This window comes from Pseudosporangium ferrugineum, assembly GCF_003002065.1.
Classification (GTDB): domain Bacteria; phylum Actinomycetota; class Actinomycetes; order Mycobacteriales; family Micromonosporaceae; genus Actinoplanes; species Actinoplanes ferrugineus_A.
In genome coordinates this window covers 114,537-172,207 of the sequence record NZ_PVZG01000011.1, presented here as the reverse complement: position 1 = coordinate 172,207, position 57,671 = coordinate 114,537, and the positions used below count along the sequence as shown (strand labels likewise).

51 protein-coding genes, 3 tRNA genes and 1 pseudogene (1 of these 55 only partly in view) are annotated in these 57,671 nt (G+C 70.5%); 37 read left to right on the top strand and 18 right to left on the bottom strand.

All coding sequences use genetic code 11. The features are described from left to right. Positions 1-119 precede the first annotated feature (119 nt). From yidC to rpmH, 4 genes are read right to left on the bottom strand one after another with little or no spacing between them, the layout of a single operon-like run. A complete protein-coding gene (yidC, locus tag CLV70_RS23330; RefSeq protein WP_106128713.1) occupies positions 120-1,148 on the bottom strand; it encodes a membrane protein insertase YidC in 1,029 nt (342 codons plus the stop codon). A 1-nt stretch (position 1,149) separates the two neighbouring features. Further along, positions 1,150-1,407: a membrane protein insertion efficiency factor YidD gene (gene yidD, locus CLV70_RS23325; protein ID WP_106128712.1), complete on the bottom strand. Its 258-nt coding sequence runs from the start codon at positions 1,405-1,407 to the stop codon at positions 1,150-1,152. Next, positions 1,404-1,760 (bottom strand): ribonuclease P protein component, encoded by a 357-nt coding sequence (rnpA, locus tag CLV70_RS23320; protein ID WP_106128711.1) that lies wholly within the window; start codon positions 1,758-1,760, stop codon positions 1,404-1,406. Before rnpA ends, yidD begins: the two co-directional genes overlap by 4 nt. Before the next feature lie 34 nt (positions 1,761-1,794). Further along, a complete protein-coding gene (gene rpmH, locus CLV70_RS23315) occupies positions 1,795-1,932 on the bottom strand; it encodes a 50S ribosomal protein L34 (RefSeq protein WP_106128710.1) in 138 nt (45 codons plus the stop codon). A 601-nt stretch (positions 1,933-2,533) separates the two neighbouring features. On the opposite strand from rpmH, the gene dnaA reads away from it, so the two are divergent. The 6 genes from dnaA (at position 2,534) to CLV70_RS23285 (ending at position 11,091) form a co-directional block, all read left to right on the top strand. Continuing rightward, positions 2,534-4,366, top strand: coding sequence for a chromosomal replication initiator protein DnaA (dnaA, locus tag CLV70_RS23310; RefSeq protein ID WP_106128709.1), 1,833 nt, complete (start codon positions 2,534-2,536; stop codon positions 4,364-4,366). A 115-nt stretch (positions 4,367-4,481) separates the two neighbouring features. Beyond that, positions 4,482-5,858 carry a serine hydrolase domain-containing protein gene (locus tag CLV70_RS23305; RefSeq protein WP_106128708.1) on the top strand — a complete coding sequence of 459 codons (1,377 nt, stop codon included), beginning with the start codon at positions 4,482-4,484 and terminating at the stop codon, positions 5,856-5,858. 1,508 nt (positions 5,859-7,366) lie between these two features. Continuing rightward, on the top strand, positions 7,367-8,500 hold the full coding sequence (gene dnaN, locus CLV70_RS23300; protein WP_106128707.1) for a DNA polymerase III subunit beta: 1,134 nt from the start codon (positions 7,367-7,369) through the stop codon (positions 8,498-8,500). A 37-nt stretch (positions 8,501-8,537) separates the two neighbouring features. Beyond that, the gene (gene gnd, locus CLV70_RS23295; RefSeq protein WP_106128706.1) at positions 8,538-9,410 is read left to right on the top strand and encodes a phosphogluconate dehydrogenase (NAD(+)-dependent, decarboxylating); all 873 of its coding nucleotides are present in this window, start codon (positions 8,538-8,540) and stop codon (positions 9,408-9,410) included. Positions 9,411-9,413: 3 nt separating this feature from the next. After that, the gene (gene recF / locus CLV70_RS23290; RefSeq protein WP_106128705.1) at positions 9,414-10,541 is read left to right on the top strand and encodes a DNA replication/repair protein RecF; all 1,128 of its coding nucleotides are present in this window, start codon (positions 9,414-9,416) and stop codon (positions 10,539-10,541) included. Next, on the top strand, positions 10,534-11,091 hold the full coding sequence (locus CLV70_RS23285) for a DciA family protein (protein ID WP_106128704.1): 558 nt from the start codon (positions 10,534-10,536) through the stop codon (positions 11,089-11,091). Before recF ends, CLV70_RS23285 begins: the two co-directional genes overlap by 8 nt. A gap of 16 nt (positions 11,092-11,107) precedes the next feature. Here CLV70_RS23285 and CLV70_RS23280 read toward each other — a convergent pair whose 3' ends face one another. Further along, positions 11,108-11,674 carry a hypothetical protein gene (locus CLV70_RS23280; protein ID WP_106128703.1) on the bottom strand — a complete coding sequence of 189 codons (567 nt, stop codon included), beginning with the start codon at positions 11,672-11,674 and terminating at the stop codon, positions 11,108-11,110. Between the two features lie 582 nt (positions 11,675-12,256). On the opposite strand from CLV70_RS23280, the gene gyrB reads away from it, so the two are divergent. From gyrB to CLV70_RS23245, 8 genes and pseudogenes are all read left to right on the top strand, one after another. Next, a complete protein-coding gene (gyrB, locus tag CLV70_RS23275) occupies positions 12,257-14,209 on the top strand; it encodes a DNA topoisomerase (ATP-hydrolyzing) subunit B (RefSeq protein ID WP_106128702.1) in 1,953 nt (650 codons plus the stop codon). A gap of 138 nt (positions 14,210-14,347) precedes the next feature. Beyond that, positions 14,348-16,858, top strand: a complete 2,511-nt coding sequence (gene gyrA / locus CLV70_RS23270; RefSeq protein ID WP_106128701.1) for a DNA gyrase subunit A — start codon at positions 14,348-14,350, stop codon at positions 16,856-16,858. 3 nt (positions 16,859-16,861) lie between these two features. Continuing rightward, the gene (locus CLV70_RS23265) at positions 16,862-17,731 is read left to right on the top strand and encodes a DUF3566 domain-containing protein (RefSeq protein ID WP_106128700.1); all 870 of its coding nucleotides are present in this window, start codon (positions 16,862-16,864) and stop codon (positions 17,729-17,731) included. A 383-nt stretch (positions 17,732-18,114) separates the two neighbouring features. Then, positions 18,115-18,188 (top strand) — tRNA-Ile (locus tag CLV70_RS23260). A gap of 41 nt (positions 18,189-18,229) precedes the next feature. Continuing rightward, entirely contained in the window at positions 18,230-18,358 is a 129-nt protein-coding gene (locus CLV70_RS40465; protein WP_211277715.1) for a DLW-39 family protein, read from the top strand. Positions 18,359-18,371: 13 nt separating this feature from the next. Continuing rightward, positions 18,372-18,444, top strand: a tRNA-Ala gene (locus CLV70_RS23255). 497 nt (positions 18,445-18,941) lie between these two features. Continuing rightward, positions 18,942-19,460, top strand: a complete 519-nt coding sequence (locus tag CLV70_RS23250) for a helix-turn-helix domain-containing protein (protein ID WP_245908405.1) — start codon at positions 18,942-18,944, stop codon at positions 19,458-19,460. 35 nt (positions 19,461-19,495) lie between these two features. Next, positions 19,496-20,836: pseudogene (locus tag CLV70_RS23245) on the top strand (class I SAM-dependent methyltransferase). Positions 20,837-21,060: 224 nt separating this feature from the next. Here CLV70_RS23245 and CLV70_RS23240 read toward each other — a convergent pair. Beyond that, positions 21,061-21,981, bottom strand: coding sequence for a sulfotransferase domain-containing protein (locus tag CLV70_RS23240; RefSeq protein ID WP_106128698.1), 921 nt, complete (start codon positions 21,979-21,981; stop codon positions 21,061-21,063). A gap of 196 nt (positions 21,982-22,177) precedes the next feature. Here CLV70_RS23240 and CLV70_RS23235 point away from each other — a divergent pair, with 196 nt between their 5' ends. Continuing rightward, on the top strand, positions 22,178-22,576 hold the full coding sequence (locus tag CLV70_RS23235; protein ID WP_106128697.1) for an NUDIX domain-containing protein: 399 nt from the start codon (positions 22,178-22,180) through the stop codon (positions 22,574-22,576). Here the strand turns inward: CLV70_RS23235 and CLV70_RS39770 are convergent. After that, positions 22,570-23,148, bottom strand: a complete 579-nt coding sequence (locus tag CLV70_RS39770; RefSeq protein WP_158277806.1) for a hypothetical protein — start codon at positions 23,146-23,148, stop codon at positions 22,570-22,572. The two genes, CLV70_RS23235 and CLV70_RS39770, sit on opposite strands and share 7 nt — an antisense overlap. 544 nt (positions 23,149-23,692) lie before the next feature. Here CLV70_RS39770 and CLV70_RS23230 point away from each other — a divergent pair. Together CLV70_RS23230 and CLV70_RS23225 are read left to right on the top strand one after the other, a co-directional pair. After that, on the top strand, positions 23,693-24,241 hold the full coding sequence (locus CLV70_RS23230; RefSeq protein WP_106128836.1) for a YbaK/EbsC family protein: 549 nt from the start codon (positions 23,693-23,695) through the stop codon (positions 24,239-24,241). A gap of 93 nt (positions 24,242-24,334) precedes the next feature. Continuing rightward, positions 24,335-25,033 (top strand): GNAT family N-acetyltransferase, encoded by a 699-nt coding sequence (locus tag CLV70_RS23225; RefSeq protein ID WP_245908404.1) that lies wholly within the window; start codon positions 24,335-24,337, stop codon positions 25,031-25,033. A gap of 118 nt (positions 25,034-25,151) precedes the next feature. Here CLV70_RS23225 and CLV70_RS23220 read toward each other — a convergent pair whose 3' ends face one another. From CLV70_RS23220 to CLV70_RS23205, 4 genes are all read right to left on the bottom strand, one after another. After that, on the bottom strand, positions 25,152-25,793 hold the full coding sequence (locus CLV70_RS23220) for a DsbA family oxidoreductase (protein WP_106128696.1): 642 nt from the start codon (positions 25,791-25,793) through the stop codon (positions 25,152-25,154). After that, complete coding sequence (locus CLV70_RS23215; protein WP_106128695.1) at positions 25,790-26,227, bottom strand: SufE family protein; 438 nt, start codon at positions 26,225-26,227, stop codon at positions 25,790-25,792. Before CLV70_RS23215 ends, CLV70_RS23220 begins: the two co-directional genes overlap by 4 nt. A gap of 390 nt (positions 26,228-26,617) precedes the next feature. Next, positions 26,618-27,010, bottom strand: a complete 393-nt coding sequence (locus CLV70_RS23210) for a CBS domain-containing protein (RefSeq protein ID WP_106128694.1) — start codon at positions 27,008-27,010, stop codon at positions 26,618-26,620. Between the two features lie 98 nt (positions 27,011-27,108). Next, positions 27,109-28,833 carry a proline--tRNA ligase gene (locus CLV70_RS23205; protein WP_106128834.1) on the bottom strand — a complete coding sequence of 575 codons (1,725 nt, stop codon included), beginning with the start codon at positions 28,831-28,833 and terminating at the stop codon, positions 27,109-27,111. Between the two features lie 146 nt (positions 28,834-28,979). Between CLV70_RS23205 and CLV70_RS23200 the strand changes: the two genes are divergently transcribed. The 11 genes from CLV70_RS23200 (at position 28,980) to CLV70_RS23145 (ending at position 43,212) form a co-directional block, all read left to right on the top strand. Beyond that, positions 28,980-29,753 carry an SGNH/GDSL hydrolase family protein gene (locus CLV70_RS23200; protein WP_106128693.1) on the top strand — a complete coding sequence of 258 codons (774 nt, stop codon included), beginning with the start codon at positions 28,980-28,982 and terminating at the stop codon, positions 29,751-29,753. 5 nt (positions 29,754-29,758) lie between these two features. Further along, entirely contained in the window at positions 29,759-30,658 is a 900-nt protein-coding gene (locus CLV70_RS23195; protein WP_106128692.1) for a sulfurtransferase, read from the top strand. 344 nt (positions 30,659-31,002) lie between these two features. Then, positions 31,003-31,611, top strand: a complete 609-nt coding sequence (locus tag CLV70_RS23190; protein WP_146164128.1) for a VanZ family protein — start codon at positions 31,003-31,005, stop codon at positions 31,609-31,611. Between the two features lie 292 nt (positions 31,612-31,903). Next, positions 31,904-32,506: a TetR/AcrR family transcriptional regulator gene (locus CLV70_RS23185; protein WP_106128690.1), complete on the top strand. Its 603-nt coding sequence runs from the start codon at positions 31,904-31,906 to the stop codon at positions 32,504-32,506. A 264-nt stretch (positions 32,507-32,770) separates the two neighbouring features. Next, a complete protein-coding gene (locus tag CLV70_RS23180; RefSeq protein ID WP_106128689.1) occupies positions 32,771-34,108 on the top strand; it encodes an acetyl-CoA carboxylase biotin carboxylase subunit in 1,338 nt (445 codons plus the stop codon). A 56-nt stretch (positions 34,109-34,164) separates the two neighbouring features. Continuing rightward, on the top strand, positions 34,165-35,046 hold the full coding sequence (locus tag CLV70_RS23175; protein WP_106128688.1) for a hydroxymethylglutaryl-CoA lyase: 882 nt from the start codon (positions 34,165-34,167) through the stop codon (positions 35,044-35,046). A gap of 231 nt (positions 35,047-35,277) precedes the next feature. Beyond that, positions 35,278-36,276, top strand: a complete 999-nt coding sequence (locus tag CLV70_RS23165; protein ID WP_158277805.1) for a hypothetical protein — start codon at positions 35,278-35,280, stop codon at positions 36,274-36,276. Between the two features lie 291 nt (positions 36,277-36,567). Next, positions 36,568-37,719 (top strand): chaplin family protein, encoded by a 1,152-nt coding sequence (locus CLV70_RS23160; protein WP_106128685.1) that lies wholly within the window; start codon positions 36,568-36,570, stop codon positions 37,717-37,719. Between the two features lie 210 nt (positions 37,720-37,929). Beyond that, the gene (locus tag CLV70_RS23155; RefSeq protein WP_106128684.1) at positions 37,930-39,456 is read left to right on the top strand and encodes an acyl-CoA carboxylase subunit beta; all 1,527 of its coding nucleotides are present in this window, start codon (positions 37,930-37,932) and stop codon (positions 39,454-39,456) included. A 24-nt stretch (positions 39,457-39,480) separates the two neighbouring features. Beyond that, positions 39,481-40,638 (top strand): acyl-CoA dehydrogenase family protein, encoded by a 1,158-nt coding sequence (locus tag CLV70_RS23150; protein WP_106128683.1) that lies wholly within the window; start codon positions 39,481-39,483, stop codon positions 40,636-40,638. 114 nt (positions 40,639-40,752) lie between these two features. Further along, positions 40,753-43,212 carry an ATP-binding protein gene (locus tag CLV70_RS23145; protein ID WP_106128682.1) on the top strand — a complete coding sequence of 820 codons (2,460 nt, stop codon included), beginning with the start codon at positions 40,753-40,755 and terminating at the stop codon, positions 43,210-43,212. A gap of 375 nt (positions 43,213-43,587) precedes the next feature. Here CLV70_RS23145 and CLV70_RS23140 read toward each other — a convergent pair whose 3' ends face one another. Then, positions 43,588-44,040 carry a MarR family winged helix-turn-helix transcriptional regulator gene (locus CLV70_RS23140; RefSeq protein WP_425440207.1) on the bottom strand — a complete coding sequence of 151 codons (453 nt, stop codon included), beginning with the start codon at positions 44,038-44,040 and terminating at the stop codon, positions 43,588-43,590. Positions 44,041-44,187: 147 nt separating this feature from the next. On the opposite strand from CLV70_RS23140, the gene CLV70_RS23135 reads away from it, so the two are divergent. Both CLV70_RS23135 and CLV70_RS23130 read left to right on the top strand, forming a co-directional pair. Next, positions 44,188-44,769 (top strand): YceI family protein, encoded by a 582-nt coding sequence (locus tag CLV70_RS23135; RefSeq protein WP_106128680.1) that lies wholly within the window; start codon positions 44,188-44,190, stop codon positions 44,767-44,769. 367 nt (positions 44,770-45,136) lie between these two features. Next, positions 45,137-46,714 carry a glutamate-cysteine ligase family protein gene (locus CLV70_RS23130; RefSeq protein WP_342750400.1) on the top strand — a complete coding sequence of 526 codons (1,578 nt, stop codon included), beginning with the start codon at positions 45,137-45,139 and terminating at the stop codon, positions 46,712-46,714. On the opposite strand, the gene CLV70_RS23125 is transcribed toward CLV70_RS23130, so the two are convergent. Next, positions 46,711-48,537, bottom strand: a complete 1,827-nt coding sequence (locus tag CLV70_RS23125) for a DUF2339 domain-containing protein (protein ID WP_211303848.1) — start codon at positions 48,535-48,537, stop codon at positions 46,711-46,713. The genes CLV70_RS23130 and CLV70_RS23125 overlap by 4 nt on opposite strands. Before the next feature lie 107 nt (positions 48,538-48,644). Between CLV70_RS23125 and CLV70_RS23120 the strand changes: the two genes are divergently transcribed. Next, positions 48,645-49,571, top strand: a complete 927-nt coding sequence (locus CLV70_RS23120) for a PASTA domain-containing protein (RefSeq protein ID WP_106128679.1) — start codon at positions 48,645-48,647, stop codon at positions 49,569-49,571. Positions 49,572-49,924: 353 nt separating this feature from the next. Here the strand turns inward: CLV70_RS23120 and CLV70_RS23115 are convergent, their stop codons facing one another. Next, the gene (locus tag CLV70_RS23115) at positions 49,925-50,224 is read right to left on the bottom strand and encodes a hypothetical protein (RefSeq protein WP_106128678.1); all 300 of its coding nucleotides are present in this window, start codon (positions 50,222-50,224) and stop codon (positions 49,925-49,927) included. 444 nt (positions 50,225-50,668) lie between these two features. On the opposite strand from CLV70_RS23115, the gene CLV70_RS23110 reads away from it, so the two are divergent. The 3 genes from CLV70_RS23110 (at position 50,669) to CLV70_RS23100 (ending at position 52,509) form a co-directional block, all read left to right on the top strand. Next, positions 50,669-51,550 carry a helix-turn-helix domain-containing protein gene (locus tag CLV70_RS23110; RefSeq protein ID WP_106128677.1) on the top strand — a complete coding sequence of 294 codons (882 nt, stop codon included), beginning with the start codon at positions 50,669-50,671 and terminating at the stop codon, positions 51,548-51,550. Beyond that, on the top strand, positions 51,514-51,738 hold the full coding sequence (locus CLV70_RS23105; RefSeq protein WP_106128676.1) for a DUF397 domain-containing protein: 225 nt from the start codon (positions 51,514-51,516) through the stop codon (positions 51,736-51,738). The genes CLV70_RS23110 and CLV70_RS23105 overlap by 37 nt, the downstream gene beginning before the upstream one ends. Positions 51,739-52,065: 327 nt before the next feature. After that, positions 52,066-52,509, top strand: a complete 444-nt coding sequence (locus CLV70_RS23100) for a hypothetical protein (RefSeq protein ID WP_106128675.1) — start codon at positions 52,066-52,068, stop codon at positions 52,507-52,509. A gap of 127 nt (positions 52,510-52,636) precedes the next feature. Here CLV70_RS23100 and CLV70_RS23095 read toward each other — a convergent pair whose 3' ends face one another. The 4 genes from CLV70_RS23095 to CLV70_RS23080 form a co-directional block, all read right to left on the bottom strand. Continuing rightward, a complete protein-coding gene (locus tag CLV70_RS23095; protein WP_245908403.1) occupies positions 52,637-53,317 on the bottom strand; it encodes a hypothetical protein in 681 nt (226 codons plus the stop codon). 304 nt (positions 53,318-53,621) lie between these two features. Continuing rightward, a complete protein-coding gene (locus CLV70_RS23090; protein ID WP_106128833.1) occupies positions 53,622-54,428 on the bottom strand; it encodes a WecB/TagA/CpsF family glycosyltransferase in 807 nt (268 codons plus the stop codon). Continuing rightward, positions 54,425-55,498 carry an NAD-dependent epimerase/dehydratase family protein gene (locus tag CLV70_RS23085; RefSeq protein ID WP_106128673.1) on the bottom strand — a complete coding sequence of 358 codons (1,074 nt, stop codon included), beginning with the start codon at positions 55,496-55,498 and terminating at the stop codon, positions 54,425-54,427. The genes CLV70_RS23090 and CLV70_RS23085 overlap by 4 nt, the downstream gene beginning before the upstream one ends. Before the next feature lie 331 nt (positions 55,499-55,829). After that, positions 55,830-55,912 (bottom strand) — tRNA-Leu (locus CLV70_RS23080). Between the two features lie 168 nt (positions 55,913-56,080). Here CLV70_RS23080 and CLV70_RS23075 point away from each other — a divergent pair. The 3 genes in view from CLV70_RS23075 to CLV70_RS23065 are tightly spaced (at most 5 nt apart) and all read left to right on the top strand, a layout consistent with a single transcriptional unit that may run on beyond the window. Beyond that, positions 56,081-56,863 carry an FHA domain-containing protein gene (locus CLV70_RS23075; RefSeq protein ID WP_106128832.1) on the top strand — a complete coding sequence of 261 codons (783 nt, stop codon included), beginning with the start codon at positions 56,081-56,083 and terminating at the stop codon, positions 56,861-56,863. 5 nt (positions 56,864-56,868) lie between these two features. Next, positions 56,869-57,351, top strand: a complete 483-nt coding sequence (locus CLV70_RS23070; protein WP_106128672.1) for an FHA domain-containing protein FhaB/FipA — start codon at positions 56,869-56,871, stop codon at positions 57,349-57,351. Then, positions 57,348-57,671: the 5' end (the start) of a PP2C family protein-serine/threonine phosphatase gene (locus tag CLV70_RS23065; RefSeq protein ID WP_106128671.1), read on the top strand. Its footprint extends 1,122 nt past the window's final position; 324 of the gene's 1,446 nt are visible here — the first part of the coding sequence; it begins with the start codon at positions 57,348-57,350; its stop codon lies beyond the right edge, outside the window. The genes CLV70_RS23070 and CLV70_RS23065 overlap by 4 nt, the downstream gene beginning before the upstream one ends.

The window sequence follows — 57,671 nt, the reverse complement described above, 5'->3', positions numbered from 1 at the left end:
GACCTGCTCGGTCCGCTGTTTCCCGTGCCGGCGTCGTCCATCGCCGGCTCGGGGAGGTCTTTGTCGCCGCCCACCCGGGGGCCGCGCGCGGCCCGGGCGAGGCCCGGGCCGCTGCTGCGTCATCCCTTGGGTTTGTTGGCCGGCCTGGTTCCCTTCTTCGGGTTCACCGGCTTGGCGCCCGGCTTCGGGGCGAGCGCCTTGGTGTCGACCACCGGCGTCTGCGGCTCGGGCTCGGCCTGCTTGCGGCCGAACAGGCCACGACCGGCGGGCTGCACGGGGTTCTTCGTGGTGCCCTTCGCGGCGGTCGCGCCGTTGGCCGAGCGGGCCGGCGTGGTGCCCGGCTTCCCGGCGACCTGCGGCGGCGGGAACTTGCGGAGCACCCACTGCTGCTGGGCCAGGCTGAAGAGGTTGTTCGTGACCCAGTAGATGACCACACCGATCGGGAACAGGGCGCCGGAGACGAGCAACGACAGCGGGATGCCGTAGAGCATCAACCGCTGGATCATCTTCTGCTGCGGGTCTTCGGCCCAGCCGGTCTTGAGGATCATCTGGCGGCTGGTCAGGTACGTGGTGGCCATCATGGTGAGGACCAGCACCGCGGCAATGATCTTCACGGTGACGCCGCTGTTCGCGCCCAGCTGGGTCAGCTCGGTGGCGGATGAGCCGAACTTCGCGGGCAGCGGGGCGGTGAAGAGCGCCGAGTGGGTCGCGTCACGGAACTGGTCGGCGGTCCAGCCGTACAGATTGGGCTGGGGGTTGTCGGGGTTCAGCCGGCGCAGAACGTGGAACAGGCCCAGGAAGACCGGGATCTGCAGGAACATCGGGAGGCAGCCCATCAGGGGGTTGGCCTTCTCGACGCGGTACAGCTCCATCATTTCCTTCTGGAGCGTCTCCCGGTCGCCCTTGTGCTTCTCCTGCAGCTCCTTGACCTTGGGCTGCAGCGCCTGCATCGCCCGCTGGGACTTGATCTGCTTGACGAAGACGGGGAACAGGATGACGCGCAGCGTCACCACCAGGAAGACGATCGAGAGGATCCAGGACCAGTTGGTGCCGAGCACCCGGCCGTCGGGGATGCCGATGGTGTCCCACAGGGCATGCCAGCGCAGGAGGATCCACGAAATGGCGTAGTAGATCCAGTCGAGACTCAATTCATGCTCCAGTCACATCGGCAGGACGGTGACGGATCGGATCGGGCACCGGGTCGAACCCGCCAGGGTGGAAAGGGTGGCAGCGCAGCAGCCGCCAGATCGCCAAGCCGGTCCCGTGGAACGCGCCGTGCTTCGCGAGCGCCTCCTGGGCGTACGCGCTGCACGAGGGGTAGAACCGACAGCGGGCCGGCAGAGCCGGGCTCACATAACGACGGTACGCGACGATCGGCGCGGTCAGCAGCCGGGCAACGGGTGTCATCGCCGCCTCCGGGGTGCGCGGGCGGCGGCGAGGGCCGCGTCGAGGTCGGTGCCGAGGGTCTCGAAGGACGCGGCGGCGGCCGCCGGCAGCGCGCGGACGACCAGTGAGGTGCCGGGCGGCAGCGAACTCAGCCGGGGGCGTACCAGGTGGCGGAGCCGGCGGCGGACCTTGTTGCGGACCACCGCGTTGCCCACGGCCTTGGACACGACAAAGCCGGCGCGCGCCTCGGGGGCTTGCGCCGGCTCATCGACAAGCAGGTGTACGACAACGGTGCCACGGCCGGCTCGGCGGCCACCGCGAACCGCTGCGGCGAAGTCGGAGCTACGCCGCAGTCGCTGCGCAGCGGCCAGCACGACTACCTGGCATCCGACCCGGCCCGCGGTCGGCTCAGGCCGACAGCTTGCCGCGGCCCTTGGTGCGGCGGGAGGAGAGGATGGCGCGGCCGGCGCGGGTGCGCATGCGCAGCCGGAAACCGTGGGTCTTGGCGCGCCGGCGGTTGTTCGGCTGGTAGGTGCGCTTGCTCACGTCAGAACTCCGTCTTCAACTACGTCCAGGGGGCATCAAGCTGCAAGACGCCACTTTAGCAGAGCGCGGCGGAGCAACCGCTCGACCCTACGCAGCACCCCCGGGGTGGTCAACTATCCGCCTGGCGGCGCGCCGTGAGGTAGCGTCCGTCACCCACGCGTCCGTCACTCACGCCGGTCTACGCGCGTACGGAATGAATCTTTTCGTGCCACGTCTGCTCCGGGGTGGGGACCGGCGGTTGATGCGGACGCTGCCGCGCTGTTAGCGTGCCCGTTTGCTGGTCTTCAGCGCTGTTCGCAGACCGCCCTCGCCGGGACCCGGGTAGGAACCGACGAGGCGGTGAATCGTTCGGCACGGTGAGCCTGTTTTCCCGCGCCAGCACAGGCTCCGGGAAGTCTGCCGACCATCCGGCCGGGGAGCGACCGCCGACGAATGCACAGGTTGTGGATAACCTGTGGACAGCCGGTGGCGCCGTGCATGTTCAGCACGTTGAATGTGCTGGGTTGGGGGGAGCCGGTCCGTCGCCCGTACGGGTGACGGCGGGCAAGGGCGGAAGCCGGACAAGGGCACCGGGATTCCGGGGCGATGGGGGTGCGCGGCGGTGGCCGATACGGTCGACCTTGGCGGGGTGTGGGCTGCGGCTACGGACGAACTGGCGGACGAGATCGCGTCCGCACAGCAGCGTGCGTACCTTCGGCTGACCCGCCTGCGCGCCATCGTGGAGGACACCGCGCTGCTCTCCGTGCCGGACACGTACACGCGGGACGTGATCGAGTCGCGGCTGCGGCTGGCGATCACCGAGGCGCTGTCCCGCAGGCTCGGCCGGCCCATACAGGTCGCGGTGACCGTGCGGCCGCCCGAGGACGGTTCGGGACGTCCCGGCACCGTCTACGGCAACCCGCCGCCGGAGCCGTCCAGCCAGCCGCCCGCGCACTACGCGGACGCGCCGCCGCCGGCGTACCCGGATCGTTATCCACAGCCCGCCGCGTACCCGGAGCCTTACGAGCCGGACGACGCACCGACCGGGTCGGCGCAGGCGCCCTTCCAGCGCAACGTTCCCGCCGCGCGCGACAGTCAGGACGCGTTGTTCGCGCCGCCGCTGCCGATGGGCCAGCCCGAGCCGGCCAAATCCTCCGTGGCGGAGGAAAAGAAGTCCAAGCCCGAGCCGCCGCGCCAGATGCCGCACTTCCCGGAGAGCCCGAACGAGGCCGGCGGTCACCGCATGGCGACCGAGCCGGCCCAGCTCCGCGAGAACCAGCGCCGCCCCGACGACCGTCCGGCGCTGATCGGCCAGGACCGCCGCGACGACACCCTGCAGATGCGCCACGGCGGGGACAACGGCCCGGGCCGCACCCCGCTCGACATGCGCGGCGCCCAGCCCGGCGCCCGCCCCGGCGGCAACGACGGCAACCGCCTCAATCCGAAGTACATGTTCGAGACCTTCGTCATCGGCTCGTCGAACCGCTTCGCGCACGCGGCCTCCGTGGCGGTCGCGGAATCGCCGGCGAAGGCGTACAACCCACTCTTCATCTACGGCAGCTCGGGGCTCGGCAAAACGCACCTGCTGCACGCGATCGGCCATTACGCGACCACCCTCGGCCACGCGCGCAGCGTGCGTTACGTCTCCACCGAGGAGTTCACGAACGACTTCATCAACAGCCTGCGCGACGACAAGACGCAGGCCTTCCAGCGCCGTTACCGCGACGTCGACATCCTGCTGATCGACGACATCCAGTTCCTCGAGAACCGCGAACGGACGCAGGAGGAGTTCTTCCACACGTTCAACACGCTGCACAACGCGAACAAGCAGATCGTGATCAGTTCGGACCGTTCCCCACGCCAGCTGGCCACGCTCGAGGACCGCATGCGCACCCGATTCGAATGGGGCCTGCTCGCCGACATCCAGCCGCCCGACCTCGAGACGCGCATCGCGATCCTGCAGAAAAAGGCAGCTCAGGAACGCATGTACGCCCCCGACGACGTCCTCGAATTCATCGCGAGCCGGGTCTCCAACTCCATCCGCGAACTCGAGGGCGCGCTCATCCGGGTAACCGCCTTCGCCAGCCTCACCCGCAGCTCGGTGCAGCTCTCGCTGGCCGAGGAGGTGCTGCGCGACTTCATGCCCGACGGCGCCGGCCCGGAAATCACCGCCGACCAGATCATGGTCTCCACCGCGGACTACTTCGGCGTCAGCCTCGAGGACCTCCGCGGCCATTCCCGCTCCCGCGTCCTGGTCAACGCCCGCCAGGTCGCGATGTATCTCTGCCGCGAATTGACCGACCTCTCACTGCCCCGCATCGGCCAGGCATTCGGCGGCCGCGACCACACCACGGTCATGCACGCCGACCGCAAGATCCGCCAGCACATGGCCGAGCGCCGCTCGCTCTACAACCAGATCGCCGAACTGACCAACCGCATCAAACAGAACACCTGATTCAGGTACGGCCGCACCCCGGCCCTACCGCACCGCAGTGGCCGGCGACCTCACGCACCCGGGCCGTAACCACTCCGGGCCGTAGATCGGCGCCGGGCTCAGTAGGTTCGGCGGTATGTCATCGACCCCGGCGGACCTGCTGCCCGAAACAAGACGCGCGTTGCTCCACAAACTGGCCACCGGCCAGGTGAAGGGACGAGCACCCTCGGTCGTCGCCGCCGTGGTGCGCGACGGCAGTCCGGTCTGGCTGGACGGACGGGGCACCGTGGACGGCCAGGTGCCGGACGGCGACGTCCAGTACCGCATCGGCTCGATCACCAAGACATTCGTGGCGGTGCTGGTCCTGCGCCTGCGCGACGAGGGCAAACTCGCGCTGACGGATCAGCTGGACGACCACCTGCCCGGCACGGCGGCGGGCCGGGCCACGATCGGCGCCCTGCTGGCCCATACCGCCGGACTGGCCTCCGAAGCGCCCGGTCCGTGGTGGGAACGAACCCCGGGAACGTTGCGGCCGGAACTGACCGACATCCTCGGCGACGATCCCCAGGTACACCCGGCGGGGGAGCGCCACCACTACTCCAACCCGGGCTTCGCCCTGCTCGGCGCGCTGGTCGAGCGCGTACGCGGCCGGGCCTGGGGTGAGGTCCTGCGCCACGAGATCCTCGAGCCGCTCGCGATGACCCGCACCTCCCTACAGCCGTCCGCACCCCACGCCGCGGGCTGGGCGGTGCACCCCTGGGCCGACGTCCTGCTCCCCGAGCCCGCTGTGGATACCGGCCTGATGGCCCCGGCCGGGCAACTCTGGTCGACCGCGAACGACCTGGCCACGTTCGTCGCCTTCCTCCTCGACGGCGACGACCGGGTGCTGCACGCGGACACCCTCGCCGAGATGCGCAGGCCGGCGAGCCCACCGGAGGCGACGTCCTGGGACGGCGGCTACGGCCTCGGCATGCAACTCCTGCGCCGCGACGACAGACTCCTGGCCGGCCACACCGGCTCGATGCCCGGGTTCGTCGCCACGGTGTGGACAAGCGCCGAGGACTCCCTGGGAACGGTCGTCCTGAGCAACGTGACCACCGGCCTGCCCGCGGGCACCCTGGCCGCCGACCTGCTGCAGACGGTCGCCGACCGGGAGCCCCGCATCCCCCCGCCGTGGCGCCCGCTGCCCTCGATCGACCCGCTCCTCCTGGACCTGGCCGGCCCCTGGTACTGGGCGACGGCCCCGTTCGTGCTCCGCCCGCTGCCGGACGGCTACCTGGAACTGGCCCCGCTCGCCGGAGGAGGCCGCGGCACCCGCCTCCGCCCCGCCACCGACGGCACCTGGACCGGACTCAACGGCTACTACGCGGGCGAACGCCTGTCGATCCACCGCGACGCCACGGGCTCGGTGACCCACCTGGACCTGGGCACCTTCGTCTTCACCCGCCACCCCTACGCCCCGGAACCCCCGATCCCCGGCGGCGTAGACCCCACCGGCTGGCAAACCGCCTGACCCGCCCACCCGGCGTCGCCCCTCGAGCCGGCAGCCCAGCCGGCCCCGAGCGGGCGGCGTCGCCCTTCCAGCAAGCTGACCCGGTGAGCCGACGACGTCGCCCTTCCGCCAGGAGCCCGGTCGAGCCGCCGGCGTCGTCCCCTCAAGCCGATGAGGCGGTCGAGCCGACGGCGTCGGCCTCCAGCCTGGAACCCGGTTGAGCCTCACCGCCCGGTGTCGCCGCTCCGACCTGCAACCCGGCTGAGCCGAAGGCCGCGTCGCGTCGGCGATCCGGCACGTCCTCCCCACCCGAGAGACGCGTCGAGGTCGGCGGCCCGGCGACCTGATCATCGAAAGCCGTATCCAGGGCTGCGACCCGGCACGCGGCGACCTACCGCTGGCACCGGTCAAGCCCGCGAGCGTCACACCGAGTCGCACCGGAGCGAGCCCGGAAGAACCGCATCCCGCCGCGCCCCGACCCGTGCGATCGAGAGGCCGCCACCCGCCGTACCCGCTTATCCACAGGGCGTCCACAGCCGTCCACAGGGCGGCCGGCGACGAAACCTGGGATGGCCGCACCACCCGCCAAGATCCCGATCATCCGCTGAGCTGGTTTGTCAACGTCGCGACGAGACCGTTTCGTGCCAACGTTTTCCACACCAATCCACAGGACTTCACAGGCTTCATCCCCAACGGTGGACAACGCTCGGCACCCGACCCCACAGATGTGGAGAAGTCCTGGGGAAATCGATGTGGACAGACACTGTGCGTCACCAAGGTCTCCACACCCTGTGGACGAGTGTGGATTTCCTGTTGAAGGTTCTGGGGACGACGAGCCGGTAGCGTCCCGGCGTTATCCCCAGGCCGGGGGACAAACCCGGTGGATAGCCGGTGGACAACCGGTGGACAACGGTGGACAACCGGCGTCGCGTCGGCGACTGTGGACGCGGGCCCGGGTTTATACCCTGGTTGCCCACATGTGAATCACCGGTGGATAACCCGCTGAGCTGCGAAGACTCGAGTTCTCCACACTATGCACAGCCCCGATGATTACGACTGTTATCTCTCTCGGAAAATCCAAAAGGCAATGATCAGCGTTGTGGAGGGTGTGGGTGAGCCGCTCGCGGCCGGATCCACCCCAGCACCGGAGGAACAAGCACCGGGAGCACCGGGAGCACCGGGGCTCCCGGTCGCGGATCCTGCAATCCGGGCCACCCCTCAGCACCGCCGAAGAAGCCGGCCAGGAGCCGGCCAGAAAGCCAGCCAGGAGAGCAGCCAGAAAGCCAGCTGGGAGAGCAGCCAGGAAGCCGGAGCAGAAGCCGGGCATCAGTAGGACCAGAAGGCCGGAAGACCAGCAGGACCGGAAGCGAAGACCACCCCCGGCGCGAGGAGCAGCGCCACCCGGCACGGCAGTAGGGCCGGGGAGCGGGGGCCGGGCGGACGAACGACCCGCCCGCGCCATAGAGTTCAGTGGGCTCCATCAGCACATCCGAAGTTCTCGTCGAGGAAAGTGACGCGGAGGGCATGGCATGAAGTTCCGGGTGGAGCGAGACGCACTCGCCGACGCGGTGGCGTGGACGGCCAAGAGCCTGCCCAGCCGGCCGTCGGTGCCGGTTCTGGCCGGCGTCATGCTGCGCGTGACCGACGGCAGGCTGCACGTCTCCGGCTTCGACTACGAGGTCTCGAGCCAGGTGAGCGTCGAGGTGCAGGCCGACGCCGACGGGGCCGCCCTGGTCTCCGGCCGGCTGCTCGCCGAGATCACCAAGGCGCTGCCCGCCAAGCCGGCCGACATCGCCGCGGTCGGGTCGCACCTCGAGCTGGTGTGCGGCAGCGCCCGGTTCACCCTTCCGGTGATGCCGGTCGAGGATTACCCGACGCTGCCCGAGATGCCGTCGAGCGCCGGCACGGTCGACGCGCAGGCCTTCGCGGTCGCCGTCGCCCAGGTCGCCGTCGCCGCGGGCCGGGACGAGACGCTGCCCATGATGACCGGCGTACGGATCGAGCTGAACGGCTCGACGATGGCGATGCTGGCCACCGACCGCTACCGCCTGGCGATGCGGGAGCTGGAGTGGAACCCCGACGACCCGGACATCAGCCTCAACGCGCTGGTGCCCGCCAAGACCCTCAACGACACCGCCAAGGCCCTGGGCCCGATCGGTGGCTCGGTCACCCTGGCCCTCGCCCAGGGCAACGCCGGTGAGGGAATGATCGGCTTCGCGGGCGGCACCCGGCGTACGACCAGCCGGCTGCTCGACGGCGCCAACTACCCGCCGGTGCGTTCGCTCTTCCCCGCCAGCCACAACGCCGAGGCGCGGGTGACCGTGTCTGCGCTGGTGGAGGTGGTCCGCCGCGTCGCGCTGGTCGCCGAGCGCACCACTCCGGTGCTGCTGTCCTTCGGCGAGGACGGGCTGGTGGTGGAGGCGGGCGGCACCGAGGAGGCCCGGGCCAGCGAGGCGATGGAGGCGGTCTTCACCGGCGAGCCCCTGACGATCGGTTTCAACCCGCAGTATCTGATCGACGGCCTGCAGAATCTGGGTGCCCCCACCGCGGTTCTGTCGTTCGTCGACGCCTTCAAGCCGGCTGTGATCTCCCCCGCAGGCGAAGACGGCGAAATCGTGCCCGGATACCGCTATCTGATCATGCCGATCCGGGTAACCCGCTGATACTTGGGCACAGAGACACACACCTAGGGGGAACATCATGCAGCTCGGCCTCATCGGTCTAGGCCGGATGGGCGGCAACATGCGCGACCGCCTGCGCGCCGCCGGCCAGGAGGTGGTCGGCTACGACCACCACAAGGAGACCACCGACGTCGCCAGCCTCGCCGAGCTGGTCGAGAAGCTCGCCGCGCCGCGCGTCGTGTGGACCATGGTTCCCGCCGGACAGATCACCGAGAAGACGATCGACGAGCTCGCCGAGCTGCTCTCCGAGGGCGACATCGTCATCGACGGCGGCAACTCGAAGTTCACCGACGACGGTCCCCGCGCCGAGCGGCTCAAGGCGAAGGGCATCCACTACCTCGATGTCGGCGTCTCGGGCGGCATCTGGGGCAACACCAACGGGTACGCCCTGATGGTCGGCGGCGACGCCGAGATCGTGGCGCACTGCCGGCCGATCTTCGACGCGCTCAAGCCGGCCGGCGAGTTCGGCTTCGCGCACGCCGGCCCGCACGGCGCCGGCCACTACTCGAAGATGATCCACAACGGCATCGAGTACGGCCTGATGCACGCGTACGCCGAGGGCTACGAGATCCTCAAGGCCTCCGAGCTGGTCGAGAACGTCCCCGCCGTGATCAAGAGCTGGCGCGAGGGCTCGGTCGTCAAGTCCTGGCTGCTCGACCTGCTGGACCGCGCGTTGGACGAGGACCCGGAGCTGGCAGGCCTCAAGGGCTACGCCGAGGACACCGGCGAGGGCCGCTGGACCGTCGACGAGGCCGTGCGTCTCGCCGTGCCGGCCAATGTCATCGCGGCGTCGCTCTTCGCCCGCTTCGCGTCGCGCCAGGAGGACTCGCCGGCGATGAAGGCCGTCGCCGCGCTGCGCAACCAGTTCGGCGGCCACGCCGTCAAGCGCTGATCCATGCACGTGCGCCGGGTCGAGCTGACCGACTTCCGCTCGTACGAGCGGGTGGCCGTCGACCTCGACCCGGGCGTCGCGGTCCTGGTCGGCAGCAACGGCATGGGCAAGACCAACCTGGTCGAGGCCCTCGGGTACGTGGCCACGCTGGACAGTCACCGGGTGGCCACCGACGCCCCGCTGGTCCGCGCGGGGGCGAGCTCGGCGGTGATCCGGTGCGAGATCGTCCACGACGGACGCGAGCTGCTCGTCGAGCTGGAGATCGTGCCGGGCAAGGCGAATCGGGCGCGGCTGAACAGGTCACCCGTACGCAGGTCGCGGGAGGTTCTGGGTGCTCTTCGCATGGTGCTCTTCGCGCCGGAGGACCTGGAGCTCGTCCGCGGTGACCCGTCGGAGCGCCGCCGCTACCTCGATGAGCTGCTGGTCGCGCGCCAGCCACGCTATGCCGGGGTCCGCGCCGACTACGACCGGGTGGTCAAGCAGCGAAATGCCCTTCTGCGTACGGCCTACCTGACGCGCAAGGTCGGTGGGACCCGAGGGCAGGATCTGTCCACTCTCGCGGTGTGGGATCAGCACCTCGCCCACCACGGCGCCGAACTGCTGGCCGGCCGGATCGAGCTGGTCGCCGCCCTCGGGCCGCACGTGACGAAGGCGTACGACGCGGTCGCGGCCGGCCGGTCCTCCGCGGCTGTCGCGTACGCGTCCCGTCTCGGCGACGGCCTGACACCGGACCGCCCGGCGCTGGAACAGGCCCTGCTCGCTTCGCTCGCCGAACGCCGTCAGGCGGAGACCGAGCGCGGCGTCACCCTGGTCGGCCCGCACCGCGACGACCTCACCCTGGTCCTGGGAGACCTTCCGGTGAAGGGGTACGCGAGCCACGGCGAGTCCTGGTCGTTCGCCCTGGCGTTGCGGCTGGCCGCCTACGACCTGTTGCGCACCGACGGCATCGATCCGGTGCTGGTCCTCGACGACGTGTTCGCCGAGCTCGACGCCGGCCGCCGCGAGCGCCTCGCCGCCCTGGTGTCGGACGCCACGCAGTTGCTGGTGACCTGTGCGGTGGCGGAGGATGTCCCCGCGGACCTCCAGGGCGCCCGCTACGACGTCGGACCAGGAACGGTGACCCGTGTCTGAGGAATCCGCCGAAAAGGGCGCAGCGGCCGGTTCAGGCCCCGCCGAGGGCCAGTCGGGCCCGCAGCTGGCGCGGGCGGTGCTCGACGCCGCCCTGGCGAAGCGCCGGGCCGCCCAGCGGGCACCCCGCCACCGTACGGGCAATGCCGAGGGCGAGGGCAGACGCCTGCGCGGCTATTCCGGTCCGGGCCCGGACCCGCGGGATCCGCAGCTCTTCGGCGCGGTGCTGGAACGGATCCTGAAGCAGCGCGGCTGGCAGAAGCCGGCGGCGGAGGCGACGGTCTTCGGCGCCTGGGAGAAGGTCGTCGGCCCGGACATCGCGAAGCACAGCAAGCCGATCAAGCTCGACGCCGGCGTCCTGACCGTCGAGGCGGAGTCCACGGCCTGGGCGACCCAGCTGCGGCTGCTGGCCGCGACGCTGCTGCGCAACATCGCGGCCGAGGTCGGCCACAACGTCGTGACCAGGCTGAACATCCACGGCCCGGCGGCACCGTCCTGGAACCGCGGCCCGCGGCGGGTCCAGGGCCGCGGCCCCCGCGACACCTACGGCTGAGGTCCTCCGGCGCGGCTCAGTAGTCGGCAAAGACGGCGTACCCGCGGTCGGCACACCGGCGATAGAAGCCCGCCAAGATCGCCAATTCCGTACGCGCGAAGCTCCAGTGCGGTGCGTTGCCGGCGTCGTCGCGCAACGCCGCCAGCCGCTGCTCGAGCCAGCGCAGCTGCTGCTCGGCGAGCCGCCCGCCGGCCACCGCGGCCCGCATCACCTCCGCCACGCTGTCGAACGTGACCAGGTCGCCGTGCGGCTGGTGGCCCTCCACGAACCGTTCGAGGCCGCCGGCGATCCAGGCGCAGCCGTCGGGGTCGATGACCGGGTCCTCGTCCTCGGCCGCGGCATCGGTCGCGTAGAGGACGCCCTCCAGCCCCAGAAGAAGATCGACGAGCTCCGTGTACGCGGTCGCGCGTACGGTGCCGGTCTTGGCGATGTGCAGCGCGAGCGCTCCGGTGGGCGCGGCGATGTCCGGCGCGTCCGCGACGGCGCCGAAGTCGACGAACTCCGCCGGGGCGACCGGGTCGTAGAACCGGTTCGTCCGCGGCCAGTGCACGGCGACGTTGTCCAGCCCCTTGTCGTGCGCCATGGGGCTACCACCTCTCCTCGACCGCCGGCTGCGGACCCACCGGCGGGGTTCGCTCCCGCCCGGTGCGGGCCGTCCGGCCACGCTGCGGCCCGCGCGGGCGAGGTTACGACACTCTCGCCCACCGGTGTGAGGCAGTGTCGCAGCGCGTGGCGCCGGGCCCCGGCAGGCGCGCCTCAGCGGTCACCGGCCGGACAGTGCACCATTGCGGTGGGTGCTTCTTCCGTGTAGGGGGACTCGTGGGAACGGCCTTCCGCCGCCCTACGGCAATCTGAGGTGCCCGTACGAGGGTGCCGGACCCCCGATAACTCGCTCGGACGGAGTAGAATCGACGGAGACCGGGAAAGTGCGACACGTGCCGGACGCCCCTCTGCGGAGAGCAATCGTCACGCTACGCGTTTTTTCCAGCCGATCACGATCCGCGGGACGACCGCGGCGACCGGCGCGCTCGGCTCCACCGGTGGTCCGCCCCGTTCTCGCGGCTCGCTCGTCTGTGGTTCGCCCTGCTCGCCGGCCGCCCGCAGCTCGCCCGCCAACCCCGTGGCCGGGCCCCTCCCGGGGACCGGTGCGAGAAAGTGGCCGAGGGTGGCAGATAAGAAGCAGGAATACGGTGCCGAGTCCATCACCGTGCTCGAAGGCCTCGAGGCGGTCCGCAAGCGCCCCGGTATGTACATCGGTTCGACGGGCGAGCGGGGCCTGCACCACCTCGTCTGGGAGGTCGTCGACAACGCGGTCGACGAGGCGCTCGCGGGCTACTGCGACACCATCGACGTGGTCCTGCTGGCCGACGGCGGCGTCTCGGTCACCGACAACGGCCGTGGCTTCCCGGTCGACCTGCACCCCAAGCTCAAGAAGCCGGGCGTCGAGGTCGCGCTGACCGTCCTGCACGCCGGCGGCAAGTTCGACGGCAAGGCGTACGCGGTCTCCGGCGGTCTGCACGGTGTCGGCGTCTCGGTCGTCAACGCCCTCTCCACCAAGATGTTCGTGGAGATCCACAAGTCGGGCAACGTCTACCGGCAGCACTACACGATGTCGAAGCCGGGCCCGCTGGAGAAGGGCGAGGCCACCTCGACCACCGGCTCGATGGTCCAGTTCTGGCCGGATCCGACGATCTTCGAGACCGTCGAGTTCGACTGGCAGACGATCTACCGCCGGATCCAGGAGTACGCCTTCCTCAACAAGGGCCTGACCATCCACCTGGTCGACCAGCGGCCCGACCAGGTCGACGACGAGGGCAAGCCCCGCGAGGTCACCTTCATGTACGAGGACGGCATCGCCGACTTCGTCCGCCACCTGAACAACACCAAGACCCCGATCCACAGGTCGGTGATCGGGTTCGAGTCGGAGTCCCCCGAGGAGGGGATGGCCCTCGAGATCGCCATGCAGTGGAACGAGTCGTACGGCGAGTCGGTCTACACCTTCGCCAACACGATCAACACGCACGAGGGCGGCACGCACGAGGAGGGCTTCCGTGCGGCGCTGACCAACACCGTCAACCGGTACGGCGTGGAGAAGAAGTTCCTCAAGAACGACGAGAAGCTCTCCGGCGAGGACATCCGCGAGGGCCTCGCCGCGATCATCTCGGTGAAGCTCGCGAACCCGCAGTTCGAGGGCCAGACGAAGACGAAGCTCGGCAACACCGACATGAAGAGCTTCGTGCAGAAGGTCGCCAACGAGCGGATCGCGGACTGGTTCGACCGCAACCCGGCCGAGGCCAAGACGATCATCACGAAGGCCTCGCAGGCGGCCCGGGCGCGGATCGCCGCGCAGCAGGCCCGCAAGCTGGCCCGGCGCAAGTCGCTGCTGGAGTCCGGTTCGATGCCGGGCAAGCTGGCCGACTGCCAGTCCACCGACCCGCGGGTCTCCGAGCTGTTCATCGTCGAGGGCGACTCGGCCGGCGGCTCGGCCAAGCAGGGCCGGGACAGCCAGATCCAGGCGATCCTGCCGATCCGCGGCAAGATCCTCAACGTGGAGAAGGCCCGCATCGACCGGGTGCTGAAGAACAACGAGGTCCAGTCGCTGATCACGGCGCTGGGCACCGGCATCCACGACGACTTCGACATTGCCAAGCTGCGCTATCACAAGATCGTGCTGATGGCGGACGCCGACGTCGACGGCCAGCACATCCAGACGCTGCTGCTGACCCTGCTGTTCCGCTTCATGCGTCCGCTGGTCGAGGTGGGGCACGTCTACCTGGCCGCACCGCCGCTCTACAAGATCAAGTGGAACAAGCGGGGCGACGACGCGCAGTACGCGTACTCCGACCGGGAGCGTGACGGTCTGATCGCGCTGCGCCAGCAGAAGAAGCCGAACGCCAAGCCGGACGACATCCAGCGGTTCAAGGGTCTCGGCGAGATGAACTTCCGCGAGCTGTGGGACACGACCATGGACCCGGCGACGCGCACGCTGCGCCAGGTGACCCTCGACGACGCTGCCACAGCGGACGAGCTCTTCAGCGTCCTCATGGGTGAGGATGTCGAGGCCCGTCGCTCGTTCATCCAGCGCAACGCCAAGGACGTGCGCTTCCTGGACATCTGATCCGCCGGTGAGCGGGGCCTCCCGGCCCCGCTCACCTCGGGTTATGCACAGCGTTCCACTGCTTTCCACAGCGTTATCCACAGCGAAATGCGTAGCTCGGGCCCGTTTGTCGGGTTCGACCGTAAGTAAGGGTTAACTGTGACGGATACTCCCGAGAACCCCGCCGAGGAGCCGCAGGACGACACCGGCGGCGGCGTGGGGCAGCGCGTCGAGCCGGTCGGCCTCGAGGTCGAGATGCAGCGCTCGTACCTCGACTACGCGATGAGCGTGATCGTGGGCCGGGCCCTGCCGGACGTGCGCGACGGCCTCAAGCCGGTGCACCGCAAGATCCTTTACGCGATGTACGACTCGGGCTTCCGCCCGGACCGTGGCTACGTGAAGTGCGCCCGCGTCGTCGGCGACGTCATGGGCAACTACCACCCGCACGGCGACTCGTCGATCTACGACGCGCTCGTCCGGATGGGGCAGCCCTGGTCGTTGCGCTACCCGCTGATCGACGGCAACGGCAACTTCGGCTCGCCGGGCAACGACCCGCCGGCCGCCATGCGCTACACCGAGTCGAAGCTCTCGCCGCTCGCCATGGAGATGCTGCGGGACATCGACGAGGACACCGTCGACATGCAGGACAACTACGACGGCCGGGCCAAGGAGCCCACGATCCTGCCGGCGCGGTTCCCCAACCTGCTCGTCAACGGCTCCGAGGGCATCGCGGTCGGCATGGCCACCAAGATCCCGCCGCACAACCTGCGCGAGATCGCCTCGGCCGTCCAGTGGTACCTCGACAACCCCGAGGCGGACGAGGCCACGACGCTCGAGGCGGTCCTGGAGATCGTCAAGGGACCCGACTTCCCCACGCGGGGGCTGATCGTCGGCCAGCAGGCGATCCAGGACGCCTACCGCACCGGCCGCGGCTCGATCCGGATGCGCGCCGTCGTGGAGGTCGAGGAGGACCAGCGCGGCCGGCCCTGCCTCGTGGTCACCGAGCTGCCGTACCAGGTGAACCCCGACAACCTCGCCGAGCGCGTCGCCGAGCTCGTCAAGGAGGGCAAGCTCACCGGCATCGCCGACATCCGGGACGAGTCGTCCGGGCGTACGGGAATGCGGTTGATCCTGGTTCTGAAGCGCGACGCGGTCGCGAAGGTCGTGCTGAACAACCTCTACAAGCACACCCAGCTGCAGGAGACGTTCGGCGCGAACATGCTCGCGCTGGTCGACGGCGTGCCCCGCACGCTCAACCTGGCGCAGTTCATCCGCTACTACGTCGACCACCAGGTCGAGGTCATCCGCCGGCGCACCGCGTTCCGCCTGCGGAAGGCCGAGGAGCGGGCGCACATTCTGCGCGGCCTGGTCAAGGCCCTCGACGCGCTCGACGAGGTGATCGCCCTCATCCGGCGCTCGCCGACGGTCGAGGATGCCCGCCAGGGCCTGATCCAGCTGCTCGACATCGACCAGGTGCAGTCGCAGGCCATCCTCGACATGCAGCTGCGGCGCCTCGCGGCCCTCGAGCGGCAGAAGATCATCGACGAGCTCGCCAGCATCGAGGTCGAGATCGCCGACCTCAAGGACATCCTCGCCAAGCCGGAGCGGCAGCGGGCGATCGTCTCCGAGGAGCTGGCCGAGATCGTCTCCCGGTTCGGAGATGAGCGAAAGACCCAAATCATCCCGTTCGACGGCGAGGTCTCGATGGAGGACCTCATCGCGCGCGAGGACGTTGTGGTGACCATCACACGCACCGGTTACGCGAAGCGCACCAAGGTCGATCTCTACCGCTCCCAGAAGCGCGGCGGCAAGGGCGTGAGCGGCGCATCTCTGCGCCAGGACGACATCGTCAGCCACTTCTTCGTCATCTCGACCCACTCGTGGATCCTGTTCTTCACGAACAAGGGCCGGGTCTACCGCGCGAAGGCCTACGAGCTGCCCGAGGCGAACCGGGTCGCGAAGGGTCAGCACGTCGCCAACCTGCTCGCCTTCCAGCCGGACGAGCACATCGCGCAGGTCATCCAGATCCCGAATTACCAGGTCGAGCCGTACCTTGTGCTCGCCACCAAGAATGGCCTCGTGAAGAAGACCCGGCTCGAGGAATTTGACTCCAACCGCAGCGGTGGCATCATCGCCATCAACCTGCGGGAGGATGACGAGTTGGTGGGCGCCACGCTGGCCGCACCGGAGAACGACCTGCTCCTGGTCTCCAAGAAGGCTCAGGCCATCCGGTTCAACGCGACCGACGAGGCCCTGCGGCCGATGGGCCGGGCGACCTCCGGTGTGATCGGCATGCGCTTCGGCGAGGCCGACGAGCTGCTCGCGATGGAGGTGGTCCGGGAAGGCATGGACGTTTTGGTCGCCACCAACGGCGGGTATGCCAAGCGGACGCCGATCGAGGAGTACCCCGTGCAGGGGCGGGGTGGCAAGGGCGTACTGACCGCGAAGATCACGGAGCGTCGTGGTGGTCTGGTCGGAGCGCTCGTGATCAGCCCGGAGGATGAACTGTTTGCCATCACCAGCAATGGTGGTGTCATCCGGACTCCCGTGAAGCCTGTACGGCGCACGCGGGATCGGAACACAATGGGGGTCAAGCTGATGGACCTCCCAGAAGGTGTAACCATCGTGGCGCTTGCTCGTAATGCCGACGAGCCTGACGAACAGGACTAGTTGATGCCGGAGACACAGGCGAAGTCGGGAGGTCCGGGGTCCTCGGCGACTCCCGTCGATGAGGAGCCGAAGAAGGACGGCGCCGCATCGAACGGGCGTGAGGCCGCGGGCCGCGCGACGGTCCCCGCGGATGCCCCGTCCCCGCCGAAGTTCACCCGCGCCCCGGGCATGCCCCCGCCGCCGGGGGAGCCGAGCGGTGACGGAGAGGGCCAGGCCGATGGCAAACGACCGGGCGGCCCCTCGGTGGCGAAGGGCTCGGCCACTGTGCCGGTCGTCACCAAGGGCAAGCCCGGCGCTGCCCCGGCGGCCGGCACCCCGACCGGGCGTACGGGCGTCGCCCCGCCCCCCGCCAAGCCGGCCACGGTCCCGCAGCGGCCCGGCACGGCCCCGAAGCCCCCGTCCGGCGGCGCGGCGAGCGGCTCGGCCGCCGTCGGCGCGGCCCGGGTCTCCGAGGCCGTACGCTCGGCCCGCTCGACCGTGTCCTCGGCCGCGGCCCGCGGCCCCCGCCGGGCGCGCCTGAACCTCAAGCGGATCGACCCCTGGTCCGTGATGAAGTTCGCCTTCGCGGTCTCCGTGGTCCTGTTCATCGTCGTGGTCGTGGCCACCTCGGTGCTCTACCTGGCCCTGGACGCCATGGGCGTCTGGAGCGAGGTGAACACCAGCCTCCAGAGCCTCGTCAACGCCAGCGGCGGCACGGAATCGGCCAACACCGGCTTCCGCATCACCGCCTGGGGCGTCATCGGCACCTCAATGCTGATCGGCGCGGTGAACGTGGTCCTCTTCACGGCCCTGGCCACCCTCGGCGCCTTCATCTACAACGTCTGCGCCGACCTGGTTGGCGGCGTCGAACTGACGCTCGCCGAGCGCGACTGACCCAGCCCAGCACAAGCGGCCGCCGCGTCCCGACACGGCGGCCGCTTCGCTGCGCGCCGAACGCCCCCACCCGCTGAGCCGCCGTTCGGCGGTCCGTCACGCTTGTTCTGTCCGCGGCCTGCCTGCTCCTCGTCCGGCCCTATCCGGCGCCGTGCTCAACCGGCTTCCGGGTTCGGGGCCGACACCGTCGTGCGGCGCCTCGGGCCCTCCGGGTCGGCTTCGCCTGGAGTTGTATGCCCGGGTTGTTCTCTCCGCGCGGCATCCGCGTTTGCGCCCGGTCGATCCTCCGGAACCCTCACCCCGCGCCGACTCCCCGAGGCGGCGCTACGGCCCCCGATTTGGGCGACCGGAACCGGGTACGGTAATCTTCGTGTCGCTGTCACGGGGCTATAGCTCAGTCGGTTAGAGCGCAGAGCTGATAACTCTGAGGTCGCTGGTTCGATTCCAGCTAGCCCCACCTCGCACGTCCTCCGCCGCAGATCAAAGGGGACCCCGGCCATGCTGAAGAAGCTCCTGATCGTCGCCGGCATCGTCGGTGCGGCCGCCCTGGTCGTCAAGAGGGTCAAGGCCTCCAGCGACGAGCGCGCCCTCTGGCACGAGGCCACCACCGCGCCCGACCTGCGCTGAGCCCGCAGTTCCGGGGGCCCTAGCTCAACTGGCAGAGCACCGCCTTTGCAAGGCGGGGGTTAGGGGTTCAAGTCCCCTGGGCTCCACGAGCGGCGGGCGGACCCTGTCCGCGGAATGCGCGGACCGGAGCCGCTCGTCTTGTTGGCTCCGGGGGCCGAGCCCCCGGAAGCCCCACGGTGCGGTGTGCCGGTTGGTGTTGGACGCTCGCTCAGGCAGCCCGGGGCGCGCCGGAGCCGCTCGCGCGCTTCACGCTCGGCTTCTATCAGGCGTGTTCTCCCACCACCTCGGCGTCGCTCGTGGCGCGGCCAGACCGTGGACGTAGCTCCCAACATGATCTGAAGCATGGCGTGCCGCGGCGCTCGCTGGACTTCCTTCGGGTCCGCGTGATGGGTGGTCGGAGCGCCACTTGATCTACTTCGCCGACCACGTACCGTCCGTGAACTGATTGCCGTGGACCGGCGTGGAACTTCACCGGCCCTGACGGCTCTGCCACCTGGATGAAAGAACCATCGGCCGTTCGGTTGTTGCGGGGGCGGGCTACCGGGATCAATATTCACCTGTGACGATGCGCACACGGAGTTGGATGACGACCGGTGAGGCGGCGGTTTTGCTGCGCTCGTCGCGTACGCATGTCGTCGATCTTTGTTTGCGGGGGTTGTTGCCGTATGTGCGGATTGATGGGCAGCGGCGGATGCGGCGTTGCGACGTCGAGGCGCTGATTCGGCCGGGGATGAGCCGGGAGCAGTTGCGGTTGCTGTGGCTGCATCGGGCCGTGGCCGGCAGGCTGGTGCGGGATCCGGGGGCGGTCGTGGCGGCGGCTCGGATCACCCTGCGGAGTTTGCGGCGGCTCCACGGTGAGGGCGGCTCGTGGGAGTGGCTCGATCGGTGGGATGCCGTGCTCGATGAGGGGGTGGAGGCGGTGCTGGACGCGCTGACCTCTTCCGCCGAGTATGCGGTTCACCTGCGGGAACGGTCGCCGTTCGCCGGCATTCTCAGTGAGGCCGAACGCCGGCGGGTTTTGGCGGCTTTCGCGGAGAGTCGTCGTGATCGTGCGCGTCCGATGCGACCCGAAACCTTCGAGCGGATTCTGCGGACTGTCTGAGCGAGTCCTGTCTCACAAACTTGTCGAAGCTCCTTATGGATCTGCCCGGGGCGGGTGGATATTCGGCAGGTTGGAGTATCTGGGGAGTCGCCATGCGATCGACTGCGACCAAACTTCGTGACCTGCTCGAAAACCTCCTGCAGACCGATCTTCCCGTACGGCTGCGCGCCTGGGACGGTTCCGAGGCGGGACCCCCGCACGCACCGACCCTCATCGTCCACAACCGCCGGGCGGTGCGCCGGCTGATGTGGCAGCCCACCGAGTTGGGGCTCGCTCGGGCGTACGTGTCGGGCGATCTTGGTTTGGAGGGCGACCTCTACGACGCGCTGCGCCGGCTCGCCAGCCTACTGTGGGGCAACAGTGGTAAGCCGGGGGCGCTGCCGATGCGGGCGGTGGCCGCCGACCTCCTGAGCCTCGGCATCGCCGGTGCCCGGCCGAAGCCGCCGCCGGAGGAGATCGCGCTGCTCGGCAGGCGGCACAGCCGGCACCGCGACCGCCAGGCGATCAGCCACCACTACGACGTCGGCAACGACTTCTACCGCATCGTGCTCGGCGCCGGCATGGTCTATTCGTGTGCCTACTGGACTGGCGACGAGGAGTCCGGTGGCTACGGCCTCGGGGACGCGTAGCGGGACAAACTGGATCTCGTCTGCCGCAAGCTGAACCTCAAACCGGGCATGCGGCTCCTCGATGTCGGCTGCGGCTGGGGGAGCCTCGCCCTGCATGCGGCCCGCGGGTACGGCGTCGACGTCGTGGGCGTCACCCTCTCCGGCGAGCAGGCGGACTATGCCCGCAAGCAGGTCGCCGAGGCGGGCCTGACCGCACACGTCGAGATCCGCGTTCAGGACTACCGCGACGTCGACGACGGACCCTTCGACGCGATCGCCAGCGTGGGCATGGCCGAGCACGTCGGCATCGAGCCGTACGAGGAATACGCCCGGATTCTGTACGCCCAGCTCAAGCCGGGTGGCCGACTGCTCAACCACCAGATCGCGGCCCTGCATCCGGAACCGCTGCCGGGCCGCCGCGAACGGACGTTCATCGACGCGTACGTCTTCCCCGACGGCGAGCTCGCGCCGGTCGGCACGACGGTGAGCGCGCTCGAACGGGCCGGCTTCGAGGTGCGTGACGTGCAGGCCCTGCGCGAGCATTACGCGCGGACCCTGCGCGCATGGGTGGCGAACCTCGAGGCGGACTGGACGACGGCCGTGCGGCTGACCTCGCCGGGAAGGGCCCGGGTGTGGCGCTTGTACATGGCGGCGTCGGCGATCGCGTTCGAGCAGGGGCGGATCGGGGTGAACCAGGTGCTGTGCGTGAAGGCTCGGCGCGACGGTTCCAGCGATATGCCCGCCACCCGGGCCGGCTGGCCGGCCTGAGCCAGGGGCGGCGGGGTTCGGGCTCGAAGGTGGCCCGAGCGTGACCGGGATGACAGCCGGGCAGTTGCGCCGTGCCTCGTTTCCAGGCCGGCGTCCGAGGATCGTCGGCCTTCGGGGATCGTCGGCCGTCGGGACGGGCGGGCTCCTGGATGGGCGGGCTCCTGGATGGGCGGGCTCCTGGGCGGGCGGGCTCCTGGGCGGGCGGGCTCCCGGGCGGGCGGGGGTCATCGGTGGAGCCAGGTCAGGAGGTCGTCCGGGGCGAGTTCGGCGGCTCGCTTCTCGTAGTGGGCGAACTCGTCGTCGGTCAGCAACTCGCGTCCCGACCCGGAGCCGCCCCGGCGGAAGAAGGCGTTGCGGTCCTTCATGATGCCGGCCGGGTCGGGGGCCAGCCGCTCCGCGCGGGCGCGCATCTGCGTGAAGCCGGCTGCCTCGACGAGCAGGGGCCAGCGCTCCTCGGGGACGTCGATGGCGAGGGTGAAGGCCAGTCGGCGCATCTCGCCCTCGAGGTCGTCGACCAGGTCGGCGTAGTGCACGACGACGATGTTCGGGTCGTGCCGGCGGCGCCACGCGTCGGTGAGGTGCCACAGGACGCCGGGCAGCGAATCCAGCGCGTCCGCCGGGGCGACGTCCCGGTCGATCCAGGCGAGCAGGGAGTCGCGGATGGACGGCGGGGCCGTCGGGTCAGGTGCGGTCGACGCTTCTGCCGGCGGGGCTGCGGGGGACCGCTCGACCGGTGTGCCGGGAGGCTCGGACAGGAGCTGGGCCATGCGCTCGCGGTTGAGGTTCTCGCCCTGGTGGAAGAGGGAGACCGCCATGTCCAGCGGGTGGCGGGCCACCACGATATAGGTCGCGCGGGGGTCAAGCGGGATGCCGTCGAGGGGCGTGTGGGTCTTGATGAAGCGGCGGTGCTCCTGGCGATTGAGCTGGGCATATACCCGGTCGCGGGGGACGATGAGCCAGTCGAGCCATGGGGAGAGCTCGGGCAACGGGGCCGGTAGCTCGGGGTCCTGGAACACGAGCAGGGCGCAGATCATCTGCATCCACGTCGTGCCGCTCTTCGACCTTGTGCTGATGATGATGTCGCCCTCGCGGAACGGAAATCCGTCCCAGCGGGCGCTGTCCTCGTCAGGGGAGCTGTAGCGCATTCCGCCCAACCTAGGGACGCGCGGCGGGGGTCGCCAGCGAATTGGACGGGGTGCCGACGCCGCCGGCTCGGTGGGTCCTCGGGTTCATGCTCTGACCGTACGGTGAGGGTCTGACAAGTTCGGGTCGGCATTTCGTTCGCGGGTGCGTGCCGGTCCGTTCGCGTGGATGTCGCCCGGTCGTGAGTAGCCTTCATTCGTGAGTGGACGGAGACGAGCCGCAGCCATCATCGTTCGGGACGGCCGCGTGCTGATGGTGCATGAGCGGAGCCGGCGCGACGAAGGCCGGGAATGGTGGACGCTGCCCGGTGGCGGGATCGACCCGGGCGAGACGGCGGAGGATGCGGTACGGCGTGAGGTGCTGGAAGAGGTCGGCCTGGTGGTGAAGGAGGCCCGCTACCTGCAGGACCTGCCGTACCCGTCGGGAATGACCTCGGTGTTCGCGTGCACCGTGGCGGACGGCGAGCCGGTGCTGGGGCCGCACGTGACCGGGCCCGAGCCGATCGGGCTGGACTGGATTCCGCTGCCGGACGTGGCGCCGGGGGAGGCCGGGCTCGTTCCCGTGCCGCCGATGGTGGTGGCGCTGCGCCTTCAGTGAGCCGGGTGGCTGGACGGCCGGGTGGTTGCGGACGGCTGATCCTGCTGGTCGCGGGTCCCATCCTGCGGGGTGGGCGTCGAGTTCTCTCCGGCGGTGCTCGGCAGCTCCGGCTCACGTGAGGGCGTCGCATCCTTCGAGAGTTCTGTGGTGCTCGAGGGTGCGTGGTGTTGGTCGGCTGACCCGGCCCTGCGGTCGGAGGCGGGCGTGCCGGCGATCGCTCGGCGGCGTTCGACGACGAAGTGGGCGGTGCTCAGGGCGTACGCGAGGAAGAGCAGGAGGCCGACGGCCCGCAGGCGAAATGGGGCTATCGCCACGGTGAGCGCGCCGGCCGTCCAGGCCGAGAGCAACACGGTGTTGATCGTGTCCGCGCGCGCCCAACGGCCGGTGGCGCGGCGGGCCTGGCGCTGGATCTCGGTGAGCAGGGCGTGACCGAGTCCGGCGGCGAGCATGCCGAGCATGATTGTCGCGAAGACCGAATGTGCGCCGCCGGCGACGGCCGCGATGGCGGTACCGCCGGTGAGCAGGGCGAGGCCGCTGACCGTGCCGATCCGTGCGACGCGTCTCTCCCTCACATCACCTGACAGTCGGCAAGATCGTCGAATGGCTGAGGCGGGCGGCGGTTTCATGATCGTTGCTGAGCCCTTTCGCGAACCGGGCCGCCGGTGGTCCGGCTGCTGCCTCGCCACCGTCGGTCGGGAGTGCGCCGCGTGCCGGGTCGGGGGAACGGGTCGGTTGGTGGCGCGGGCGCGTGTTTGTGGCCTGCCGGGTCGGCGGCGTGGCGGCGCGGGCGTGTTCGTGGCCTGCCGGGTCGGGGGAACGGCGGCGCGGGCGTGTTTGTGGCTTGCCGAGTCGGCGACACGGCGGCGCGAGCGTGTTCGTTGCCTGCCGGGTCGGCGGCGTGGTGGCGTGGGCGGCGGCACGGTGGCGCGGGCGTGGGCGGGGCCGCAGTGGCTTGGGTGTGTTCGTGGCCGGCCCGGTCGGCGGCGCGGGCGTGTTTGTGGTCGGCTGGGTCGGGATGGGCCTTTGGAGCCGCCCCTTGAGCCTGGGGATTCCGCAGTTGGCGTGGGGTGGGCCGGCTGGTTACGCCGCGCGGATGCGGGCAGGATGACCACCGTGATCGGATCTCTCAAGCTCGAACCCGCCATCTCCCGGCTCGACCTCCTCGCGCCTCCGGTGGCGGCGGCCCTCGAGGTGTGGCCGGTGGACGCCCCCATCGACGGCGACCAGGTGCTGGTCGCACCCATCAAGGCCGACCTCGCCGATACCGCGGCCTTCTGCGAGGCGTACGGCGTGGGGCTCGAAATCTCCGCGAACTGCGTGATCGTGGCCGGCAAGCGTGGCGACGTGACCCGGTATGCGGCCTGTGTCGTGCTGGCGACCACCCGAGCCGACGTCAACGGCGTGGTGCGGCGGCACCTGGATGCCCGCAAGGCGAGCTTCGCGCCGATGGACGATGCGGTGCGGTTGACCGGCATGGAGTACGGCGGAATCACCCCCATCGGCCTCCCGAAGGACTGGCCGGTGCTGGTCGACGCCCGCGTGGCGGCGGCGCCGCACGTGATCATCGGCTCGGGCGTACGGCACAGCAAGATCGCGATCGCGGGGCCGGCGCTGGGTGCACTGCCAGGCGCGGAGGTGATCGAAGGGTTGGCACGGGAGGCATAGCGGATGCTGCGGGGTCCTTCCACGTCCGTGTGAACCCGTCGCCCAGGATCGAAAGGGCTGGACGGGCGACAGGCGGACTGCTTCGCTCGGCTCGTGCGGATTCGGGCGGCGCGTGCCGGCGACCTTGAGGCGATCCGGGGGATCGAGGCGCGGGCCGGGACTTTGTTCTATGACGTCGGCATGCCGGACATCGCCCGGCATCCGGTGCCGGCGGCTTCGGTGTTGGCCCGGTTCGTGCGGGCGGGGCGGAGTTGGGTGGTGGTCGAGGGCTCCGCCCGACCTTCGTTCGCGTTGCCGGGCACGGCGGCTGGTTTGAGGGCGGCCGGTCCGGGAGCGGCTGGTCTTGGCGCGGCCGACCCGGGGGCGGCTGACCCGGGGGCGACTGGTCTTCGCGAGGCTGGTCCGGAGGCAGCTGGCCCGGGAGCGGCTGGTCCCGAGGCGGAGCTGGCGGGTGGGATGCCGGTTGCGTATGTGCTGGTGGAGGTGGTCGATGGGTTGGCGCACATCGAGCAGGTGAGTGTCGATCCGCCCTACGCCCGGAGGGGGATCGGCCGGCGGCTGATCGACCATGTGGGGCGGTGGGCCGGCGAGCGAGGGATGTCCGGGATGACTCTCACGACGTTCCGGGGTGTGCCGTGGAAAGCGCCGTACTACGCGCGGCTGGGGTTCGTGGAGTTGGCGGAGGGTGAGCGCGGGCCGGAGTTGGCTCGGTTGATGGCCGTCGAGGCCCGACACGGCCTGGACCCGGTGGAGCGGATCGCCATGCGCAGGGAGGTAGCGCCGCCCGATTGAAAAGGCCGGGCGTCACGGCCCCGGCCATGGCATCCGTCAGGGAGGGCGAGAGCGATGCGTTCGTTGCACTGCTGGTGGAACGTCGCGGGGAGCCTCCCCGTGTGTTTCACGTGGAACATCACCGAGGGGCGTTGACGGCCTCCCGGCGGGCGATCTCTTCCAGGGCTGAGCGGAGAACCGGGACCTCCTGGGCGCCCTGGACCGCGTACTTCCGGTCGATCACGAAGGTCGGGACGCTGGTGATGCCGAGCTCGCGTGCTTCGGCGAGGTCGGCGTTGACCGCGTCCGTGCCGGCCGGGGACTCGAGGTGGGCAAGCGCTGCTCGCTCGTCCAGCCCGATGGAAGCCGCCAGCCGTGCGAGGGCGGGGTGGGAGCCAAGGTCGACGCCCTCCGCGAAGTGGGCTCGCTGCAGCCTGTCGATCATCATCAGCTGCAGGTCCTGCCCGGCCGCCCAGGCGACGAGCCGGTGCGCGTCGAAGGTGTTCGCCATGATCGCTCGGTCGAAGTCCAGGGTCAGGCCGTCGCGGGCACCGAGTTCGGTGACGTGGCTGAACATCTGCTCCGCGCGCTGAGGGCCACCGAACTTCGCCATCATGGCCTGCTTGATCGGCAACGCGCGCGGGACGGGAGACGGATCGAGCTGGTACGCCCGGAACGTCACCGTCACGACTTCGGGAAAGCCCCGCAGCGCCTCCTCGAGACGATGTTTGCCCAGGTAGCACCATGGACAGATCACGTCCGACCACACTTCGATGTTCACGGCCGGCCGTCCTCCTGATCGCGGATCTGACGCTTGAGCCGTGCCAGGATCGCCGTGCCACCGCGGATGCGCAGCGGGCTGATCGCCGTGGCCAGGCCCATCCTGCTGTAGAGGTCGTCCGGCACTTCGAGGATCTCCGCGGCCGTCGCGCCGTCGAGCCCTTCCGCCAGGATGCCGGCGAAGGCGCGCGTGGTCGGCGCCTCGGGCGGACAGTCGAACCACGTCTTGACCGTCTCGTCGGGCTGCACCTCCGCCCGGAGGAAGAACTGGGTCTGGCACTCGGGCACCTGCTCCATGCCCTCGTGCCCGCGAAGCTCGTCGGGAAGCGGCGGCACGGCGTCCGAGAACTCCAGCAACATCTCGAGCACCACCTCCCGCGGCGCGGCGGCGAACTCGTCCACGATCTCGGCCAGCTTCGGAGGCATGTCACTCACGGTTGGACCCTACGTCGTCGACGCCCATCGCCGCTGGGGCCGGCCCGGCACCACGGTTCGTCGATGAGCGCGGTGGGCCCGGCCGAGATGGAGAGGTCCCAGGTCGAGGCCGAGCGGCCCGAGAGGCGCTGGCCAGGATGGCGAGGCCGTGCCAATCCGGCAGCGCGGGCGGGTCAGAAAGGCCGCGCCGGAAGGTTGCCTCAGGCGGGCGTGGGGAGGTCGGCGAGCCCGCGTCGGCCGAGGGCGTAGGGAGGCAGGCCGGGCCGTCTCAGCCGGGCGGGCGTGGGCAGGTCGGCAAGCCCGCGCCAGCCCGAGGGCGTCCCGCGCCAGCCCGAGGGAGTAAGGAGGCAGGCGGGGCCGCGTCAGGCTTGGGCGCGGCCGGCTCCGGGTTCAGGCCGGGGTGGATGTCGGCATGAGGGCGACGTCGCTCAGGCTGAGGATGCCCACCACCTTGCGGTCGGCGTCGCAGACGAGGAGGCGGCGTACTGCGCGTTCGCGCATGGCTTGCACGGCGTCCTCCACGCTGGCCGACTGCTCCACCATGATGAGCTCCAGCGACGCGACGGATGCCAGGGTGGTCGCGCGGGGCGGGAGGCCTTCGGCGATCGCGCGTACGACGATGTCGCGGTCCGTCACGAGGCCGGCCATCGTCGGGCCGTTGGTGACGACCACGTCGCCGATGCCCTGGTCGCGCATCGCCTGGGCGGCCTCGTCGAGCATGGTGTCGCCCGGCAGGTAGACGACCCTCCTGGTCATGACGTCCGCCACTGCCGTCCTAGCCATGGCTGTACCTCCACGCGATCCTGCCCGCCCGTTACGCAGGCGGGTACCCGGCACCTTCACCGATACACCCTGGACGGACGCGCGTGAAATCCGGGTGATCACCCCATAAATGCACCGGCTACCTCCTCGAGGCGGACGTCGCGGCTTTCTCCCGTACGGCGGTCGCGCAGTTCGGCGTACCCGTCGGAGAGACGGCGGCCGACCACGACGGAGCGGCGGATGCCGATCAGCTCGGCATCGGTGAACTTGACCCCGGGTGACAGTTGCGGCCGGTCGTCGACGAGCACGCGCAGGTCGGCCCGTTCCAGTTCCGCCGCGAGGGTCAGAGCCGCCTCGATCTGACCGGCCTTGCCCGCGCCGATGACGTGGACGTCGGCCGGGGCCACCTCGTCGGGCCAGAGAAGGCCGCGCTCGTCGTGGTGCTGCTCGGCGATGGACGCGACCGCGCGCGAGACGCCGATGCCGTAAGAACCCATGGTCGGGCGTACGGGTTTGCCGTCCGCGCCCAGCACGTCCACCTTGAACACGTCGGTGTAGCGGCGCCCGAGCTGGAAGATGTGGCCGATCTCGATGCCCCGGCGCATGGTGAGCTCGCCCGTGCCGCATCGGGGGCAGGGGTCTCCCGCGCGGACCTCGGCCGCCTCGATCGTCCCGTCGGGCGTGAAGTCCCGGCCGGCCACCACGGAGGTGGCGTGCTTGCCCGGCTCGTTGGCGCCGGTCAGCCAGGCGGTGCCGGGGGCGACCCGGGGATCCGCGAGGTAGCGGACCTTGATGCCCTGCGGGCCGATGTACCCGCGGACGAGGTCGGGGCGGGAGGCGAAGTCGTCGAACATGGTGACCGTGGCGGGGCTCAGCGCGGCGTCCACCCGTCCGAGATCCACCTCGCGGTCGCCGGGCACGCCGATGACCAGCAGTTCGTCGTCCTTGCCGGGGTGGTGAACGGTGACCACCACGTTCTTGAGGGTGTCCGCGGCGGTCCAGTCCGTGCGGCCCTCGAGGGCGCGCGTGTTGGCGAGGTCGACCAGCGACGCGATGGTGGGAGTCTCGGGAGTGTCGTGCACGGCCAGGGGCTTGTGCTCACGCGTGTCGGCGGGCGGCGCCGGGGTCACCACAGCCTCGGTGTTCGCCGCGTAGTCGCAGGTGGTGCACCCCACGAACGTGTCCTCGCCCGCGTCGGAGGTCGCCAGGAACTCCTCCGAGGCGGAGCCGCCCATCGCGCCCGAGACCGCTGCCACGATGGTGTGCTCCAGGCCCAGCCGTCCGAAAATGCGCTGATAGGCCGCGCGCTGTTTCCCGTACGCATCAATGAGCCCTTGATCGGAGAGGTCGAAGGAGTAGGCGTCCTTCATGAGGAACTCCCGCCCCCGCAGCAGCCCGGCGCGGGGACGTGCCTCGTCGCGGAACTTCGTCTGCACCTGGAAGAGGACCAGCGGGAAGTCGCGGTAGGAACTCGTCATGTCCTGCACGAGCAGCGCGAACATCTCCTCGTGGGTGGGCGCGAGCAGGTGTTCGGAGCCGCGGCGGTCCTTCAGCGTGAAGATGTCGTCGCCGTATTCCGTCCAGCGGCCGGAGACGTCGTAGGGCTCGCGGGGCAGCAGTGACGGAAAGCTGACTTCCTGGCCGCCGATGGCGGTCATCTCCTCGCGGATCACGCGGGTGACCTGGTCAAGGACCAGCTTGCCGAGCGGCAGCCACGTGTAGCCGCCCGGAGCCGCGCGACGGATGTAGCCGGCCCGCAGCAGGAGCCGATGACTCGGCACCTCCGCGTCCGCCGGCTCCTCACGCAGGGTCTTGAGCAGCATCGAGGACATTCGCATCAGCATGCCCACGAGCCTAGGGAGGGGCTGTGACAGAAACACCCCGTTATTCCGGGGTTCCTCAGTGTCGCCATCGTCACGTCCCGCCCGCGGCCCGGCGGTGGAAAACTCAGCGGAGTCGGTGGACATGAGTGAGCGTTCAGGGGGTGCTCATGAGCTGGAAGAGCTTCGTGGCCATGGGGGACAGCTTCACCGAGGGCCTGGACGACAGCTATCCCGACGGCACCTACCGCGGATGGGCCGACCTGGTCGCCGCGCGCCTGGCCGTCGATGCCGGCCCCAATTTCGGGTACGCGAACCTCGCCGTCCGCGGCAAGCTCCTGGGCGAGGTCGTCGCCGAGCAACTCGAGCCGACCCTGATGATGCGACCCGGCCTCGTCAGCTTCGCGGCCGGTGGCAATGACGTGCTGCGCCGCAAGGTCGACCCGTGGGCGCTGGTCAACAAGGTCGACTCGCTGGTCGGCCGGATCCGGGAGACCGGTGCCGACGTCGTCCTCTTCCGGTTCGCCGACGTCACCGTCCACCTGCCCGGGCAGCGCATCGTCGGTCCGCGTGCGGCGGTCCTCAACGACGGCGCCCGCCGCATCGCCGAGCGCCACGGCGCCCACCTGATCGACCTCTTCGCCGACGACGCCTTCCGAAATCCGCTGCTCTGGAGCGCCGACCGGCTGCACCTCTCGGCCGCCGGGCACCGCCGGGTCGCCGGCCAGGTGCTGAACGCGCTCGGCGTCGGCGTGGACGAGGAATGGCTGCTCGTGCCGCCGATGCCGGCTCCGACGCCGTGGCTCCTTGCGCGCGGTGCCGACCTGCGATGGGCCGGGCAGCACCTGGCGCCCTGGATCAAGCGGCGGCTGGCCGGCGCCGTCTCCGACGATGCGTCCACAGCGAAGCGTCCCCGGCTCGCCCCGATCGAAGCGATAGCGTGAGTGACATGTCCGTTGCGAACGATCCAGCGCCGTCCCTACAGGCGTACGCCCATCCCGACAAGCTGGTCACCACCGACTGGCTCGCCGCCAACCTCGACGCCCCCGGCCTGGTCGTCGTCGAATCGGACGAGGACGTGCTGCTCTACGACACGGGCCACATCCCGGGCGCGGTCAAGGTCGACTGGCATCTCGAGCTGAACGATCAGCTCACCCGCGACTACCTCGACCCGGCGCAGTTCGCGGCGCTCTGTGAGGCCAAGGGGATCGGCCGGGACGACACGATCGTGTTCTACGGCGACAACTTCAACTGGTGGGCGGCGTACGCGCTCTGGGTCTTCAGTCTCTTCGGCCATCGCGACGTGCGCCTACTGGACGGCGGCCGGCAGAAGTGGGTCGCCGAGGGCCGGGACCTGACCCGCGAGAAGACGGTACGCCCACCCGCGACGTACCCGGTCCCGGTTCGGGCGGACGGGTCCCTGCGCGCCTTCCGTGACCAGGTCATGGGCCACATCTCGAGCGGCCGTCCCCTGGTCGACGTCCGCTCGCCGCAGGAATACACCGGCGAGCTGACGCACATGGAGGCGTACCCGCAGGAGGGTGCCCTGCGCGGCGGCCACATCCCCGGCGCGGTCAGCAAGCCGTGGAAGTCGGCGGCGAACGACGACGGCACCTTCAAGCCCGCCGACGAGCTGACCAAGATCTATCGCGACGAGCTCGGCCTGGAGAGCGGCGACGACATCATCGCGTACTGCCGGATCGGTGAACGGTCCAGCCACACCTGGTTCGTCCTGCACCACCTCCTCGGCTACCCGCAGGTCCGCAACTACGACGGCTCCTGGACCGAGTGGGGCAACCTGGTCCGCGCCCCCATCGCGAAGGGGCCGGAGCCCGGCGGGCTGTCCTGACCTGCTGTTTCCCGGACGCCGCCCGGCGGTGACCTATCCCTCCCGAGCCGCCCACCCCGCCGGCCCCACCCCGCCGAGCCCTCGTCCGTGTTCGCCGGCCGGGCCGCCTCCGTCCGTGTTCGCCGGCCGGGCCCCGTCCGTGTTTGCCGGCCGGGCCGCCGTCTGTCCGGCGGCTCGGCGCGGTGACTGCGGGACCGGTCGTGGTGGCGCCCTCGACATCCGGCGCGGCACCCAGCAGCCGTTCCACGCCGGGAGGCGCGCGGGAACGGAGGTGAGCGCATTGCCGGCGCGGCCTAGATTGCGGCGGTGTGGGGGACGTCTGGCGGAATCATGGGGCGACGATCGTGGTCGCCGCGCTACTTCTGCCGCTTCTGAGCTTCGGCGCTTACCGATGGCGGAGCCGGAGCCGGTCCCGTCGTGGGGCGGCGGCCGAGGTCGGGATCGTCGCTGGATCGCTGCCGTGGCTGGTCATGGTGTTCACACCGCAGAGGGCCCCGCGGTCGATCGATCTGGTGCCTCTCCACGACCTTCCGTCGTGGCTGAGCGGCGACTTCGGTACGGCGGCCGCACAGGTGGGCGGCAACCTGATGGTGCTCGCGGCGTTCGGCTTCTTCCTGCCGCTTCGGTTCGCGGCCGTGGCGTCGCTGCCCCGGATCCTGGTCGTGGCCGCTGCCACGTCGGCGACCATCGAGGCGCTGCAATGGGTGTTCAGCATCGGCCGGGTGTCGAGCCTTGACGACGTCCTGGTCAACACGCTCGGCGCCGTCCTGGCCGCGGCGGCGTCCCGGCGCTGGTGGTCGCGGTCAGCGTCTCCCCGCAGGCGAGAGACGCCGGCATTCCCGGACGAGGACGGGCCCGTGCGCGCGAACGCGGTGCCGGTCGGCGAGGCGGGCCGGTCGGTGGGGGATGGCGGCTCGGGTAGCCATGGCGACTTGGCGGCCTCGGCGGATTAGGCCCGGCGTTGCCGGGCCACCAGCGAGCGGATGTCGGGGCGGCGGCGAGGGGCGGCGGCGGGCGGCGGCGGCGAGCGGCGGCGGCGAGGGACGGCGGCGAGGGACGGCGGCTGATGGGGTGAGCAGGGGCCGCTGGGCGCGCGCACCGCCTCTCGCCTGGGCAGTTCTGTCATTCCGGTCACAGGAGGGCCGGGTCCCGGGGCGCAAAACGCCATCATGTGGATCATCTGACTCCGTGATTCGCCTGAACGTGCGTTAAGTACCGGGGTTGACAGGGGGTTAGAGTGGCGAGGTGACGGTAGATCAGCAGCAGCGTCCTGGACCGCCGGCTCCCCGCCGACGTTCGCGGCGGGACGAGATTCTGGAGATCGCGGTCGGGCTTTTTGCCGCGCGGGGATATCACGGCGTGTCGATGGATGACATCGGTTCGGCGGCCGGGGTGACCGGTCCCGCGCTGTATCACCACTTTGCCGGCAAGGAGGCCATGCTGGCGGCCGCGCTCATTCCGGTGAGCGAGGGGCTGCTGCACGGTGGCAAGGAGCGGGTGGCCCGGCATCCCGACGATGCGCTCGCCGCGTTGAGCGATCTGATCGAGTTTCACGTCGAGTTCGCGTTGGCCCATCCCGCGGTGATCGCCCTGCATCTGCACGAGCTGGACCGGTTGCCCGAGGAGCCTCGTCGGCAGATCCGGCGGCTGCAGCGGCTGTACGTCGAGGAGTGGGTCGCGGTGCTCTCCACGCTTCGCCCCGAGTTGGATGCGGGCGAGGCCCGGGTGCTGGCGCACTCCGCGTTCGGCCTGATGAACTCCACGCCGTTCCTGGGCGGGGAGGTCGACCGGCGGCGGCGGGCCGACCTGCTGCGTGAGGCAACGGGTCACGCCCTCCTCGGACGCTGACCATGGGCCGTGCGGGTCGGCCCATGCCACGGGACGTCGAAGCGGCCGGGCCACCCCGTGCTGACCACGGCCCGGCCATCCCGGGAGCCCCGCCGGCCGGGACGAAGCGACCGGCCAGGGGAAAACGCGCGCCGGACGGAAGGCGTACCCGCAGCCAGGTGTCCCACTCACCCGTGACGCCGCCGAGGTGATCCCTCTCGCGTCCTACTCCCTTCCGCCGTCCTCCGGGCGTACCCGTCCGGACCCGAGCGAGGAAAGAGCGACATGATCGATTCGCTGCTCATCGCCAACCGGGGCGAGATCGCCCGCCGGATCATTCGTACGGCCAGGCGGCTCGGGGTGCGGGCGGTTGCCGTGCATTCCGAGGCCGACGCCGGGATGCCGTTCGTCGCCGAGGCGGATGAGGCCGTGTGTGTCGGGCCCGCGAATCCCGCGTTGAGTTATCGCAATGTCGATGCCATCCTCGCCGCCGCGAAGTCGACCGGGGTGCAGGCTGTGCACCCCGGGTACGGGTTCCTGAGCGAGAACGCCGACTTTGCCCGTACGGTCGCATCGAACGGGCTGGTGTGGGTCGGGCCCGGCGCCGAGGCGATCAGCGCGATGGGCGACAAGATCAATGCTCGGAACCTGATGGCGGCGGCCGGCGTGCCGGTGGCGCCCGGCAGCCAGGATCCCGCGGGCGAGGTCGACGCGGCGATCGCGGCGGCGACCTCGATCGGCTATCCGGTGATGGTCAAGGCCGCGGCCGGCGGCGGGGGCATGGGCATGGCCGTCGCGAACGACGAGGCCGGCCTGCGCACCGAGTACGACAAGGTCAGGGCGTTCGCCGAGCGGATGTTCGGCGACGGCTCGGTGCTCATCGAGCGCTATTTTCCCCGGGTACGCCACGTCGAGGTGCAGATCCTCGGCCTCGCCGACGGCCGGGTGATCGCCCTCAGCGAGCGGGAGTGCTCGGTGCAGCGGCGCAACCAGAAGCTGGTCGAGGAGGCGCCGAGTCCCGCCGTCGGGCCCGAACTGCGGGAGCGCCTGCTGGCGGCCGCGGTCAAGGCCGGCGAGGCCGTGAACTACCGCAACGCCGGCACGGTGGAGTGCCTGCTCGACCCGGCGACCGGGGAGTTCTTCTTCCTGGAGATGAACACGCGCCTCCAGGTGGAGCACCCGATCACCGAGTTGATCCACGGCATCGACCTGGTCGAGCAGCAGCTGCTCATCGCCTCGGGGGAGGCGCCCAGCTTCGACGTGACGAGCACGGCGACGCGCGGCCACGCGATCGAGTTGCGGATCAACGCCGAGGATCCGAAGCGGTTCCTGCCGGGGCCGGGCGCGGTCGCGACGTGGGTCGAGCCGGCCGGTGCGGGCGTCCGGGTGGATTCCGGGTACGCGGCCGGCACGACCGTCACACCGTTCTACGACTCGTTGATGGCGAAGCTGATCCTCTTCGGCGCCGACCGGGACGAGGCGATCGCCCGGGCGCGCGCCGCGGTCGCCGGGTTCGAGATCGCCGGGCCGAAGCAGAACCTGCCGTTCTTCGCCGAACTGCTGGAGAACGAGGAGTTCCTCTCCGGCGACTACGACACCGGCATCGTGACCAGGATGCGCTGAGCAGGCTACGACGCCGGCATCGTGAGCAGGATGCGCTGAGCAGAGAGGGGCGGGACATGACCACCGCGGTCTCCATCCGGGAAGTGGCTCCGCGGGACGGGCTTCAGAACGAGGAGCCCATCCCGACCGACGACAAGGTGCGCCTGATCGACGCGCTGTCGCGTACGGGGGTGCGGCGCATCGAGGCGGTCTCGTTCGTGCATCCGAAGGCGATCCCGCAGATGGCCGACGCCGACGAGGTGTGGGCGCGGGCCTGGCACAACCCCGGCATCCGCTACTCGGCGCTGATTCCGAACACGCGTGGCGCCGAGCGGGCGATCAGGGCCGGCTTCCGCGAGATCGAGGTCGTCGTTTCCGCCGGCGACACGCACAACCGGAAGAACCTGAACCGCTCCACCGAGGAGTCGCTCGACGACATCGCCGCGCTGATCCCGCTGGTCCATGAGGCGGGGGCGACGTTGGAGGTGATCGTGGCGACGAGCTTCGGATGCCCGTTCGAGGGGGACATCGACCCGAAGCGGGTCGCCGGGATCGTGGACCGGGTCCGTGCGGACGGCGCCGACCGCGTCGCGTTCGGCGACACGACCGGCATGGCGACTCCCCGCCGGGTCCGCGACCTGCTTTCGGAGGTACGCCCTGAGCTCCTGCACTTCCACAACACCAGGGGTACGGGGCTGGCGAACGTCCTCACCGCGCTGGAGTTCGGGGTGACCGAGTTCGACGCGAGCGTCGGCGGGATCGGCGGGTGCCCGTACGCGCCCGGCGCCTCCGGCAACATCGCGACCGAGGAACTCGTGCACATGCTCGAGGACATGGGAATCTCCACCGGGATCGATCTCGACGCGCTGATCGGGGTCGCCGCCATGGCCGAGGGTCTGCTGGGGCGCGCGCTGCCGTCGGGTGTTCTTCGGGCCGGGCCGCGTACCCGATTGGTGTGATCTCGATTTCGCATTCCCGGACCGCATGGGGAAAACGTCCGATCGATTTTCTCCATTCGTCCGCGTGACCCTGACTGTGTCGCTTCGTTACCAATACCGAGTGGCCGATCCGTCGGCCGCGGGGTCACGATTCGACGACGAGGGGCGGGACCGATGGCGGGCTGGGGGGTCGAGCGCGAGTCGCGCCCGGCACGCCGTCCGCCGGCTGTTCCGTCCGCCGGCTCCGCGCTCATGCCGCCTCACAGCCAGGAGGCGGAGCGGCGGCGGGGGAACCGGTCCGGATCCCGATGGGGTCTGCGCGTACTGGTCGTCGGCGGGCTCGCCGGCGCGGCGTGGCTGCTCTCCGGAGCCGCCGCTCACGCCGCCGACCACGAGCCCACGCTGGGCGGTCTGCTCCCCGGAGCGGTCACCCACGCCGTGCAGCCCAGCGGCTCATCGCTCCTCGGCACCGTCCAGCACGGTGGGGAGCACGCCGTCCAGAACGGCGGGGAACGGCCACTGGTCGATCGGGTTCTGCGTACGGTGGTCAAGCCGTCGGAATCCGACCGGCACCGCACCGTCCTCGGCGCGGTGACCGCGGTCCCTCAGCGGCTCGTGGACACGGTCGGTGAGGTCACGCACGGTACGAAGGACGCGGGTGTCACCCACGTCGTCCGGGATCTGACCGCCCCCACTCGCCTCATCGGCGACGCGGTGGATGCCCGGCCGCTCGCCCCGGCCCCCGGCCTGTCGCAGGACGCGGCGGAGCCGGAGCCCGCCCCGGCGTCCGGCCTGCCGCACGACGCGGCGGGGCCGGAGCCGGCACCGCAGCAGGACCGTCCGGAGCCGGACGCGGGTGCCACGACGCCCGGCGTCCCGCCGACGGAGGGACCCGCCGCGGAGGTGGCCACGGGTGGGCACAAGTCCGCGCCGGTCCTGCACAAGGCTCCGGTGCGGCACCCGGTGGGAAAGACCGCCGTCTGGCATCCGGCCGCTCCCGCGGTCGCCGTGCCGGAGACGGTCCGCGAGAAACCCGATGGTGACGGGCCCGCTCCGCTGCGGGTCAACCTCGGGGCAGCGAACGGGTTCCCGGTCTCCGGAGCGGGAACCGCGACGGACGGTGGCCCCTCTGCGGCCGTCCTTCCGTCAGCGGTCGCGGACAGCACGATGGCCTGCCATCGGCTGCCGCTCGCGACCGATGTCGAGGTCCGGCGCCACGACGCCGAGGCACCGACCGTCTCACCTGACTAGCGACTCTGCTCGACGTGGCGTGGCCGGTACTCCCGGCGCCGGGTCGAGCGGGGTTCAGTGACGGCCGACCGCCGGGCGCAGCGCGCCCGGGCGACGAGGCCCGATTCCTGGAACCGTTTGCGAACAAGCGGCGAATCATTTCCAGGCCAGGTCGTCACGTACCGCCGGGCGATAACGCCGGCGGGGTCAGGGCAGCCGAAAACAGCCAGGGCACCGCTGCGCCCGGAAGCACCATTCAATTGAATACGCGACTCACCATTTTCTGACCATTGTGAAAGGCATCTTCTCTCCATGAAGACTTGGGTTCGTAAGACTCTGAGCGTCGGTGTGCTGGCCGCGGGCGCCCTCCTGTTCGCACCGGGAATGGCGCACGCCGATGTCTCTCAGAGCAGCACCGACAACGTCGGGATCGCCAACGGCACGCAGGTGTTCACCAGGGTGGCCGTGCCGCTGAACGTGGTCGGCAACTCGATCGGCGTGGCCGGCGAGTCGAACGCCGCGGGCCAGGGCATCAACTGGGTCGAGAGCGGCAAGAAGGGCAAGTACACCCAGAAGTCGCACGGCAACATCGGCGTGCTGAACGGCACCCAGGTGCTGGTGCCGATCACCGTGCCGGTGAACGTGGTCGGCAACGCGGTCTCCGTCCTGGGCGTGGCCAACGCGGCCGGCGCCGGGGTCAACAAGACCGAGAGCGGCAAGACCGAGGGCGGCAAGGTCGACCAGGACTCGCACGACAACGTCGGCGTGCTGAACGGCACCCAGGTGGCGGCGCCGATCGACGTGCCGGTCAACGTCTGCGGCAACTCGCTCGCGATCCTCGGCCTGTCCAACGCGCAGGCCGCCTGCGTCAACGGTGGGCACTCCACCGAGGGCGGCATCAAGCAGGACAGCAACGGCAACATCGGCCTCGGCAACGGCACCCAGGTCGCGCTGCCGGTGTACGCCCCGATCAACGTGACCGGCAACGCCGCGAGCGTCCTCGGCGTCGCGAACGCGGCCGGCGCGTCGCAGAACGAGTCGGGCCACAAGGGCAACGGCATCAAGCAGGACAGCAACGGCAACATCGGCGTGCTGAACGGTACGCAGGTGGCGGCGCCGATCACGATCCCGGTCAACGTCTGTGGCAACGCGCTCGCGGTCCTGGGCGCGGCGGACGCGGCGGCGGCCTGCTCGAACGACACCAAGGGCAACGGCGGCCACGACGGCGGCGACAACGGTGGCGACAACGGCGGCTACCCGGGCGACGACGACGGTGACCAGGTCGGCGGCGACGGCGGCGCGACCGGCAACGACGACCCGTACGGCGAGCACCCGCGTACGCACAAGGCCGCGGCCAAGGCGGCCAAGACCGAGGGCACCGCGGTGGACGGCCTCACCCAGAACCTGAGCAACGCCGGTGGCGTGAACCTGGGCGGCCTGGACGTCCAGAAGCTGCTCAAGTAACAGGAGAGACCCGGGTCGCGCCGGTCCCGGGCGTGACCCGAGCGGCGCCGCGAGGCGCCGGGCAGGAAAAAGAAAACCGGTGCTCCTCCACAGCACCGGCGGCACATCGGACGGGAGTCTCCGCAGCCTGCGGGGGCTCCCGTTCGCGTCTGGCCCAAGGTCGCCGAGTGCGCTACCCTAACGATCGTTCAGGACGAACGAGGGGGACACGTGGCATTCGACGAGGAAGCGCTGGCGCAGGCGCGCAAGCGGGCGGTCGCGGGCGGCGCGGAGAAGTACCACGCCGCGAACGCCGCGAAGGGGAAGCTCTTCGCGCGCGAGCGGATCGCCCTGCTCGTCGACGACGGCTCGTTCGTCGAGGACGGGCTCTACGCCAACAGCCTGGCCGAGGGGCTGCCGGCGGACGGCGTGATCACCGGTAACGCCCGCATCGACGGGCGCGAGGTGTGCGTCATGGCGAACGACTCGACCGTGAAGGCCGGGTCGTGGGGCGCCCGTACGGTCGAGAAGATCATCCGGATCATCGAGCGGGCGTACGCGAACGGCGTACCGATGGTCTATCTCGTGGATTCCGCGGGCGCGCGCATCACCGACCAGGTCGACCTGTTCCCGGGCCGCCGCGGAGCGGGCAAGATCTTCCACAACCAGGTCCGCGCGTCCGGGTCGATCCCGCAGGTCTGCGCGCTGTTCGGGCCGTCGGCCGCGGGCGGGGCCTACATCCCGGCGTTCTGCGACGTGGTGGCCATGGTCGAGGGCAACGCGAGCATGTATCTGGGCTCCGACCGCATGGTCGAGATGGTCACCGGCGAGAAGACGACGCTCGAGGCGATGGGCGGCGCCCGGGTGCACTGCGCCGAGTCCGGCGTCGGTCACTTCCTGTGCAAGACCGAGCAGGAGGCCCTCGACGTCGTCCGCAACTACCTCTCCTACCTGCCCCCCAACTACACCGAGCAGCCGCCTGCGGCCACCGCGGCGGCACCGGCCGATGTGGACCTCGCCGCGCTCGTGCCGGTCAGCGAGCGGCAGGCGTTCGACATGCGCCGCTACCTCAAGGGCATCGTCGACCAGGGCTCGTTCTTCGAGATCCAGGCGCTGTGGGCCAAGGAGCTGACGATCGGCTTCGCCCGGCTCGACGGCCAGGTCATCGGCGTGGTCGGCAACAACTCGATGTTCAAGGGCGGCGTGCTGTTCGTCGACTCGGCCGACAAGGCGAGCCGGTTCGTGCAGCTCTGCGACGCCTTCAACGTGCCGCTGCTGTTCCTCTCCGACGTGCCCGGCTTCATGGTCGGCTCCGCGGTGGAGAAGCAGGGCATCATCCGGCACGGCGCCAAGATGATCACCGCGATCTCCGAGGCGACCGTCCCGAAGATCTGCGTCGTGGTGCGCAAGGCCTACGGCGCCGGCCTGTACGCGATGGCCGGCCCCGGCTTCGACCCGGACGCGACGATCGCGCTGCCCACCGCCAAGATCGCGGTGATGGGCGCGGAGGCGGCCGTGAACGCCGTCTACGCCAACAAGATCGCGGCGCTGCCCGAGGAGGACCGCGCCGCCTTCATCGCCGAGCGCCGCGCCGAGTACGAGCGCGACATCGACATCCTGCGCCTGGCCGGCGAGCTCGTCATCGACGCGATCGTGGAGCCGACCGACCTGCGCGCCGAACTCATCCGCCGGTTCACCGCCGCCCGCGGCAAGGACCGCACGTTCTCCCGTCGCCGCCACGGCGTCACCCCCGTCTAGTTCACCGTCTCGAAGGGACACGTCATGGTCGACTTCCGGCTCAGCGACGAGCAGGAGGCGCTGCGGGACACCGTGCGGGACTTCGCCCGCGAGCAGGTCGCCCCGGTGATCGCCGAGCACTACGAGCAGAAGACCTTCCCGTACGACCTGGTCCGGCAGATGGGCAAGATGGGCCTGTTCGGGCTGCCCTTCGCCGAGGAGCACGGCGGGATGGGCGGCGACTACTTCGCGCTCTGCCTCGCCCTGGAGGAACTCGCGAGGGTCGACAGCAGCGTCGCGATCACCCTGGAGGCGGGCGTCTCGCTGGGTGCCATGCCGATCTACCGCTTCGGTACGCCGGAGCAGAAGGCGCGCTGGCTCCCGCAGCTGACCAGCGGCGAAGCCCTGGCCGCCTTCGGTCTGACGGAGCCGGGCACGGGTTCGGACGCCGCCGCGACGACCACCCGCGCGGTGCTGGACGAGACGACCGGCGAGTGGGTGATCAACGGCTCGAAGGCGTTCATCACGAACTCGGGCACCGAGATCACCAGCCTGGTCACCGTGATGGCGGCGACCGGCACGAAGCCGGACGGCTCGAAGGAGCTCTCCACGATCATCGTCCCGTCGGGCACCCCGGGCTTCACCGTCGCGCCGGGATACTCCAAGGTCGGCTGGTGTGCCTCGGACACCCACGAGCTGGCCTTCGACGACGTACGCGTACCGGCCGTGAACCTGCTCGGCGAGCGCGGCCGCGGCTTCGCCCAGTTCCTGCGCATCCTCGACGAGGGCCGGATCGCCATCGCGGCGCTCTCCACCGGCCTCGCCCAGGGCTGCGTCGACGAGTCGGTGAAGTACGCCCGCGAGCGCCACGCGTTCGGCCGGCCGATCGGCAACTACCAGGCCGTCCAGTTCATGATCGCGGACATGGAGATGCGCGCCCGCAACGCCCGGCTCGGCTACTACGACGCCGCGGCCCGGATGCTGGCCGGCGACGACTTCAAGCACCAGGCCGCCCTCGCCAAGCTCTACGCGAGCGAGGCCGCGATGGACAACGCCCGGTTCGCGACCCAGGTGCACGGCGGCTACGGCTTCATGAACGAGTCGGCGGTCGGCCGGTTCTATCGGGACGCCAAGATCCTCGAGGTCGGCGAGGGGACCTCCGAGGTGCAGCGCATGATCGTCGCCCGGGGCCTCGGACTGTAGATCTTGGACGCCGGGGCAGGATCCGCGGCAAATCCGGCGGCCGTTGCGTCGGTTAGTCGACAATCCGCCGTCTGAACTCGGCATTCATCAACGTGCCTGCATAGGTTCGACTCCATGACGTCCGATCACGGGGCGGACCAGGAAGGTCCGGGATTCGACGCCGTGCTGCGCAGCTACCGGCTGCGGGCGAAGCTGACCCAGGAGGAGCTCGCCGCGCGCGCGGCCGTCGGTGTGCGTACGGTGCGTGATCTGGAGCGCGGGCGGGCGTCCCGGCCGCAACGCACCACCGTGGAGCTGCTCGCCGCGGCACTCGGGCTCGCCGGCGCCGATCGGCTCGCCTTCCTCGCCGCGGCCCGGGGCCAGTCGTCACGCTCCCAGCCGCCGGCGCGCTACGTACGGCTACCGCCCGCCGGCGATCTCATCGGGCGTGACGACGACGTGGCGCGGATAGTCACCCGGCTGTCGCAACCGGCCGGCGACGGCTCACGCGGTGTCACGCTCGTCGGCCTCGCCGGGGTCGGCAAGACGAGCCTCGCCCTCACCGTGTCGCATCGGGTCGTGGAGGCGTACCCGGGCGGCGTGGCCGGCATCGTGGTCACCGACGGCTCGACCACCGGCGAGGTCCTCGGCGGGGTCGCCGCGGTCTTCGGCGTCGGCCGGCCCGACGACCTCGCCCCGCGCTTCGCCGGCCGGGCGGCGCTGCTGCTCATCGACGCGGTCGAGCGGGCCCCCGAAGCCCTCGCGGAAGCCCTCGGCCAGCTGCTCGCGCGCCACCCCACCCTGCGGTTCCTGGCCACCGGGCGGCACCCCGTCGGCCTGCCCGGCGAACGGGTCTGGCCGGTCGCACCGCTGGAGGCGCCGCCCGCCGACGCCGGATCGACCCTCGCGGAGGTGGCCGCCTACCCGGCCGCGGCCCTCTTCCTGGACCGTCTGACCCGCGTCCGGGGCACGCCCGTCGAGCCGGACGAGGTCGCGCCGCTCGCCGCGCTCGTCCGCCGCCTCGGTGGCCTGCCCATCGCCCTGGAGCTGGCGGCGGCCCGCGGCCGGGTGCTGACGGTCGCCGAGATCCTTGATCGGTACGGCGACCGCGTGCTCGACCTCTCCGGCCGTCCTACCGACGGTGGCGCGGCGCCGATACGGGACCTGGTCTCCGTACGCGAAGCCGTCGCGGCCAGTTACCGGCTGCTCTCCACAGAGGAGCAGATCGCGCTGCATCGCCTGGCCACGTTCCGTAACCGCTGGTCCCTCGACCTGGCCGAGGAGATCATCGACCGCAACCCGGCGCTCGACGTGGTGCACCTGCTCGACCGCTTCCTCGAGCTGGGCCTGCTGAGCGCCCGTGGCGCCCGCGCGTTCCGCTTCCGGCTGCTCGACGTGGTCGGCGACTACGCCCTCGAGCAGGCGGCGGCCCAGGGCGACCTGCCCGCCGCGCGCCGCCGCCACGCCGAGGTGATGGCCGGCCTGGCACTGACCATCGCGCCCGGCCTCAAGGACGCCAACCTCGCCGAGGCGGCGGCCCGGCTCGACGACGTGGCCGGTGACCTGGGCGCCGCCCTCACGTACGCGGCAAAGGAGGACCCGCACACCGCCCTGCGCCTGGCCGCCTGCCTGCCACGCTGGTGGCGGTTCCGGGGACGCGACGTGACCGGGCGGCAGTGGCTGCGCCGATTGCTCGCGGACCCCCGTACGGCGGACGCCGATCCGGTGATCCGGGCGTGGGCGAAGGTCGGCCTCGCGCAGCTGGCCCTGGAGCACGGCTCCGGCGCCGAGGAGATCGAGACGGCCACCGCGGCCCTGGAGGAGTTCACCGTGCTGGGCGACGTGGCCGGCCGGCTCACCGCGCACACCCAGCTCGCCACCCTGTGGATGACCGCCCACGAGTACGACCGCGCCCGCGGCCACGGCCTGGCGGCGCTCGACCTCGCCCGTCGCAGCGGCCGGATCCGGGACATGGCCGTGGCGGAGAACAACCTCACCTGGTACGAGGTACGCGAAGGCGACCTGTCGGCGGCCCGCGTCCGTCTGGCCGAGGTCGACAAGCTCGCCAGCCGCTGCGGCGAGCACCGGCTGCGGGCGGTCGCCGTCGCCAACCTCGCCGAGGTGGAACGCCTCGACGGCCGGTTCGAGGAGGCGGCCCGGCTGGGCCGGCACGCGATCGCGGAACTCGAGGACGTCGGCGACCCCGGCCACCGCCGCCGGGTGCTGGCCACCGTGGGCCTGGCCCTGGCGGAGGCCGGCTGGGCGACGGAGGCCGAGGCGGTGCTGGCCGAGCTCCGGCCGTCCGACCCCCGCGGGCCGGTCGACGGGCCCTGCGCGGTGGTCGAGGGAGCGCTGGCCCTGCTCCGCGGCGACTCCCGGAAGGCGGCGGAAAGCTTCGAGGCGGCGATCGTCGCGTACGAGGGCGGCCACGATCCCCGCGACACGGTGGAGGCGCTGGTGGGGCTGATCCGCGCCACCCCGGAGCCGGAGCAGCGGGCGAAGGTGGTGCACCGGCTGACGGAGATGTGCCGGGAGGCCGGGATAGCGCTTCTGCCCCGCGACTGGACCCTCATCGGGAAGCCGCTCGACGGCTAGGAGCTGGGCAGCGGGGAGGCAGAGGGGGAGGCGGCCCACCGCGGCGTGGACGACCGGCGTTTTCCGTGCCCCCCACAACGCCGGTCGTCACAACGCCCCGGTTACGCGGCGAGAACGATGGCACCCCCGTTTGCCCCGCCTCGGCCTCGGCCGCGCCGCGTCCCCCTGCGGAGATCACCCTAGCCAGCCAGGCCTGGGGATATGGGGGGATAGGCCGGATTCGACCCACGGCGGATCCGGTTCTGCCGGTAGTTCTGCCGGTCGCTCACCCAGTAGTGGTGCTACATCTCCGCAAGCGTTTACGTAGAGCCGGTCGCCCGTCACTCAACGCTGCGGCGCCTGCCCTCGCGGAGCTCGCCCGTGATCCGGCGGCGGTCAGCGGGTGGGCGCGGCCGGCCCGGGCAACGACTCGTCGGTGCCCGCGGTGGCGCACGGGTTCACCGCGTCGCGGATCAGGCGCAGAGATTCCATCAGTTGGTCGAGCTGCTGCGGGGACAGTTGTCCGATGAACCACCGTTGCATCAGGTCCAGGTGACCCGGCAGGATTTCCTCGAGGCGCTGGATTCCGGCCGGGGTGATCACCGCGTACGAGCTGCGGCGGTCGCTCGCACACGCCTCGCGCCGGATCAGGCCCTCGCGGTCCATGCGGTCGACGACGCGGGTGACGCCGCTCGTGGACAGCGAGGTCTGCCCGGCGAGGTCCGTCATCCGGAGCCGGTTGTTCGGCGAACGGGCCAGCCGCATCAGCACCTCGAACTCGACCGGGGAGAGTCTGTGCTGCTCGAACTGGGCGGCGAACCGGTTGGTCAGGCCGGTGTAGGCCTCCATGAACAGGCCGATGGCGGTGAATCGGGGGTCGTCGAAGTTGGTTCCCACGGCACCCACGATACCAGCGAACTCTTGACACGGGGAATATTGCCTGGGATATAGTTGCTCCGTCAGACAACTACTGGCACCGCTTCGAGAGGACACGTCATGACCGACTCCGCCGCCACTGGTACCCGCGAATTCCAGGGTCTCCAGATCCCGGCCGCCGGCACCTACGAGCTCGACGCCGCGCACAAGCGGGTCGGCTTCATGGTGCGCCACCTCATGGTCAGCAAGGTGCGCGGCAACTTCGCCGAGGCCACCGCGACCATCACCGTCGGCGAGAACCCGCTCGAGTCCTCGGTCTCCGCCACGATCCAGACCGCCAGCGTGCAGACCGGCCAGGCGGACCGCGACAACCACCTGCGCACCGGCGACTTCTTCGAGGCCGAGAAGTACCCGACCATCGAGTTCCGCAGCACCGGCATCAAGTCGTTCGACGGCAACGAGTTCGTGCTCGACGGCGAGCTCACCATCAAGGACGTCACCAAGCCCGTCGAGCTCCTCGTCGAGTTCGAGGGTGCGACCGTCAGCCCGTACGGTCAGCAGGTCTTCGGTTTCAGCGCGAGCACCGAGATCGACCGCGAGGACTGGGGCCTCACCTACAACATGGCGCTCGAGTCCGGCGGCGTCATGATCGGCAAGAAGGTCAAGATCGAGATCGAGGGCGAGGCCATCCGCCAGGCCTGATCGGAGTACGCCCGCGAGAGGCGCCACCCGACCCGGGGTGGCGCCTCTCGCACGTCCCGGGTCGCCCACCTCGGCTCTGCCGCGCTTGCCGGTGCCGGCTCGCGAGCTTCACCCCATTTGTTCCCTGCGCCGCCGCTCGCGTGCCCACCGCGCCGCCCTCCGGCGGCCGCTCGACCGCTCCGGCCAGCGCCTTCCCCCGTCCGGCCGGTCCTCGCCCACCCGCTGGCGATGCGAACGCCGGAGTGCGATGGTGGACCGAGCGCTGCCGCGCCCTCACCGAGCGCTGATGTGTGTCCGTTTCGTCCCTGGCCACGGTTACCGGGTCCACTTAACGTGAGAGCGTCACGCGAACGTGCCAGGAGGATCGATGGGTAAGGACCTGTCCGTTGCCGTTTTCTCCAACGAGGACCGGGTCCGCTATCGGCAGAAGGTCCGGCGTTGTCTGGACGTCCTGGCGTTGATGCTCGACCGCCGCGAGGACCCCGCGATCGACCGGCCCGGCTCGGCGGGCCCGCTGAACCCGGATCCGGCCGGCTCGGCGGGCCCGCTGAACCCGGATCCGGCCGGTCCGGTGATGTTCGACACCGACAGCCGGATGACCGGGCTGGAGATCGAACTGAACCTGATGGACGCCGACGCCGAGCCGGCCATGCGCAATGCGGAGATCCTCGCAAACCTCGCAGACCCCATGTTCCAGACCGAACTGGGTCAGTTCAATCTGGAGCTGAACGCCCGACCCCGGCTGATCTGCGGCGACGGCTTCCAGGACTACGAGCAGGATCTGCTGGCCAGCCTCGGACGCGCGGAGAACCGGGCCGGCAAGTCCGACGCCACGATCGTGCTCATCGGAAGCCTGCCCACCCTCAAGCCCGACCATCTCGTGCTCGCCAACCTCTCGGCGAACGAGCGCTACCGCGCCCTCAACGATCAGATGGTCGGGGCGCGCGGCGAACACTTCAGCGTGGACATCCGTGGCGTCGAGCGGCTGCGTACGACCACCGACTCCATCGCGCCCGAGGCGGCGTGCACCAGCGTGCAGTTCCACATGCAGGTGCCGCCGGAGAAGTTCGCCGCGTACTGGAACGCCTCACAGGCGGTGGCGGCGATCCAGGTGGCGGTGGGCGCGAACTCGCCGTACCTGCACGGCCGGCAGCTGTGGGCGGAGACCCGGATCGCGCTGTTCGAGCAGGCGACCGACACCCGGCCCGACGAGCTCAAGGCTCAGGGCGTACGCCCGCGGGTGTGGTTCGGCGAACGCTGGATCACCTCGGTCTTCGACCTTTTCGAGGAGAATGTCCGCTACTTTCCGCCGCTGCTGCCCATCATGGACGACGAGGATCCGGTCGAGGTCCTGCAACGGGGCGGGGTGCCGCGCCTGGGCGAGTTGCGCCTGCACAACGGCACTGTCTACCGCTGGAACCGCCCGGTCTACGACGTGATGGGCGGCCGTCCGCACCTCCGCGTCGAGAACAGGGTGCTGCCGGCCGGGCCGACCGTCGTCGACATGCTGGCCAACGCCGCCTTCTACTTCGGGCTGACCCGCCAGCTCGCGGAGGAGGAACGCCCGATCTGGAGCCGGCTCACCTTCGCGGTGGCCGAGGACAACTTCCACGCCGCGGCCCGCAGAGGCATAGAAACCACAATCTTCTGGCCGGGTACGGGTGAGAGCCCCGTGACCGACCTCGTCCGCGACGTCCTCCTCCCCAAGGCACACCAGGGCTTGACCAAGTTCGGCGTCGACGCGCACCACCGAGACCGCCTGCTCGGCATCATCGACGAACGCTGCCGCACCGGCCGCAACGGCGCCACCTGGCAGACCGAGGCGGTGTGGCGCGCCGAACACGACCGGGGCCTGGACCGGTACGCCGCCCTGCACGACATGCTGCTCCGCTACAGCGCCCACCAGCAGACGAACGAACCGGTACACACCTGGCCCGTCGACTAGGCGGGGTCCTGCCCGGCCTTCCCCTGCCCGGCCCGGGGCGGCTCCGACGTCCTGGCCGGCGGCGCGGTCTTCGACTGCGGGCCCGCCCCGGCGGACGGGCTGGTCCCGGTCGCATCGGTCGGTCCGGCCGGCTTCGTGGGCTGGGCCGGCCTGGCGGGAGCCTTCCGCGGCGCGGCCTTCTTGGCCGGCGCGGCCTTCTGGGGCGACGCGGGCTTGTCGCCTGGGGCGGTTTTCTCAGCCGGCGCCGCTTTGGCCGGCGCGGCTCTATCGGCTGGCGCGGCCTTCTGTGCTGAGGCGGTCTTCTGGACTGGCGAGGCCTTCGGCTGCCCAGACGCAGTGCCCTCTGCCACTGGGTTGATCTTCGCCACGGCCGGGTTGGCGGGCGGTCGCGCCACGGTCTCCCGCTGAGGCGCCGACGACGGCCGTGGTGGTGGCTGGGGCGCGGAGGCCTGCCGGGGTGGTGACTGCGGCGCGGAGGCCTGCCGGGGTAATGACTGCGGCGCGGACGTCTGGCGCGGGGGTGACTGCGGCGCGGAAGCCTGGCGCTGCGACGGCTGAGGGGCTGGCCCTTGAGAGGGCGCCGGCGGAGCTGGTGGCGCGGAGCGGGCCGGCGCGGGTGCCTGGGCCCTGCCCGTTGCCACGGAACTCGGGTCGACGGGCGGGGCGGCCGCGTCCCGGCCGCGTCGCATGCGCCGGAACAACGACGGCCGCTGCCGACCGGCGGACGACTCGCCCTCCGCGGGTGCCTCGGCGGCTACAACGCCGGCCCGGGTCGCGGTATCCGGGCTGCTCGAAGCCCGCGGAACACGAGGCGCCGGCACCGCGACGGATTCGCCCACCCCGCTCCCGCCCGATTGCGACCCGCTCACTTGCGATCCGCCCGACCGCGAGCCCCCTGACGGCGAGCCCCCGGATGGAGGGCCGCTTGATGGGGACGCGTCTGACTGCGGGGTGGCTGCGCGAGTTGCTCGGCGGGTGGCTCGCTGTTGGGCCAGGGCGATCGTTGCTGCCGAGCCCGCGAGGCCGGCCAGCACCGCGTACGGGGCGATCAGGTAGGCCGAGCCGAGCGCACCCAGGGCCGGCGTCAGCTTCGGGGCGAGCACGAAGAAGGCCGCCGCCACCAGCAGGGGGCCCACCGCCCCGGAGGTGGCCGCGCCCGCTCCGAGGTCGCCGCGGCGGGCGGACGGTGCGGCGCCGAGCACGCCGATGACGAAGGCCGCCAGCAGGGTGAGCAGCGCGCTGGGCCAGTGGATCGTGCCGTGGGTGCCGCCGTCGGCCGCGGCGAACTGCCAGCTCGAGAGGTAGGTCGCCGTGGGGCGGTGCCAGAAGACGTCCGCCACGATCGCGGCCACGGCGAGGGCCCAGAGCCAGCCGGCGGTGGCGATGAGGTTGGCGGCCACCGGGCGTGACACCACCGCCCAGTACGCGATCGCGAGGCCGAGCAGGACGCCGATCACCGCGTATCCGCCCGCCACCGTCTCGGGCGAGAACGTGTCCGCGCGTACGGCAGCCCGGGCCGGAAGCGCGATCAGCGCGACCGTCAGCAGGGCGCCGACCGCCGCGGAGGCCGCCAGCGCGAAGCGCCAGGGTCCGCCCAGCGGCCGGCCGAGCCGCGCCGCGACGACCGCGCCGAAGACGGTCGCGCTCGCGGCGATCCAGGTCGCCCAGCCGAGGCTGCCCAGCCAGACGCTGTCGTCGTCGGCGATGCCGGCGGGCCAGACCACCACGCCGAGGCCGTAGCCGAGCCCGAGCTGGGCGGCACCGGTCCCCGCGGCCACCCCGGCCGCGGTTGCTACCCGTGCTGTCCAGCCCTTCGCGGCCATGCGGGGCACTGTAGCCGGGAGGGACCATGCCTGCGAATCGATGAGAGCATCCTTCAAGATTGGCTAAGTTGACCGTTGACGTCCGAGGCGAGCGGGAGGGTGCGGCGATGTCCGACGACACCGGCGAGTACTTCCCGTTCCGCGAGGATTCCTCCGGCGGGGACGAAAGACACCCGAACGGGCGTCCCCGGACGGGGGACGACGAGCCCGACGCCACCCGCCGGATGCCGGCCACACCCGCCGGCTCCGACCGTACGGAAATGCTGCCGGCGGACCGCACGGAAATGCTGCCGGCGGACCGCACGGAAATGCTGCCGGCGGCCGGCTCCGACCGTACGGAATTGGTGTCGCCGGTCGACGACGCGACCAGGGTGACCGGCCGGGCCGACCCGACCGCGGTCCAGCCGCCGGTGCGGCCCACGGACAACTGGGCCGACGACGACCAGGTCTGGGCGGGCCGCGCCGGGGTGCGTCCGCCGCGGCCCGGCGACGATGCCACGCGTACGGACTGGGCCGCGGTGCCGGCCGACGAGCCCCGCGGCCGATGGTGGACGCCGATCGTGGTGGGGATCGTGGCGCTGCTCCTGCTGGGCGTGCTGAGCTGGGGGGTCTACCTGATCCTGCAGTCGACGTCCGGGGAGGACGACGAGACGCCCGCGCCCGTGGCCACGACCTCGGCGGCTCCGGCGCCGACGACGCAGCCGACCACCGAGGCGCCCACGACCGCGCCGACGACGACCGCGCCCTCCAGCGCGCCGGTGAGTTCACCGACCGACGTTGCGATCCCGGCGCTGCGCGGGCTGTCGCTGGACGAGGCCCGTGCGGCGCTCAACCGCAAGGGGCTGAACTACCGCCTGCGCTATGTGGCCAGCACGGAAGCACCTCCGGGAACGGTGATCGGCAGCGATCCGAGCGAGGGCCAGCAGGTCCCGGGCGACACGATCGTGAACCTGATCATCGCCGCGGAGCCGACCACGACCGCTCCCACGCCGACGACGCCGGCCCCGACGTCCGGGGGAGCGGACGAGGACTGACGGCCGGATCGAGCGGCGAGCGGACCGGCCGTGGTCGGCGGCCGGGGCGGGCGTGACGCCCGGGTGGTGCGGCCGGGCCGGGATGGGCGGCACGGCCGTGGTGATGCCCGTCGTGCGAGGTTAGGCATCGTCCGGCGGATGGTTCGGGAACCGTGTGCGGACGGGTCGGACGCAGCATGCGGCGGCCTGGGGCTGGGCGTGCGGCGGGCTGGGCGTTGCGGCGGGCTGGGCCGGGTTGGGCCGGGTTGGGCGTGCGGCTGGGCCGGGTTGGGCGTGCGCTGGGCTGCTCAACCTGCGGCTGGGCTGCTCGACGTGCGGCTGGGCTGCCCAGCGTGCGGCGACGGGCGGGTCGGTCAGCGGTTGGCGCGGAAGGCGCGGACCGGGATCGAGCCCGTCGTCATGCCCGGCTGGCGGCCGTTGCGGGTGCGCGGGTCCGGCGCCTTGCCGACCTGGCGCAGGCCGCTGACCTGCACGAAGATGGACCGGCGTTCGACGGCGTCACCCGCGGTGTTGAGTTCGTAGCCATCCAGCCAGATCCAGCCGTCGTACGTCGGCCAGTCATGGACCCGGATCACGCGGAAAATCATCGGCGATGAGAATTGGACGCTCGCCGCCTTCGTCACATGGATGACATCGCCGGACCGAGGAAGCACGTCAACTCCTGTCCTGAAAAAAGTCTCGGGGCAAAACCGATTTGCCGCACAGTACACAGATGTTCCAGTGTGCCCGGCTCGTGCGTCATCGCAAGGCTACGAAGATGCCAATCCTCGCAACAAAGCCATAACGCCGCCGTCGGCCCCCGCCAGGGCCCCGCGACTTCACAGTCCACGCAGGACATTCGGTTGGAGCCGACTCCACATTCAGCATCACGTCGATGTGGTGTCGGGCTGAGCAACGCTGAACGGAACACTAAGTGACGTCCGCCATACCGAAAGATTGCACCACACCCACCATCGATGCAAGTTGCACGTCAGCCGTCCGTGACCAAGTGATCACTGTCGACGCTTGAAGGATCAAGAGATCACCAGAGACACTGGAACCGACAAACGCCGTACGGCGGAGCATCTCGCCGTTCCGCCGCACCCCCGGAGGTACGCGTGAATCCGCGCCGCAGCCCCACCATCCGCCGCCGTCGACTCGGCGCTGAGCTGCGCAGATACCGTGACGCCGCCGGCGTGACGATAGACGCGGCGGCCGAACGCCTCGGTTGCTCACCGTCCAAAGTGTCCAGGATCGAGACCGGGCACACGAGCGCCACCCCGCGCGATGTAAAGGACATGTTGGACATTTACGGCGTGGCTGGGGCAGCCTCCGACGAATTAGTCCAGATTGCGCGCGAAGCGCGACAAAAGGGGTGGTGGCACCCGTTCAGCACGGTTCTCACCGGGGCCTATGTGGGGCTGGAGGCCGCCGCGAAATCCATCCGGGCGTACGAGCAGCAGGTGGTGCCCGGACTTCTGCAGACCGACAAGTACGCAATTGCGATGATTCGGGCCGCTCGACTGGGTGACACCGACCGAGAAATAGAGCAACGGGTACGAGTCCGCATGGCTCGCCAAGCGTTATTGATTCAGGACGATCCGATCGATCTTTGGGTGGTGCTCGATGAGGCGGTGCTGAGCCGGCCGGTCGGCGGCGACGAGGTCATGAGAGATCAATTACTCCGATTGGCCGAGATGACCCAGCTGCCGAACGTCACTCTCCAGATCCTGCCGTTCGCGGCGGGAGCCCATGCCGGCATGGACGGCACATTCGCGATCCTCGACTTTCCCGATGCCGAGGACCCGAATGTGGTGTTCGCCGAGAACGCCACCGGCGGGCTGTTCCTGGAGAAGACCGACGAACTCCGCAAGTACAACTCCATCTTCGACACCATCCGGGCGACGGCCCTCTCACCCGAGGAGTCCAGTGACATGATCAAAATGCTGGCAGAGGAGCCATTGTGGAAGTCGAGACCAAGGGTTTCCGGATCGATCTGAGCCGCGCTCAGTGGTTCAAGAGCACGCGCAGCGGCCCCAACTGCGACAACTGCGTCGAGGTGGCGTTCGTGGACGAGGCCATCGCGGTCCGTGACTCGAAGAACCCGACGGGACCTGCCCTGATCTTCACCGTCGACGAGTGGGACGCGTTCGTGGGCGGTGCCAAGGACGGCGAGTTCGACCTCTAGGACGCCGCCGCCTACGCACGAGGCAAGACCCGACGGCCGCCGCCGACCCCGACGGCGGCCGTCCTGCATCCCGTCGCCCCGCCGACAGTTGCCCCGCCGGCAGGTCGCCCCCGGCGGTTGCCTCGGCGGCAGTCGCCTCGCCTGCCGCTCTGCCGGTCACATTTCGGCTGATTTGCGCCGTCGCTCGGTGGGGACTCTCCTCGTTGAACGCCTTAAGCGCGGGCCGGACCGCGCCGGCGTACCGCTGTTTGCCCGTACGGCTGACCGTCCCCCTCGCGTGACGGTGCGGGCAGAGCCAACTCAACGAGCGAGGCAAGGCGAGATCAGATGACGATTGGTTCCGACAACCTGGGCAACGGGTCCTCGACGGCACAGGACCGGTTCAGCGGCGGCGTGAGCGCGTACCGGCAGAACCGGCGGGAGGCGCTGGCTTCGGAGGACGGCGAGCTGGTGGCGCGGGGCAGCGGCCCGAGCCTGTCCTCGTCGGGGCTGCCGACCCGTACCCCGATCGAGCCGACCAGTGCGCTGGACCGGGCGGCGAAGCTGCCGTCCCTCGACATGCAGGGCCTCACCGAGCCGGTGTTCCCGTCGGGCGGCTGGGTCGACGCCGCGCCGTCGCAGTCGATGGCGGACCACCCGCTGCTCCGCGGCCTGCTGCTGGAGTTGCCGGCCCGCGGCACCATGCCGCCGTCGGAGTGGCTGGACCGGTGGTTCGAGGCGGCCCGGTCGATCCTCGAGCTGCTCTACGTCCAGGAAGCCAAGCGCCAGTAAGTGCGCCCGGCCCGGTGGGCCGCCGTGGCGGCGGCGGTCCACCGGCTCCGCCCCGGTCCGGCAGCCCGGTCCGGCAGGGTCCGGCAGCCCGGTCCGGGCAGTCCCGGTCCGGCGGTGGGCGTGAGTGTTACGCCGCCAGGTCGACCTCGTGGGTGGCGGGCTTCGCGGGAGCCGTCGGCTCCTCGGGGAGCATCACGTACGCCTCGGAGCGGGACACCGCCGCCGGGCGGGCGCGGAGGCGTCCGCGGGTGAGGGGAGCCAGCACCGCGAGGTTCAGGCGGCTGTGCCGGACCACGTGCCGGACGGCCAGGGCCAGCACCACGACCGCGGTCACGGTGATGACGATGCCCGCGACGCTCGCGCCCGGCACCTCGATGAGGCCGGCGGCGATGGGTACGCCCGCGAGCGCGGCCAGCCCGGTCACCTGCAGCGGCGTGGCGACCAGCGGGTGCGCGGCCGCGGCCACCAGCGCGGGCGGTGCCGGGGCGAGCGGGGCGGTGGCGAAGGCGGCGGCACCGCGGCGGATCTGGGTCAGCCGGCGCGCTGTCACCGTTACCACCACGAGGGCAGGGATGGACGCGAGCAGGGCGGCGGTGGAGGCCGCGGACTCGCCGGGAAGCAGGCTGGTCAGCAGCGGCACGGCGAGGAACACCGCGACGCCCGCACCGACCAGCGCGGACAGCGCCCGGGCGCGGCGCCGGAGCTCCCGGGCCGTACGGGCGACCGGAAGCGCATCGGCGAGCAGCCCGGCGGTGAGCCAGACCGCGGCGAGAGCGCCGATGAGGATGAGGTCCGTCGTGGTGTTCACATCGACAGCCTTCACCAATGACGCAACCCGCAGAACCGGGATATCACCGGAGCGGTGACCCGTAGGGGTGGGGGCGGTGACTCGACGCTTGCACCCGGCTACGGCATGCACTCATTCCAATGGGCGAAGCGGACAATGCCCTCTGTTGTGATCGTGACGAGTGTCCTAATGTCGGGTGCCAGACGTCCCGGTGCATCGATCTTTTTTGTCACGACGTGCGCCGCTTGCCGGGATGACGGGCTCGACCTGGGGAGGTCGGCCGGGACCCCGCTCGACACGGCGGGGTTCCGGCACCACCGGACGGTCAGACCGCGAACGTACGGACCGGCTCGCTCGTCGGCGCCGGCGGCTTCGCCTTCCACAGGCCCGTCTTCTGCGCGACGAGGCGGGAGACGTAGGCGGGGTTCAGCAGCACGTAGCGCTTCCACAGCCGCTTGGGCTCGAGCCCGAGGCGCCACAGCCACTCGAGCGAGTACTTCTGCATCCACGGCGGCGGGTTCTTGAGCAGGCCCGCGTGGTAGTCGAAGGCCGCCCCGACGGCGAGCAGCGGCATGTCCAGGTGCGGGCGCATCGCGTACGCCCAGATCTCCTGCCGGGGGCAGCCCAGGCCGACCAGGACGAGGCGCGCGCCGGAGGCCTTGATCCGGTCGGCGATCTCCACGTCCTCGCCGGGGTGGTTCGCGCGGAACTTGGACGCCTCGACGCCGGCGATCTTCAGCGCCGGGAACATCCGCTCCAGCGCCGGGATCAGCTTGTCGAGCGTCGGCTGGGTCGACCCGTACAGGTAGACCGGCAGGCCCTCGGCCGCCGCCTGGCGCAGAACCCGCAGCGTCAGCTCCGGGCCGTAGACCCGGTCGGTCAGGCCGGCGTGGTGGACCAGGTTCAATGCTCCGCGTACGGGCTGACCGTCGGGCGTCACCAGGTCGAACGAGTTCAGCCGGGCGTTGTGTGCCTTGTCCTGGACGCCGGTCATCACGCCGTGCACGGCCAGGGCGGTCACCGCGTACGGCCGGCGCTCGCGGGCCGCCTCGATGATCCTCTCGGTCGCCGCGTCGTAGTCGACGGCGTCGACCAGCACGCCGAGCACGTTGCGCTTGCCCTGGTCGATCATGACGCGGGGACCCACTTGTCGACGTTGGCCTCGTAGATCTCCTGGAGGATCATCGGCACGTCGTATACCTGCTTCCACTCCGGGTAGTCGGCCTGGAAGGCGGCCATCGAGCCGATCCACCACTGGTGGTCGCCGACGCGGTTCTCGTCCACGTACTCGGTGATCATCTCGGTGCCGCTGATCTTCGCCGCGATCGCGAACGCCTCGAGGTTGGAGCAGTTCGAGTGGCGTCCGCCGCCGAGGTTGTAGACCTTCGCCGAGCCGGGGTTGCGGAAGAAGGCCTCGAACGCGCTCAGCACGTCGTGGCTGTGGATCGCGTCGCGGACCTGCTTGCCCTTGTAACCGAAGATCCGGTACGTGCGCCGTTCCATGTTCGCGCGCATCACGTACCCGAGGAAGCCGTGCAGTTCGGTCGCGGAGTGGGCCGGGCCGGTGAGCGTGCCGCCGCGGAAGATCGCCGTCTTCATCCCGAAGTAGCGGCCGTACTCCTGCGCCATGACGTCCGCCGCGACCTTGGACGCGCCGAAGATCGAGTGCAGGCAGTTGTCGATCGACATGTCCTCGGTGATGCCGTCGTAGTAGGGGTGCGCGGGATCGAGCTCCCAGCGCGTCTCCTGCTCGACGAGCGGCAGCCGGTTGGGGGTGTCGCCGTACACCTTGTTGGTGGAGCAGTGCAGGAACGGCGCCTCGATGCAGTGCTCGCGGGTGTTCTGCAGCATCGTGAGCGTGCCGCCGGCATTCACGTCGAAGTCCGTGTACGGGTCCCGTACGGCCCAGTCGTGCGACGGCTGCGCCGCGGTGTGGATCACGACGGCGATGTCCTTGCCGTACCGCTTGAAGATCCGCCCGACCGCGTCCCGGTCCCGGATGTCGACCCCGTGGTGCTCGTACGCCGACCCCAGCTCAGAGCTCAGCCGCTGCACGTTCCACGCGGTCGAGGCCTCCGCCCCGAAGAACTCCTGCCGCATGTCGTTGTCGATCCCGACCACGTCGAGCCCCAGCCCGGCAAAGTGCCGCACCGCCTCCGACCCGATGAGACCACCCGATCCGGTTACCAGAGCAACGGCCACGAGCGAACACCCCAGACCCCTCGACACCAAAAAAACCGACCGCGAGCATAACGCCCGATCCCACAGCCCTCTCAGCCCAGGCAAGAGCGCCGCCCCACCCGCCACGCCCGAGCCGACCTACCGCCACGCCCGAGCTGACTCACCGCCACGCCCAGGTTCGACGGTAACCATCACCCCTGGGGTGCCCACCGCCACGCCCGGTTTGAGGGCAACCGACTCTCCTGGGGTGCCCACCGCAACGCGGGGTCTCCGGGGGCTCGGCCCCCGGAGCAGAAAGAAAGAGCGACCCCTGCCCCGCGCTGTCCGCGGGCAGAGGTCGCCTGGTCGCTCGTGGGGATGGGGGGAGTTGAACCCCCACGTCCTTTCGGACACACGGACCTGAACCGTGCGCGTCTGCCATTCCGCCACATCCCCGTGGCACTGCGTTAGCCGGAACAGATTACGCTGTCCCTCGTTACATCGCGAGCAGGTACTGCCCTTGACGCCAGGGAAGATTAGCACGGCGTCGAGGGCCGCCATACGAGGGTCAGGAGCGACCGGCCGCTCGTCGCAGAGATGCACAAGCGGCGGCCGGATACCATCATGTCCTCGGAACCCGAGGAGGAGCCGGTGAGCGTGCTGCAGCGCTTTGAGAAGCGATTGGAAGGCCTGGTCGAGGGGGCCTTCGCGAAGGTGTTCAAGGGTGTCGTGCACCCGGTGGAGATTCTGAATGCCATGCAGCGGGAGGCCGAGGCACACAAGGCTATCCTCGCCGGTGGCCGGACTCTCGTGCCGAATCGCTACGTGATCGATCTCTCGCCGTACGACCACAGCAGGCTGGCGCCGTATGCCGCCGCGCTGGCCCAGGAGCTGGCCCAGTCGCAGGCGGAGTTCATCGGCGAGCAGGCCTGGACGGTCTACGGCGATGTGATCGTGGAGATCGAGCGGGGCGACGGGCTCGACACGGGCATGTTCCGGGTCACGGCGGAGGTGTACACCGGCGGCGAGGTCGCCCCGGTGCAGCAGCCGGCGTACGACGCCCAGCCCGCCTATTCGCCGTACGACCAGCAGCCGGGCGGCTATCAGCAGCACGGGCACAACGGGCGCAACGTCGGCCTGGTGTCCGGCGACGGGCGCACGTACCCGCTGCAGATGGGCTCGACCGTGATCGGCCGCGGCGATCAGGCGAATCTGCGGCTGCCGGATGTCGGCATCTCGCGCCGCCACGCCCGGCTGGACTACGACGGCAGCCAGGTGGTGCTGACCGATCTCGGTTCGACCAACGGAACCATGGTCAACGGCCAGCGCGTGTCCGCCGTGGCGCTGAACCCGGGCGACATGATCCAGCTGGGTACGACCACGTTGACGTTCCGAGTGGACGGCTAAGCACCTTGCCCGAATTCGTCCTCACCGTCGCCCGCTTCGGGTTCCTCATCCTGCTGTGGATCTTCGTGTTCACGGTGGTCGGGGTCATCCGGAAGGATCTTTTCGCCGGCGTCCGGTCCAAGAGCATCGTCGCCACGCCTCGCGGGGTCGGCGGGGTGATGGCTCCTGGCCGGCCGGCGAAGGCGAAGCGCGGCAAGTCGGCGCGGCAGCTCGTCGTGACGGCCGGTCAGCTGGCCGGCACCCGGATCACTCTCGGTGAGGCACAGATCACCATAGGGCGTGCTGAGGATTCGACGCTGGTCATCACCGATGACTTCGCGTCGGCGCGGCACGCCCGGCTCGTGCCGCGTGACGGCCAGTGGTTCGTCGAGGATCTCGGCTCGACGAACGGCACCTATCTCGATCGCGGTAAGGTCTCCGGACCTACTCCCGTCCCCCTTGGCGTGCCGATCCGGATCGGCCGCACTTCTCTCGAGTTACGGCCATGACCCTGACCCTGCGCTACGCCGCCCAGAGTGACCGCGGTCTGATCCGAGACGGAAACCAGGATTCCGTCTACGCCGGACCGCGGCTGCTTGCCGTCGCCGACGGCATGGGCGGCATGGCCGCCGGTGACGTCGCCAGCAATATCGTCATCGCCGCCATGGCGCCGCTCGACGAGGACGTGCCGGGCGATGCGCTCGTGGACGCCTTGCGGCACGCCGTCGGGACGGCCAATCAGCAGTTGCGGGACACCGTGGACGCCAATCCCCACCTGGAGGGGATGGGTACGACCCTGACCGCGGTGCTCTTCTCCGGCAGCAAGATC

Coding starts and splice junctions, on each gene's coding strand:
- CLV70_RS23135 (WP_106128680.1), top strand. CDS start 44,188: ATGACCGACTCCGCCGCCACTGGTACCCGCGAATTCCAGGGTCTCCAG.
- yidD (WP_106128712.1), bottom strand. CDS start 1,407: ATGACACCCGTTGCCCGGCTGCTGACCGCGCCGATCGTCGCGTACCGT.
- dnaN (WP_106128707.1), top strand. CDS start 7,367: ATGAAGTTCCGGGTGGAGCGAGACGCACTCGCCGACGCGGTGGCGTGG.
- CLV70_RS23195 (WP_106128692.1), top strand. CDS start 29,759: ATGTCCGTTGCGAACGATCCAGCGCCGTCCCTACAGGCGTACGCCCAT.
- CLV70_RS23165 (WP_158277805.1), top strand. CDS start 35,278: ATGCCGCCTCACAGCCAGGAGGCGGAGCGGCGGCGGGGGAACCGGTCC.
- CLV70_RS23180 (WP_106128689.1), top strand. CDS start 32,771: ATGATCGATTCGCTGCTCATCGCCAACCGGGGCGAGATCGCCCGCCGG.
- CLV70_RS23200 (WP_106128693.1), top strand. CDS start 28,980: ATGAGCTGGAAGAGCTTCGTGGCCATGGGGGACAGCTTCACCGAGGGC.
- CLV70_RS23130 (WP_342750400.1), top strand. CDS start 45,137: ATGGGTAAGGACCTGTCCGTTGCCGTTTTCTCCAACGAGGACCGGGTC.
- CLV70_RS23250 (WP_245908405.1), top strand. CDS start 18,942: ATGACGACCGGTGAGGCGGCGGTTTTGCTGCGCTCGTCGCGTACGCAT.
- CLV70_RS23240 (WP_106128698.1), bottom strand. CDS start 21,981: ATGCGCTACAGCTCCCCTGACGAGGACAGCGCCCGCTGGGACGGATTT.
- CLV70_RS23075 (WP_106128832.1), top strand. CDS start 56,081: ATGTCCTCGGAACCCGAGGAGGAGCCGGTGAGCGTGCTGCAGCGCTTT.
- CLV70_RS23090 (WP_106128833.1), bottom strand. CDS start 54,428: ATGATCGACCAGGGCAAGCGCAACGTGCTCGGCGTGCTGGTCGACGCC.
- CLV70_RS23160 (WP_106128685.1), top strand. CDS start 36,568: ATGAAGACTTGGGTTCGTAAGACTCTGAGCGTCGGTGTGCTGGCCGCG.
- CLV70_RS23140 (WP_425440207.1), bottom strand. CDS start 44,040: ATGGAGGCCTACACCGGCCTGACCAACCGGTTCGCCGCCCAGTTCGAG.
- CLV70_RS23125 (WP_211303848.1), bottom strand. CDS start 48,537: ATGGCCGCGAAGGGCTGGACAGCACGGGTAGCAACCGCGGCCGGGGTG.
- gnd (WP_106128706.1), top strand. CDS start 8,538: ATGCAGCTCGGCCTCATCGGTCTAGGCCGGATGGGCGGCAACATGCGC.
- CLV70_RS23265 (WP_106128700.1), top strand. CDS start 16,862: ATGCCGGAGACACAGGCGAAGTCGGGAGGTCCGGGGTCCTCGGCGACT.
- CLV70_RS23210 (WP_106128694.1), bottom strand. CDS start 27,010: ATGGCTAGGACGGCAGTGGCGGACGTCATGACCAGGAGGGTCGTCTAC.
- CLV70_RS23120 (WP_106128679.1), top strand. CDS start 48,645: ATGTCCGACGACACCGGCGAGTACTTCCCGTTCCGCGAGGATTCCTCC.
- CLV70_RS23145 (WP_106128682.1), top strand. CDS start 40,753: ATGACGTCCGATCACGGGGCGGACCAGGAAGGTCCGGGATTCGACGCC.
- CLV70_RS40465 (WP_211277715.1), top strand. CDS start 18,230: ATGCTGAAGAAGCTCCTGATCGTCGCCGGCATCGTCGGTGCGGCCGCC.
- CLV70_RS23175 (WP_106128688.1), top strand. CDS start 34,165: ATGACCACCGCGGTCTCCATCCGGGAAGTGGCTCCGCGGGACGGGCTT.
- CLV70_RS23305 (WP_106128708.1), top strand. CDS start 4,482: ATGTCATCGACCCCGGCGGACCTGCTGCCCGAAACAAGACGCGCGTTG.
- CLV70_RS23205 (WP_106128834.1), bottom strand. CDS start 28,833: ATGCTGATGCGAATGTCCTCGATGCTGCTCAAGACCCTGCGTGAGGAG.
- CLV70_RS23100 (WP_106128675.1), top strand. CDS start 52,066: ATGACGATTGGTTCCGACAACCTGGGCAACGGGTCCTCGACGGCACAG.
- CLV70_RS23150 (WP_106128683.1), top strand. CDS start 39,481: ATGGTCGACTTCCGGCTCAGCGACGAGCAGGAGGCGCTGCGGGACACC.
- recF (WP_106128705.1), top strand. CDS start 9,414: ATGCACGTGCGCCGGGTCGAGCTGACCGACTTCCGCTCGTACGAGCGG.
- CLV70_RS23280 (WP_106128703.1), bottom strand. CDS start 11,674: ATGGCGCACGACAAGGGGCTGGACAACGTCGCCGTGCACTGGCCGCGG.